Raw genomic sequence first — 57,671 nt, forward strand, 5'->3', positions numbered from 1 at the left:
TAATTTGTCTCTGCTGATTCCCGTGTATGCCGTAGCTTCTTCAATCGACAAATTGCTTTTATGCCATAAAGGTACTTCATATTTCGGCGCTTTTCTTTTTACATTGTTCTCGCTCATTTCTGCACCCCCTTATCTCTCAGGGCGCTGCGCTTATCAAAAATGATGTAATCCCAACCTGTGTTATTGCACTTATCGCACCTGTCTTTTTCAGAAGCGAATGGATCGAGCCTCCTAACAATATAGTTCGGATTGTTCATATAGTCCTTCAGGCATTTACTGCAAAGGCAGCGAATATCGCCCGTTCTCTGCAAACTATAAAACCAAAGCCCAAAGGTTTGCTTAATAGCCGCATTGATCTGTTTCCAGATTCTCTCATCTTCAACAAATCCAATGTAATCCGTCAAAGAAGATTTATTTACCGTCTGAATTTGCTCTAAAAGAACCATTGACGGTTTCTCCAGTCCAAAGCGGTCGTCTAAAATGATGTGCGACGGTAAATAGCGCTTCTTGATTACCGTGGTAATGGAAGCCACGATCACTGTCGGTGCTTTTTCATTGAAATTGTCTGCCTGTATAACTAACACAGGTCTGCGACCGCTTTGAATGGAGCCTTCGGTTGTTCCGAAATCGTAGGAGTAGATTTCTCCACGCCTTACTGTTTTCCTATCTTTAGGTTGCATATATAAGCCCTCACTTTCCAAAATGTGAAGGGAATTATGTCCGGACTAAATAACCCCTTCACTTATTTGGAATTGAAATGCCAAAACGCAACCTATTTTCTAAAAAAATCCCCAAAAAATTTTTCAAACTTCTTGATTGCCGCCTGAGCGTTCTTCCTCACAGCCTGTTCAGAAACGCCATCCTCTCTTGCAATTTGAGCCGAGGTCTTTCCCTCCACATACCATAAAAGCAGGTGTTTACGCTGTTTTTCGGTAAGACTCGCTATTGCTTGAGCGAATAGTTGCTGTTTAAGCTCCTCCCGCCGTTGGCAATATTCCTCATTCTCCTGCTGCTCCACAAAATCGGGTACGATAGCTTCGGCATGTAAATTCTCCGTCAGTCCCTCGCTGTAACCAAAGTAGTCCTCATTGTTTATGCTGCGCTTCCTATGCTTGTCCTCATTTGCTTTGAAATCGCTGATTACCTTTCCCTGTTCAACAGATAACAAAACAAAAGGGCTATACCGCCGCATTTCATCGGGGTACAGCCCAAACAGTTCTTCTTCGGACAGTTCGGATATGATTGCCCATTTTTCGCTTCCCTCATATCCTTCATATTCATACTTCAGATTGATGACCTTATACTTCTTATCGTCTCGACCTTTTTTGTTATTTAATGTGTTTGCCATCTCGCAATCTCCTTAAATTGAATTTTTGAATTGAAATCAAAAACTCGGAGATCACGGATACCTGCATATAAACGCCTGCCATATTGCGATAGACATAAAGCTCCCTTTCCGCCTGACAAAAGCGAAAAGGGCTGCACAAAAAAAGCAGCTATAACATTCAAGCCCGAAGGCTGAAAGCTATAACTGCTTCTTCAAAACACATATTCAATTCGTTTTGCCTAAGCTGCTGTATTGCCGCCTAAAAGATATTCAACCAGCATTTGAAAATCAAGAAAAATTCTCAAAGCTTTAGGCATACTAATTGTAACAGATTTGCTTTTTCGTATCATCGGCAAAACTGCGCCAATTTTCTGCCATTTTGTTTTCAGCCTCGTTCCGTAAACGAAAGCCGTTCTTCGGGCAGCATACACAGTGTAGCATACGCAAGGTCGGACATTCAGTAGGGATTTCGTCGGACTTTAGTCGGACAAGCCTTTATTTGAAAAAATCGGGAATATCGCTGTTTTCATCAGCTCCCTTCATATTGAAGATTCCTTTGAAGCACGGAATAGCATATCCCCACAGGGATACGCCAAGAAGCAAAATCGCTTCCCGTTTCCGGTCGTAAAAGGTACTGCGCTCCATATTCAAGAAATCGAGCAGCTCGCTCTCTGTATACCGAAACGCCGTCAGGTAGCTTTTCGATATGATCTCGTGGTACAGCCTGCCGTTGTTATGGTAGTCATATATTTTCGCCATAGCGGTATCAATCAGGTCAACCATCCACTTGTTCTCAAATAAAGCACTGATACGGCTCTCAAACTCCTGCTTCTCGGTATCTGGCGCAAACAGCTCCAAATAGATAAGGGCGCTGTCCAGTTCCTCTCCGTAATATACCAGCTCCTCATTCACACGGGTAGACTCGCTCAGTGTGATCCAGACCACATCACGGTATACACTGAGAAGCAATTTTGTTTTCGAGAATATATCCGATTGATTCAAATTAAGCTGCTCGTACATTTTGCGAATGCTTTTCGCAGCGAGTGTATCTTTCCGTCCCATCTGTTCGCCTCAATCCTTAAAACGGGTATCATTTGTTGGTAGATAAAAGTTCAAGCTAATTTTTTGAACTCCCTTGACAAAACACGCAAGTTCGGTTATTATATATACGCAACTTACTTGCGTATTGACATTATACGAAATTTACTTGCGCTTGTCAATATGGATACGCAAGATATTTTTAAGTCAGGTCGAATAATTTGGAGGTCAGATGAAATGAAATTCTGTGAAAAGGTAAAAGAAGCCCGCACGAAGGCAGGCTTAAAGCAAGATGAGTTTGCAAAAGCAATCGGCGTTTCTCTGCGGACAGTATCGAATTATGAGGCTGGCACCCGCTATCCGAAAAAAAGGGAAACCTATTATAAGATGGCGGAAGTCCTGAAGGTCGATGTCAACTATCTGCTTACAGATGATGAAGAATTTTTGCTGAACGCCGAATCTAAATATGGACGCAATGGCGCAAGACAGGCAAAGGAGCTTATGGCAGAAGTTACAGGACTTTTTGCAGGCGGCGAACTTGCAGATGAGGATTTGGACGAGATGATGAAAGGCATTCAGGAAGCGTACTGGATCGCCAAAGAGAAGAATAAAAAGTACACTCCCAAAAAATATAGAAAATAGCGCTTGATGTCCTCCTTTTCGGACAGTGCATTTGATAAGATATACTTACCGACAGTAGAATGGGGGTGTTTGCTCTTGGATATTCAGACTTTGGAGATTGTCAGAAAGGCGAATCGTCTGACAAATGAGCTTGGCACAAACGATCCGCATAAAATCGCACGAGAACTGGGGATAGAAGTTATCCCATTATCGTTCAAGAAGCAGCGAGGGGCATACAAGGTTTTAATGCGTAACCGCTTTATCTTTATAAAAGACGATCTGCACCCTGTAATGGAGCGTATCGTATTGCTGCACGAGATCGGACACGACGCATTACATAGAGAAGAAGCAGTCAAGGCTGGCGGCTTCAAGGAATTTAATATTTTCGATATGAGGCAAAGCCGAATGGAGTACGAGGCAAACATCTTTGCTTCCCAAATTTCCCTGCCCGATGATGAAATACTGGAATATATCGAAAATGGGTATGATATTCAGCAGATCGCACGGGCAATGCACTCGGATATAAACTTGGTCGCATTGAAAACGGACACGCTGATCGCACAGGGCTATCGTTTCCGTCATCAGGAATACCGCAATCAATTTTTGAAATAAAGCAACAGATTGGAGCTGTCTATATATGAAATACTCGATTGAAGAATTATGTACGAAAAAGGAAGATCAGGTCTTTGACCGCAAAAGCGCAAGGAAAGACGCTAAGGGATTATCCAATCATATCGTAGCCTTCGCCAACGCAGATGGCGGCACACTTGTCATTGGTATTGAGGACAATGGAGATATAACGGGTATAGACGCATATACCAACAATATCAACGACATTCTCCGTGTCCCCTTTGATTACTGCACTCCTTCGGTCATGGTAACGACCGAAACGGTTGAGTGCAGGGACAAGGACGGGAATCCAAATCATCTTTTGATTATGACGATTCCCCAAAGCTCTGAGCTTCACGCCAACCAGCAAGACGAGGTATATTACCGGATGGGAGACAAGTCAAAGAAACTGAACTTTGACGAACGCTTACAGCTTATGTACGCCAAAGGCTCCCGCTACTATGAAGATGAGCCTGTGTTCCGGTCTGCTTTAGATGATATTGATATGGATTTTGTCGCTGAATACTGCAAGAAGATCGGCTATTCCAAATCCGCTGAGGAATACATCAGGCAAAACAAAGATTACATTGTCCGGCACGATAGCAGAGAAGAAATGAGCGGAGCGGCGCTTCTTCTTTTCGGGAAAGAGCCGCAGCGTTTCTTTCCGAGAGCAAGGGTGCGTTTTATCCGCTATGACGGGACAGAGGCGAAGGTCGGCACAGAAATGAATGTTATCAAGGATAAAATCTTCGAGGGAAAAATCCTTGATATAGTACGCCAGTCTCTTGACTTTGTAGGCGATCAAATTAAGGAGCGCACACGGCTCGGAAACGATGGCAGATTTCACACCACGCCGGAATACCCTGAGTTCGTTTGGAAAGAGATCATCATCAATGCCATCGCCCATCGAGATTACAGCATTAAAGGAACGGACATTCAGATAAAAATGTTTGACGATCATATTACCGTAGAGAGTCCCGGCACTCTCCCCGGCATTGTGCGTTTGAGCAATATCCGTACCGTGCATTTTTCACGCAATCCCAAAATCGCTCGTTTCCTGCAAGAGTATGATTATGTGAAAGAATTTGGCGAAGGCGTTGACCGTATGTTTAAGGAAATGGCTGACGCCGGACTTCCTGCACCGGAATATAGTGATAATGCCTTTATGCTCAATGCCACGATACGGAATGGCGAATTAAATGGCGAGTTAAATGACGACAATGGCGAGTTAAATGGCGAATTAAATCCGGCTCTGCTTTATCTGAACAAGAGCGAGTTAGCGGTTTATCATCTCATTGAAAAAGCTCCGCAAAATTCCCGTCAGGAAATTGCCGATCAGCTTAACATATCTACAAGAACAGTAGATAGAGCCATAAAAGTGCTTCTCCAAAAAGATTTGATTGTACGCAAAGGCTCCAAAAAAACCGGACATTGGAGTGTTATAAAGTAAGCAAAAAACCGCCAGTTTCGATTGGCGGTCTTTTGCTTATTTAAAATAAAAATATAATCTTCTAATTCAATATCGAGAATAAGTGCATCCTAACTCTTGCAAGCGAGCCACCCGTTCATCACTATGGGGATGTGTCGAGTACAGAGCTTTCAATAATCCGTTTTCGGGAGCCGAACACATATGGTTATCTAACACACTTGCTAATATTTCACCGTATCCCAGTTTATAGGCATACTCGTCCGCAACAAATTCATTTTGTCGCATAGACCACATTAGAAATAACATACAGAATTTTGTCCATAACCATATTAATCCCGCTGAAATACTTGCCGCTAAGGTTGCAAATATGCCAGCTAAAAAGCTTCTGGTTGCTATTCCGGTTATCAATCCACAAAGACCTGTTATAATCCAACAAATTGCTTTAATTATCAGCAAGCATCCCGAAATGAACAAATTACCTCCGCCAATCAGTAATTGTATTGCAGAATGCCCGTAAGCCAAATGACCCACTTCGTGAGCGAATACTGCCATTATTTCCTCATCAGAAAGGTTAAGCAATCCATCTGTAACGCAAATAGTTCTTCGTCCAATCGCAAAAGCATTTGGGGATTGGTCGTGAATAATTTTTAATCGTATAAAATTTATCATTGACGGCGTTCTTTCTTTAGCCTGCTCAAAAACAATTTCTAATAAAGGAATCAAACGAATTTTAATATCTTTACGCTTGATTTCTTTTGCACCTGCTAAAGTTGCAAGCGTCCATTCTCCAATAGGAGATAAACTAACTATAACCGTGACTATGTAACATACAACCAAAGGAGCTGCCGCTTCAAAGGTTACGCCATAGGGACAGAACAATGCTAAAATTAGCCCGATATTTAACAAGAAGAATATCAATGTGCCTAAATTTGAAAGTCTGAATATTCTCCCTAATCTATGCCATATATCCATTGAGCCGCCTCCTTTTTATTGGTTTAATCAATCTACAAAATTGAATGTGTCTTTTGCTTTCTCTTTGAATATCTCAAATACTGCCTGCAAAGTCAGCTCATTATCAACGCTGAGATAACTTTCTGTTTCATCATCAGCTTCTTCAAGCTGTAAAATAACAACTTCATCTGCATCATCTGAAGTAGGTAATAAAACAACGTATTCTTTACCACGATAAGGTATGAGATCTAAAAACTCAAATTCAACCTCATTGCCTTCATCATCGTTTAAGATTATTATGTTATCGTTATCCATTTGTTTCTCCTTTAGTACAGATACTCGTCATTCAGTTCAACACCGAGCAACTCAAAAAGAGTATCTTTTTTGTTTTCTATACAAGTTTTCATAGCGGATTTGATGCTGCCCATAGAAATACTGTCCGGCAACATAGCTCTTGGAACAGTATGCCCAAATATAGCCTTGTATTGTTCTTCTATTTGATAGTATTCCTGATCCACACTCGGTTCGGGTGTGTCAATGAAGGCGTTCATAAAATCAGAAACTTTTTTATCTATATTCATATTCGTTATCTGCTCCTTTCTAATACCCGAACATATTGGTCGGGTTGTATTGATTCAATAAGTGCTGAAAACACGCCAAACGCAGTTGGGAAGAAATTAGCAAGCATTTCAAGTTTATCTTCGCTACCCATAGACGCTTCAAAAAAGTGTGCAAACGCTTCAGCTTGTAGATTACCTGAACGAGTCCAATATTCTCTTAAATGTCCGTAACTTCCGTGTAATTGACCATTTGTTGTAGCATCTATTAGGTCCGAGAAAGAATGTGCTGAATCTGAGCGTATGCGTGTTAAAAAAGCATTCTGCCGATCAGGGGGCAGATTGTTATATAATTGTAATATCCGTTGACCGTCTTGCATTAACGCATTTCCAAATTCAGGAGTATTTGACAAATTCCCTTGATAACCTGTCGATGCGTGGTCGATCATATGAGCCAACTCGTGAAAATATGTAGTGCCTGCACCTCTCGGATTAGTCATATCCGATGTTGCATTATAATAAACACCTCTGCGGTGTCCCTCATAGTTCATCGGTGCGTAATGTGCCGTTTGGTTAGGTGGATAATTCGCATCTTGTATCAACATTTGATTTGTAAAATGGTCAAATACTCTGCGTACTCTCGTTTCGCCGTTTTGGTGTCTTTCTGATATTACATTAAGATAACCTTCGGGAACATTACCCCTCGTCAATACTCCAAGACAATACTGATAGGAAGGTGTTTCACCTGCGGAATATGTCATACTTCTCAGGCTTTGAACAAAGGCATTGTCTGAACCCATACTTCCATCTAAATTAACATTATCATATTCCTGCAAACTTTTTGCAAGTGAACCTATGAATTTTTCGCCTTTGGATAAGATCTTCAATATTTCGTTTAAGGCTCTGCTGCACTCTTGAACAACATCGCCCAACTCTTTATACTTCTTATCTTTCCATTCGCCATTAAGCTGCTGATATTTTCTCGTCATTGACGTTTTTGTTGTTTCAATGCTTGTAATTGCAGTCTTTATATTATTCCAAGATTGCAGTAGTTCAGTAACATCAGCATTTACTATTCCCAATATTATCCCACCCTTGCATTATAAGTGTGTAAAGGTCAAGATTTATAATTTAATTCTTCCTTTTCTACTAAAGCAAGGACATTTAATGGTATTTGAAAGCACCTCTGCGGGTTTGCTTTCATATTTAGCACAACTATCTTTGCATTTTGGGGCTTGAAATTCGCATAAGTCACATTGTGATTTTGTGATAACTACCTCATTTTCTTTCCAACAAAACTTATCCATAATATTCCTCCGTTACACAAGCATTCTTGCAACAATCGTTCTGTTTCCAAACATATCTCGTCTTACATCAGTTATTTGTAGCATCTGTCCACAATCGAATAACACTTCACTTTCATAGTGTTGTGCGTGACTTAAATAACCAACATAAGCACCATTCGCTCCTTCAGGAACTGATATTTCATATCTGATTTCTCCGCCAAACGCATCCTCTCTATTCAGGCTTGTACTCATAAAACCATCATCGCTTATAATGTTGCCTATTAGTTCCTCATCGGTTGCATTTGCATAATTGCCAAGCGAACTAAGCGATGCACCTCTATATACGGTACAAGACTGAGGGATACTACTTTGACTTAAAGCACTATGTATTAAAGATGCCCTCTCGTGATTTCCGGCGTCAAAATCAGATGCCAATCCTCTTAAAACAGCGTTAATATTAACATACGAAGTGCCTGTATAATCTCTTATGGCTGATCGTTCAGAAGGCGATAGATTGTCCGACCATTCTTTACCCGCCAATTTTACTGTTGCATTATTATCATTTCCTGACAAGGAATTAGTTGTGTTTGATGCAGGATTAGAAGTTGGCGGTGGAGTTCCACCGGCAAGATTAGCATTCTCATATTCTTGCAAACTTTTCACAAGGAGTGCAACATATTTTTCTCCTTGTAAAAGCGTTTTTAAGATTGTATTTAACGACTTTGAGCAAGCGTTAACTACGTCGCCTAAGTCCTTATACTTTTTATCATTCCAACCGTATCCAAGTTGCTGATATTTTGTAGATATTGAAGCTTTTGTTGTTTCAATACTATCTATTGCAGTTTGCATATTCTTTACAGTTTGCAATAAAGTATTCAAATCAGAATTAACTACACTCAAAATATCACCTCGGATTCATCCATCAATCATAATTTCTTGTTCCTTCTTTTGGGAATATGCCATATACACAAAGGCGTAAACCTCTGTGTATATGGCATAGCCTCCCACTTAATTAAACAGTTTCTTCAATTCACTTGCAGAAGGTGTAATATAAGGTTTCATTTGAAATGTGTTTTTAACGCCATCTGTGAAATAAACTGTATTATCTCTCAAGCCTGCAACCGAAACATTCTCAATAAGATTATCAGCGTCGTTCGAACCAAGAGAGAAAATAATGCGTTCAGGGAACTTAGTAAGGATATTTTCACCGTAATACATACATTCTCTTACCGATTGATATTCAAGTGAAGTAACCACAAAATGAATACCGAAGCCTGAACCATCCTCAATCATCTTAATGAGTTTTTCACCGACCGACATATTATCGTCACTACCTCTGTTTGCAAACATATTATTTACTGCTGCAAACGGATCGGCAGGGTTAAACTCAGGTTCAGCAGAAACTTCATCAATAAACTCGCTCTCATCAATTACATCGCCTTTGAACATGGATTTAACAATATCCAGAAATTGTAAGTTCTTGATTACCACGAAAATTACATCATCGCTATTCTGCTTTTTCCAAGACTGATAACTCTGATAAACTTCATTGATGAACTTAATAATATCAGCACGATCCTGTGCTACTTTGAATCGAGTGCTACACTCACCAAGAGCATCATAGAAATCTGCCGAATCGTCATCGCCAACAAGTTTATCACCGTCAATGCAGTAGACTGTTGCATTGCGATTAAGCAAGGCCGAAATCATATAGTTATTAGAAATGGTATTAGCCATTCTTTCATTAGAACCACAAACCAAAAGATTGTGTTTCTTTTTCTTGTCAATACAAATTGCGAAAGGCGGAGCAACTTTTATAAGTGTACCCATATGAATTTGAGCCGGAAGCTCGGATGTTGTGCCAATATTGGCATCCGCAAAATAATCGACTAAGTTAGTTGTTCTGCTACCCTCAAAGGTCTGCAATGTAGACGGTTGTTCGGCAAAAGTTTCACTGATTAAATCAAGATAATACTTCTGTGTTGCATCGTCACAGTATGCAGCTCTGAAACCGATATTGGACTGTTCGGTATAGTCCAAGTTCATAACGGCAGTACCGATAGGCCCCTTCATCATAGCCAAAGCCTTTGTATCATTTTGGTCTGAAAATAAATAACGAGCATCGTCCTCCCCACATTTCAAGCCAATCCGAATACGCATTTGCTCAATAGTTCCTCGTGATAAAGTAAGATCAGAGATAACTTTAGTGGATTGTGTTGCCATAAGCAAATGGATGCCAAATGCACGCCCCTCTGTAACAATTCTCTTGGTTAATTCGGCGCAATTCATTGCAACCTTACGGTTTGTAGAGTCATTGAACAAGATTTGGAATTCATCCATAATAACCAAAATTCTTGGCAAGGGCTGTCCGGTAGCCTGAACATATCCTTTTAGGCTTGTTTGTCCCGCTTCTTTGAACAGAGAACCTCTACGTTCCATTTCTGTTACAAGATTTTCAAGAATGCTTTCACCAAACTCCTGCATAGCATCCAAAGCAAGAAGTTGGATATGAGGAAGCTTTACCGACTCATAAATTTTAAATTCAGTACCACTCTTAAAGTCCATTAGATACAAGTGGAGTTGGTCAGGACTATAGTGGAGCATACTGCTCATAATAAGGGTATGAAGTAAAGTAGATTTACCTGAACCCGTTGCACCTGCGATAAGTCCGTGATGAGAAGAACCTTCGCCAATAGTAATATTGATAATACTATCTCCGTCACCAACACCAACTGGTATCTTCAGTGATTTAGAGGAATCTAAGGAGAACAAATCCTTAGAAATAATATCCTTAAAAGAAAGTCCTTGTTTCTTGATTGTTTCACTCTTTTCAATATAATCTGCGATAAACGCATCAGTTGCATTGTAAGAAAGCAATTCAGGTGTGTTAATCTGCAAATTGTAAGGTAACAGACTATAATGACCATCTTTATAATCGATAGATGCACAATATCTCGAAATCTGTTCCAATCGCTCATCAATGCTCTCGTAACGAGAAAATGTTATGTTCGGATTGTAGCAGATCATAGTGAATACTCCGCACTTGTTACCATTTCTCAAGATATTTGTTAGCAAGTCAATGCTTCTTCCGTCCATACCACTTGGAAAATCATATAAAACCAAAAGTGTGACGGGTTCAGCTCTGTTCGGTGTGTTCAAGTTGTAATCAAGAATATCTTTGTATCTATTTCCTAATTTTTCTTGTATGAACTCGTCAATCTGAGAATTGATTTTTTGCAGACGATCATACATCTGTTCCTGCCCTGTATAAATCTTTTGATCGAAAGTTTCAGGAGAGCGTTTGCGGAAATCGAGGAACGGAATAATGCTATTTCCTCGTTGCTCACTGTCAAACACACATATATTTACCTTTGTAACAGGCATAAAAGAAAGAAAACTCCAAATAACGTGGTGTGTAAAGGTGAGCATAGCTTTACTACTTACTTCAGGACAATTCAGGAACAAATTGAAAGAGTTTCTCAAATCGAATGTAAGCGGTAACTCGACAAAAGAAGTATTCTCGGTATCCGCCTTGCGTTCCATTCCAAATTTTTCAACGATGTGTTGATAACCAACACTATCAGAAAATACATCGGCGGGATACAGAACATTTCCTAAAGTAACCAATGAAGGAAATACCGCATTGATTTCCGGTACTTGTGCATACGCTCTTTCGTAGTTCTTCATCATCTCGCAAATTTGCTCGATATGTGCGTCAAGCTCTATAGAGTCTTTCGCTTCAATGAGCTTTCTAATAAGCGGTGAGAAAGCAATACCACGATTCTTAATACCTTCAAAAATAAGCATATATTTACTAAAGAACTTAGAAAATTCAATCTTTTCAGGCATTGTGTAATAAACGAGGGGAAGTCCACGCAGTACAAAGTTTTCGCCGTTTTGGTTAATAACAGTCGAAAGGTCAATGATGGACTGTAAACTCTGCTGATATTCTCTTGATCGAGTATTATCAGAATCAGGCAAATATGAAATTACTGTGTAAATTCCGCATTTGTTGCCGTTACGCAAAACATTTCTGAGTTCTGCAAGAGTTCGCTCATCAAAACCTCTTGGAAAATCATAGAGCATAATAAGTTCAACATTAAGGTCGTAATCAGGCGTATCCTTTGCATAGTCAAAGATATTGTCATACTGATTCCCAAGTCTGTCTTGAAGAATATTCTCTATTTTTTCATTCAGCTTACTAACTTTTGCAGCAACTTCATCTTTGCTGATATAAATTTTTTCGCCAAACAGTTCCGGTAGCTTTTTTTTCGCATCAAAGAAAGGCGCTATACTGTTGCCACGATTTTCAGGATCGACAATGGTATATGTTAGTTTTTCAACCGGGCAAGAAGAAAGCAATCCATACATAATTGAATGAGTAAACGCTTGAACTGCCATACTGTTGCTGTTATCGTTTGTAATCATCCAAACAGGTGCATTTCTCGTAGACATCATTATCGGTAATCGAATTGCGCCCTCAACTAAAAGTTTAGAACACTTTTCCTTGATGATAGACGCAACAATTTTTGACTCGACGAAGAAGTCAACGGGATAATCGACATAACACATATTCAAGACCTCATCTTGAATATCTGTTGAAGCGTTTACTTTATGTACCGATTTTGCATAATTCGCTATTATTTCAAACAAATACTCAACAAATTCATCAGGAAGAATATTATCAAGGTCAGTGCATATTTTATCTGCAACTTTATCTAATGTTGCCAAGTGATTATTTTCAAAAATGGCAAGTTCGCTTTTTTGTCTTTCAACCGTAGTGCCACGCTGGGTAAAGTATTCCTCTTTAAGCGTAGCAAGATTTTCTTCCGTAAGAGGTGGTAGCATTTCTTCGATTTCTTTTACAAAGGCTGCAACCGTATTTCTAAGAATAATAAGTTCCTCATAGTCCTTTTTACGTTGGCTTGAAAACAGATAATTTAAGCCGTTGATAAGACCGGGAAGAATATCCTCTGAATACTTCTTATAAATTGTTTTGAAGCTTTCCTTTATGGTTTCGAGTGTACTGAAATAGTCGGTCGCATCATCATAAACATCACTTGTGGTATCTGACAAAAGTTCTTCTTTCTTCTTTTTTGTTTTTACATAATACTTGTCAACACTCGATAACTTTTCATCTAATTTAGTAATTTCTGAAAGTATTTTTTTCGCATCAGAAATAGTTTGCTTCGATTTATTTTCAACAGAAGCACAGTTTGCCTTATATGTACTGTCCAATGTTGACAAAACACTACTATGCCTATTTAGGAGTAGTCTTTTATCTTTGTCATAATTCGTTTGTGTAGTATTGATGAGTGTTTCAGCACTATCCGCAAACGCATTCAAGTCGGTAATCAAAGCAATAATTTCACTTTGAGCTAAAGCTTTCATAAATGCCTTCCTTTCTCCTAAATAGGCTTATTTCTTACTTTGCTTCTAATTCGAAATTACACTTACCGTCACACTCTTTGCCAAATCCTACAACCAAAGAGGTTGTAACCTGCAACGGATAGCTAAAGATTTCGACCATTTCGCCGCCAATCTCAGGATTACTTGTGTTGCAAACGAGAGTGTATTGTTTTAGGTTATTTAGCAAACGAGGAATATACCCCTCATTAGTAGAGTTCAAAATATCAATAATTAACTTTATACCAATACTTGTAATAAAATTAATATCAACAGAAATACCGGGTTCAAACTTAACGCTCTCAACATTTTCTTGATTTGAATAAACATGATGGTTTGCTTCTACACGACCGGAAAGATCTCCGCTGCCTAATGCACATTTATAACAAGGCATATTCTTATGCGGCAAATAATAGAAGATTTCTCCAGCATAAGCTCTTTCCCAAAATCCTATAGAAATAAAAGCTGCATCGAAATAGATAGCAATCTTGTTTGCATAAACATCGGCTGTTCTGTTATCACCACATCCAACAAATATAGTTTCAAACGGGACACACATTTCATCAAGAATATCTTTAGGAATATTCTGAATGATACCGCCGAAAGTCTTTATGTTTGCTTTCGGATTGATATTCAAGATCTTTCTTTTAAGAGCATTTACTTTCAGATCGCCAACATCTTCAATACCGCATTGATGACGACATACATTGTGATATTCAAGCGTATCAGCATCACACAATACATACTTTTCAACGCCTGCTCTTGCTAACTCCATAGCTACTAAGCTACCAACAGAGCCACAACCGATGATAACTGCACATTTTTTCTTCATAACGTCAGTTTCAAGAATACCTTTGTTTCTTGAAAAAATACTCTGATATAAACCATATGACTCGGTTACAATCTTCTCTCCACTCCAATAAAACTCAATTCCTTCATTAGTAATTACACCGCAGAAGCCTTCAACGGAAGGTGTGCTACCTTCAGGAAGAACATCACCAAGATATTCGCCCTTATCAGATAATTCAGCAGGGAAAACATTGAAAATTCCTGTATCCTCAAAATACTTACCGTAAACTTTTACACACTCCTTGTTGTGGAGTTGTTCTTCGGAAATAAAAACTGTAAGAGGTATATCCTCTCCGAAGAAATTTTTAGGTCTTTTGATCTCCATATTCTTATTCCTCGTTTCTGTTAAATCTAATTATCTTTATAACGGAGTCAATAACTCCTGCTTGTTTTCTCGGTTTAACTCTACTCTCCGATTCGCCTTTTCTCTCTCGTTCAGCTTTGGCTTTACCAAAGGCTTCTGTAAATAGACCTTTTCGATAATTATAAAACTTGTTGTTATACGAAAGTACAACCGTAGATTCCAAGATATTAAGACTAAAAGAAAGCTTTGTTGTTTCGTCTATTGCCTCCTGACAGACGGTAAGACCGTTATATTCGTTTTGAAAAATAGATGTTTCAATTCCAAGCGAGTCCGCCATAAAAGTTATGTCATCAATGACTTCGTCAATAAGCATTTCTTGTACATGTTCTTTTTTAGGTGGTATAAATTCCCCCGCCGGCACAGATATTACGCCGTTATCTTCATGTTTCGTACGCTCACTATTTTTTAACTGTGGCAAAATAAAAGACATAAATGATGCCAAACTGATTGATTTGTGGTATCCCTCAGCAGAGCTTCCTCTTGTAGAAGACGAATACCGAATCTTATTCATAATGTCAAAAAAACGTTCTGGTGTTTTGAATTTCAAAAGGTCATCTGGAATAAGATTGTCGCCAACATCATATGCAATCTTCTGATAATTGCAAGGTCTGTCTACCCGATACATCGTAATCCTAAAGGTAGGATCTATGTTGACGAGTGCAGAAATAGCCCCTTCTTCTCTCATAGAAGCGTATTTTGCATTTGTACCATCATCAGTAGATGAAAACTGGTCGAAAGATCCGGGATGACGATGCCACAGACCAATTAAATCAAACTTTGTATCGTATAAATTAGCGATCTTGTTAATTAAATGCTTAGTATATTTTTGATCATATTCAAAATATGCAACCTCAAAAATTGATTTTGGTCCAGGGTCTATAGACTCAATAATATACCAAGTATCATTTTGTATTGTTCCTAAAAATAGACCACCTGTTTCCGTTTTGATTTTTTCAGTTGTTTCCGCTAGAACAGAGGCATATGCTCTGTTTGAAAAAACCGCTCTCATTTGCCATAACCTCCTGCCAAATATGAAACCTCCAAGCCCTCATTGCACTTGCAAGAGAGTTTGGAGGTTTAAGCATTTAATAATTGCCTTCCAGAGCTACATCGTCACCAATCTCCCCATTTAACCACATCTCGCATAGAAGAATCCATTTACATGCCCAGCTTAAAGCTGATGCCGCTGTTGTTGACCGATTTTGGCCAGCCTTAAAATACTTCGGATCGGCTGTGCATATAAAATACTCTTCATCTCTCCCAAAATTGCTACGATAAATATGGGGCAATCCTAATCCAAAACCATGCGCCGCAGCATTTTCATATGAACCGTATGCTTTTTCCATAAGTGGCATAGTCTTTTGTGCTATATCCTTCAGTCTCGGGCTTAAAGGCAATATTTGTACAGAACCACCGTATTCTCCTTCTTCGGCATGAGGATGCGTATTTTTATATATAAGCATTATATCCCACACCATTCCACCTTTACCGGCAGGCTGAACCTTTCCTCGCCAATATAATCTTCCAGAACCATCTTGAAGTTGATTAATTGAAAAAGAAGGGAAATATTTTCTCATCGCAGTAACTTCTAATTGATAAAGCTGCGGATCACTTTGATACCAATAATAAGCCATTTCGCACCCTCCTTATGCCAATTTACCTTCAGGAGGCTGAATATTTGATAATCCTTGTTCAGCTGCTTCTTGTGTATCCATAACTTCACCAGTCGCTGTTACAGCTACAGGTTCTCCGTTTTTCAACATTTCTGCCAATAATGCTCTTCTCGCAGCAACTGCATTTTCAATATTATTGTCCATGATATATTCCTCCTATTTTAATTTGCAAAAATCACAACTAATTCTAAGCTGCAAAATCTCTAACAACTTCACCAAACTCATTAATATAGGCAACTTGTTGACGAATACTAGCTTCTGCTGCATCTTCGCCTTGCTGTTGAACCATCTGAGCAAAAGAATTGTCAGCGAGTTTGCTATCTTCGGCAAGTAAAGTCTTAATATCAACACCTTTATTTTGGTTTCTAACAAGTGTATATTCCATGTAATCCTGCAAAGACTGCATTGCACGGTTATTTTGTTCAACATAGTTTGCTGTATGTTTCATATATGCCGTATAAGATATCAACTTTCTTACAGTCTCGATTAGTGCAACTACAGCATAAGCTATAAGCCAGAATATGAACTTAGCTATACCTATACATATGGAAAGAACTATATTTCCTGTTGATACAAAACATCCAGCCAGATGAGAACCAACGCCTCTAATATAAACTGAAAAGCTTCCGCCTATAGCAGCACAGGCGATAGTCAAGATTAGTGTAGCTCCAAACACCTCTCCAGCAGTCCCGCTACCAATAGAACTGAGTCCCCAAAACAACCCAATAACTGCACCAATAATTACACCGACAAGGCATAAGACTCTCTGCGTCCTAATTTTCGAATAGTTTGCATTTAATGTTGCCTCATCGTTCTTCCATATCTCCATAGTGCAGTCATAACAGAGTGATTTTCCGGCATATTCACCAGAAGTAAACCCATAAGACTCAGCGCAATCCTGACACAATGGCTTTCCGCAGCGAGGGCATCTTGTTACAGCAGGTTCAGTATTATGATAATAGCAAGCAGGACCATTAAATTGCGGTTTAGGATTGTTGGGGGGTTCAAAAGTGGGGGACGGAGGGGTAAATGTAGGAATTCCATTGTCCTCATTTTTTTGCTTCCGTCCACTATTTGGAGGTGTGAATACCGGAATATCAGTATTTCCAGTCCCCTTTTCTTCTCCATTGGTTGATATTGGTTGTCCACATGAAGTACAAAATTTAGCATCATCCGATATTTGAGAACCACACTTGGTACAAAAAGCCATATTTCTTTCCTCCTCGTAAACTAAAATTTCACTCTATTATATTGATCTAAAGACTGAGCCAATTTTTCCAATTTTGGTAAAGCCTTTTGAAGTGTTTCTATTGGCTTCTCAGTAAATCTTGCTATCCGCTGCATTAACATGTTAAACTGAGCAGCTTGTGTATCTTCCCAATCTTCTGTAGCAGATATACCTGTTCTAATACCGCTGCTAATTTTTTCAATATCTTTAATGGTATTTGCAATAATACCTCTCATTTCTCTAATTGTTTCTGGAGATGCTTTAACTGCCATATTATCTTGTCCTCCTTATAAACTTGTCTCTTCATATGCTTGAACAGCATGAAGCAATGCTTGTAAATTTTGTATGCAATCTTGTAAATCGCTAATTGGATCGGTTAATGCACTACAACATTCGTCCACAATTCCACCTAAAGCTGCATACTTTTGATCCTTCCAACCTCCAGAACCTGCCTGTTGATAGCCCGAATACAATTCTCGAGATGCCGTTTGTAACTCATGAATTGCTGTTTTACAACATCCGATTCCAGATTTAATGGCTTCACTTTTGACTGAAACACCACTTGCCATACTATGACCTCCTAATTATTTTTATTGTTTAGTGTTTGCTCCGAAAAAATCAAAGCGATGTAGATAAATATTGTTCGATACTCTCTACACATTTTTCAATAGCAGTCGTATTGTGCTTAACTTTATCTAACGAGTTACCCTCAAACTTTTTTGTTGCTTCAACATAAGCGTTCAAATCTCCTTCAACTCGGCTAAACGTCGTATTCAAGCGTTCAAGTTTATCTTTCATTTTATTGCATCTGTTCTTCTGAACAGAAAGCTCACTCTCGCATTGTGATTTTTGAGATTTCGCTGAATTTATCGTTTGCTGAAGTTCAGCTTTCTTTTGCTCGGAATTTTGTAATTCACTTTCCAACTGACTTCTCTCTGTTTCGCATTGTGAAACTTGACGGCTTAACACATTTATCTGTTCTTGAATTTGCTGACGCTCGTTATCATCTTCAGTATTAGCAAGTTGCGATCTCAACGATGCTATTTGCGAGTTTAATGCCGAAATCCTCGAATTTAGAGAATGTATATTATTCTCTAATTGGGGAATTTTTGTAAGGAAAGTGCTATATTGACTTGTCGCTTGTTCAATCTTCGCTTCCATGCCAGCAATTTGTTTATTTAACGCTGCAATCTGTGCTTCTACCTGAACAATTTCCGCTTTAGTTTGCTTAATATGATTTTTACATTCTTCTGTAATATCGTCTGCATTATTGGTTGCACGCATAGATAAACCATCTATGTCGGATTGAAAGGTCGCCAAAGCGCTTTTTACAGTTTGTAATGCTTCTGTTGTTACATCTACCACGCTACGACCTCCTAATACTTTTCTTCCATGATTTTATTTAGCTTAGCAATCGATGCACAACATTTTTCGCCTGCGACAAGTACATCTTTGGATTGATTTGCAATTACTCCTATTGAAGCTGATAATTGCGAAAATTTTTCATCGCTCCATAGACAGGAAGCGTTACTTATATCTGAACTTAAATTTTTTATTGCAGCTTGGAAAGTTTGCAATTCTTTTTCTATGCTCTCCGCCCTCAATATTAATCCCCCTTCATTTGATCCATCTTTCCAGCTAACCAGCATTCATCTAAATGGTATGGAAATGCGTCAAGCTGTCTAATAGTATCATGTGTGTTAGGGTTATAGTCAAAAAACAAAATTAAAGCCATATATGTGCTCCATGTCATTTTTCTTTTTAGCATTTCTACGGCATTATATGTTTGTCTGGAAACACCAATCGCATTTGCGAGTTCATCTTGAGTAGCTTTAGCTGCACCTCGAAGAGCGGGAAGTTCTTTTGCCAAGCGATTTATAAGTTGATCTTTTTCTTCAGGTGTGAATCGCCAATAATCCATATAGTTTTTCCTTGTAATAGGCTGAGTCATCCTTGCATATCACCCTCCTGTAAAACACTTTCGTAAAGTATGCCACTTGAAGAACAAGCAGCACAAAAGCCCTGTTTTACGGGACATTTGTGCTGCTTATTGACGGAAATATTGACGGCTTTAAGCGGGAAGTGACAACTTGTTCATATTGCTATACTTTAGATCAAATGACGAATGAACATAGCGATTAAGCGTAATATTTACGTTAGCGTGACCGAGAATTTCGCTTAGACTTTTAATTTCAAAGCCAACTTCTACACATCTTGTCGCAAAAGTATGCCGAAGGCAGTGAAAATTTGCATCATCAATTTTGCTCTCTACAACCAATGCCTTGAACCTATTTTGCATTGTGCGTGGTTCTATATATTTCTTTTTTTCACCCGACAGAATAAATGCTTTTGGTACATCGGCAAATTGTTTTGCTATGTCAACAATAAATGCTGGTAAAGGAATATCACGAATTGAGCATTGACTTTTAGGTTCTGTAATAATTATTTTGGTTTTTGTTGTTGCGCCAACATTGGTATCTTGAATTCTCTGCATAGTTTTTCGTACTTTGAGGATGGAATTAGAAAGACTAATATCTTCCCATTGCAATGCACATAATTCCCCGACTCGAATACCCGTATACAGGGAAAGTATTACTCCGAATTTGCACAAATCCATATCATGGAGTAGAACATTGAGCAACGCCTTTTGTTCCGATAAATTTAACACTCTCATCTCTCTGTCTTTTTTCTTTACTGTCAGTTTACTAAGATTGCAAATTACATTTAAATTATTGTATTTTGCATATTCCATTGAACTTTTAACTATTGTCAGTATATCTATTACGGTTTTAGATGATAAAGCACTGCCATCTTTTAATCGTCCATTGTTTAATTGATTATTTACAAACCCTTCTACAAGCTGCGTACTAATTTTTGTAATTTGATATTGACCTAAGTGAGTACGAATATGAGTATCTATTAAGTGTGAATAACGAGCGTATGTAGATTCCTTTACATTGATCCTTACAGACTGCAACCACGAATCAAGAATTTCATTGTACAGGGTAGTGCTATTAGATAGGTTCTCAAACTGCTTGCCTGTATCGCTCTTTTTCAATATCAGCTTCTGTTTTGTCTCATTATATGTTTTACTGTAAATATATCCGTATTTTGCTTTTCCATTTTCATCATAGCACCGAATATATCTGCCTTCCCATCGTCCATCTTTCCTTTTGTAAATGTTCTCACCTTTTTTTGACATAAGTCATTCCTCCATTTATTTTTTGTATTGACGGAAAAAATGACGGCTATTATTATCTTTTAATGCCCCTAAGTCCCTTTTATGAGCTCCAAAAAATCGGTTCGAGCGAAAATTTTCGCTATTTTCTGCCGACATATTGACAAATCCGACAACACTATGTATAATTATAATTAATTTTTGAAGTCTAAATTGGACTCGTCAAGTGGCATACTTTACGAAAGCAAACAGCCTATCTTGACATCACTTAGAATTATTCTTTATTATGTAAGTAAGGCGTTGCCAGTCGGCAACGCCTATTTATTTTCTAATAGGCAGGCGCACCGTAGCCGAGTATCTCATAATATCCTACCGGATAGCTTTTCTGACGAACAGAATCTCCGGAGTTACCTTCAACCGTATAAACTCTGCCGTTTTCCACCTTTTGGACGATACCTGTGTGGTCGGATAATCCGTCCTGACCGCTTTCGTCCGCCCAATCGAAGAAGATAATCATTCCGGGTGTAGGCTCGGCGCTGTTGTCCAGCCATTGCCCACGCTCCTTAAACCATTGTACGCCGTTGACGCAGCCTGCGTATTTCGGAATCACGCCAGCGTCGATATACCCGCACTCGTTAGCACACCAGCTCACAAAGCAAGCGCACCACTCAACACGGGAATTAAAACCGTACCAAGACCAGTATGGCTCTCCGCCCATATTTCCAATCTGAGAGAGGGCGACGGTTACAATCTGATCGTCCGTTCCCATAATCCCGTAAAGCACCTGCGACCACAGCGAATTGTTTTCATCGACAAGCAGCTCTGCGAGATACTCTTTCTGTTCCTCGTTAAATCCATACTGCGCCGCCATCTCATCGGCGGTTTTATGGCTGACCGTGATATACAGATAGGTTTGCGTGACCGTGCTTTCCGTCTCCACGATATTTCCGTGACCGTCATCGGTTTCAGTAATGACCGTCTCGTTTTTGGTGTCGGTGCTGGAGCTTATTTCGTTCATCTCCCAAAAGATGTCCGTGAGAAGCTGCTTTTTCGATTCGTCCATCGTCGCAACCTCTTGGGGATTATCCGGATCGGTGTTGACTTTGACGGAATACACCGCAAGCACTTCTTTCCAAACGGCACGGCTGCCGCTCATTTCAAGGACATCATAAGATACCGAGTTTTTTTCGTCCTGCAATTTGATATCGTATTCCGTATTGATCTCCTGCACAACGGTCTGCATACTCATACCCGTGCCGGAATCCTCGCCTGAGAAAAAGATACCGAACACGGAGCCGATAATCATACCAATCAGGCAAATCACGATAATGACCAAAACCGCTATCCAGCCGCCTGCGGCGATTGCGGCGATCAATGCCTTTGTTCCGGCGATAATCGCCTTGACCGCAAGCGATATCGCTCTTGCGATTGCTTTCGCCGTGACAACGGCGGCACGAGCCGCTGCCCGTGCCGCCTGAACTGCCCTTTGAGAAGCCTTGACCGTAGCCTGCGCCGTTTTCTGCGCCGCCTTTGCGGTACGCTGCGCTGTCTTGACGGTCGTTTTAGCGGTGCGCTCTGCGGTTTTTACCGTTTTCTGCGCTGTTTTCGCCGAGCCTTTCCCAACCGTCTTAATCGTCTTTTTCCCTGCGGAACGGGCAGACTCTTTTACTGCCTTCTTCGGCTGTTCCACCGTCTTGATACTCTGACCGACGTTTTTTCGTGGAACTGCCGCCTGCGCCTGTTTTTGAAGCGACTGCGCCGCCCGTTTTTCCTTGAATTTCTGAATACCGTCCTTTGCCTTGACGATATTCTGCTTTGTCGCCTGAACGCCCTTGCGCCCTTGCTTGTCAAATTGGTGTATGGCTTCGTGGGAAACTCGGTCGATACCGCTTTCCAAACGGTTGGAAGCGTATTCCTCCGCACTGCTTTCAGGGACATCAACGGAATGTTCCGCTTTTTCTTTGGTCTGGATAAAGGCGGATTTCATACGCTCAGCGGCAACCGCCGATTTATCAATCGTTTTGATCGTGCCTTTCAGAGTATCCCTTGTCTTAATATCCGGCATAGAAAACCTCCTTTCCAAGCGCCTTTGGACGCTTTGAAGTAAAAAAAGAGGGGAAAAGGTATCAACACCTTGCCCCTCAAAGTGCGAGGGCTGAAAAGCCGCTTAAATCAAGGACTTTTTACCCTCTATTTTTCGATTCTGTGCGCCTTTTTCTTGCGTACTCTGCCTGCTGCCTTTTGTATGCGATACCGGCGCATTTCTCACAATACTTTTTCCTGTTGCCACGCTTGATAATGGGAGCGCCGCAGAAAACGCACCTGTCAGGGTGCGTTCCAAGTATCGCCGCTTCCAACGCCGGATCTGCCGGAAGCACCGCATTGCGGAAATACCTGCACAAAAGCGAGTAGGATATACTCTGTACGCAGACGCAGCCTTCCCCCTCATCGAGAAGCAGACAGTTCCCGTCATCATAATTGGCGCACAGCTTCTTTATCAGGGCATTAGCTCGGTATCTCTGCCGCCCCGTCATTTGCGGGAGCATTTGCACCACTGCTTTCTGTTACTTTTTTCGCCACAACGACAAGCCTTCCGTTTGTACGGGAGTATTCACAGGTGGAAAGCGTTATCAGCTTGTCGCCGTACTCCGCCGATACGCCCGTGTCGTAAAGGGAAAGCTCCTTGCACTTATCAATATAAGCGTCAAATTCCTCCGGCGACTGAGCGTCCGTAAAGCGGTAATATTTGAAGGCTTCCGGGCTGTCGGTGTAGACAACGGTTTTGAAAACCGCAAGGATTTCGTACTCATTTTTCTCTGTCAGGGTATTAAAAGCAATCGTTTTATGTTCCTGCCAGAAATCCTTGTCCTTGAATTTTTCAAGGTCGGCGAACATCGAGCCGTTGTTCATATGATGACCGTAGATTACTACATTGTCCGAGGGCTTTAAGACATCACAATCCTCCTGCACATACGGGCAGCCGTAAGAACTGTATTCTTTATCAAATCCACGCTTTAGATAGTAGTTCGGGTTATCCACCGTCTGCATAACGGGATAATTGATGTTCGTATCCTCCACGCAAATCCAGCCGACCAAATCATTGTTTTGACGGTACAGCTCGGTAAGCTCCGGCAGTATCGTCTTATCTTCCGAATAGATAATCGGCTCGGCAGGCTCGGTTTCGCTGTCCTCTACGAGCTGTACGAGAGAATCGTACATCTGCTCCTGATGTTTCGCCTCCTTGTAATGGTCGATAATGAAATAGCTGCTGACGCCGAGCAAGACGATAAACGCCGCCATCAGTGCAATACAAATCTTTTTTCTCATTGCCGTTTCCTTTCTAAAACAAGGGGCGGGAGCTTATGCGCTCTCGCCCGGTTTTGTTGTCATCAGCTTATACAGCTTCGTATTTTTCGGGAATTTATTTGCGAACGGTACAAGGGAGCTGCCCACCTTGATAAGCCCGTGTCCGGCTTCCACATTCGTAATATACGACATCTGAAGGTCGGAGATATTTAAGAGCTTCGCCAGCTCCAGCCTGTCCGTGGAAGCCTGATTGAGCATAATGATAAATTCGGAGTTTGCGAGCATTGTCCTTGCCGTATGGCTCTGCAAAAGGTCGTCCACATTCTGCGTGATACCCGTCGCATACGCCCCGTATTTACGCACACGCTTCCAAAGGGTAAAGAGGAAATTAGCAGAATACTCGTGCTGGAACAGCAGATAGATTTCATCAATAAAGATGAAGGTGTTTCTGCCTTTCGCCCTGTTCTGCGTAATGCGGTTTAAGATGGAGTCGAGAACGACCAGCATACCAATCGGCATAAGCTGCTTGCCGAGGTCTAAAATGTCATAGCAGATCAGGCGGTTATTGGTATCCACATTCGTATGCTTCGCAAAGGTGTTCAAGCTGCCGTTGGTAAACAACTCGATGGCAAGGGCGATTTCCTGCGCCTCCGGCTCGTCCTGCTTGAGAAGCTCCGCCCTGAAATCCTGCAAGGTCGGCACTTCGCCCTGATAGTTATTCTGCTGATAGGTGCGGTACACGCTGGCGGTGCAGCGGTCGATAATGGATTTCTGTTTTGCGCCGAGGTTGCTGCCACCGATGAGCTGCTCGCACAGGGACATAATAAACTCCGATTTCAGAATGACTGGATTCGCCCCGTCGCCGTATTCCTTCGTCATATCCATAGCGTTGATATGATTTTGGGAAGTAGCGGAGATATGGATAACCTCGCCGCCGAGCGCCTTCACAAGCTGTGAATATTCCCGCTCCGGATCAATGATGATAACATCTGATTCTGATGAAAGAATCACATTCTCAATCTCGCCCTTTGCGGCAAAGGACTTGCCGCCGCCGGATACACCAAGAATAAAGGAATTACCATTGAGGAGCTGCTTGCGGTCGGCAATAATCATATTTTTGCTGATAACATTCTGCCCGTAATAAATACCGTTCTCGTGAAAAATATCCTGTACCCGAAACGGGATAAACACGGCAAGGCTTTCAGTTGTAAGGGTACGGAAGGTATCAATCTTCCGCACACCGAATGGCATAACCGTATTCAGCCCGTCCACCTGCTGGAATTTCAACACGCCGAACTGACAAAGGTGCTTTCTCGCTGTGGTAAGCAGCGCTTCCGTGTCGTTATCAAGCTGTTCTTTGGAATCCGCCGTATGCACGAAAGTAATCACGGCGAACATCATTCTCTGATCTCTCGTCGTTAAATCATCGAGAAATTCCTTCATTTCCTTTTTCTGCTGTTCCATATCATAGGGAACGGTCGCCGAAAAGTTGTTGTTGGAATTTTGCCGCCTCTGCCAGTTGGTAATATTCGTCTCCACACCGAGCAGACGGTTTTCCGCTTCCCGTACCGCTTCATCAGTCGGCACAGGGACAACATCAATCGACATCATCAGATTGCGGTTAAGATCGGTCAGCTCCGCCACCATACTGTCCTTGATATAAGAAGCGTACTCACGCAAAAAAAGGACTCTCCCGTAACGGTCGCCCATTTTGAAGTAGTCCTTTTCAAATTCCATTGAGTCGGGACAGATATAGTCCTTGAAGCTGTGTCCCTTTTTGCGGGTTTCCTTTATATCAAAGTGGAAAGAGGATTCCTCCCCCACACGGTAAAAGTCGTGGAAGATACGCAGCCTTTCATCGGTTTCCAGCTCCACGCATTTGCTGCCGAGCCGGCTAAAATGGGCGATTAGGTCAGCGCCCACACGGGCAAAATAATTCCTTGCGTCCTCAACATTCTTCTTGTTGACGGAAATCGTTATATACTTATCCTGCACGATAGCATTTGCTCCCGTCGCTTTCTCCAAAAGGATTTTGTTGTATTCCTCACGGTATTCATCGAGGCTGTCGCCTTTCATCGGGATAAGAATGTTGTTCTCAAAGTCCAGCCGATTTAAACGGCGGTTGTTGATTGTGATTTTTGTCGTTGCTCCGGAGTCGAGGGAATTGAGCAGTTCCGAGTATTCAAGGAACATTGCTTCCTTGTCCTCACGGCTGGCAACAGCATAGTTAATATCTGAAAATTTATAGGTCTTGGAAAACTTGTCTTTCCCGATCTGAAAAATACCGTCGTCATAAATGGCGGTAATGGGGATCACATCCTGAACGCCCTTCGGCACGATAAACTTTTCCTTTTCCTGCTTGCGGAGATTGGTAAGTGTTTTAATCATTCGATTTCATAGCCTCCTTTGCTTTTGCTTCAATACTCGGCTTGAACAGCTCGTAGTAGGTATTCGTTGAACGGAAGGTGAGCTTCTTCGGCATTAAAAACTCTGATTTGATCCACGCATAGATGAATTTCTCTGCGGTCATTCCGTTATATTTAACAAAACCAAGAGCCGCAAAGGGTGCGGCTCCCAAAATGCACATCCACGATACGGTTTCCGTGCCGACATAGGGCTTGAGCAGGAAATAGATACCCACCGCCACCACGCAGGCACAGGCAGAAAAAATGAACTGCCGCAGTGACAGTCCGAAAAACATCGCTTCTGTGTAATTCCTGATTTCTCTGTTGATTTTGACTTCCATTTAGGAACTCCTTTCTTTTCGTTTTTGTGCCTGCCGGATTTCATCGGCGCAGACACATTTGTCCGCAAGGCAAGTAACTTTGCCTTTCCGCCGCCCTCCGTAATACAGGCAATATCTGCAATCGCAGTCTGCAAGGGTGTAGCCCTTGAATTTGTTGTATATTCGTTTCATTCTGTTCTCCTTACAGTCCCATCATCTCACGGATAATCCGGTCAGACATCCGCACCGAGCCGACCAAAACGAGCATATTAAAGAGCAGCTCGCCGATATATGACCATACCTGCGTAACTGCTGCCGCATTGGGATCGACCACAGGCGGGGAAGAAGCGAACAGTGAGAAGATAATACAGGCTAAAACGATCACTGCACCTTCAAGGCACACGGCGCAGTAGCTTTTGATAAACGATTTCCCCACATTTTGGCTCGGCTCTCCCGCAAAGGTGGAAAGCGGAATCGGGGCGAGCGCCGTATACATATATAACTTAAAAAATCTTCCATACACCGTCATAATGAGCAGGAATGACATAACCGTAATGAACAAGCCGCCGATGAGCGTAACCGCCCACAATGGGATACTCTCAAAAAAGCCGCAGCTTTCAATCGTGTCGATCATTGACTGCGGCAAGGTTGTCTGCTGTGCGGAAGTAAAGCCTGCGGCGGTCATAATCGTGCCGATTGTACCCTGCACGATATTGAAAAGGGCAAGCATTAGCTCCATACCATAAGTAATCGCTGCTTTTGCAATAGCAAATCGGATAAAAAGCTTGACAGCGTGTTCCGGTTTTTTTACCTCACTGAAGCTGCCGCAGGTGCGTACCATACCGACCACAAAGAACAGTACCAAAAGCGCAAGACCAATCGCCTGCACAGCGCCGTTGATATTGACAATGACCGCCCATATCCCGCCGCCTTTGAAGTTCTGCGGCGTAGTCGTAATGAGCTGCCATATCTCAGCGAGTTTTTCATTCCAAGTTTCGAGGGCGTTCTGGAGATTCTGAACTACCCAGTTATCACTCAATTTCGTAGCACCTCCTTAAAAAGAAAAATGGGGCGTTCCTGAAAAATAATCCAAGAACGCCCCTGAGTGTCGTTTGCGTAAGGGTTAGCCCGTAATCAGAGTGAGGATTTCTTTCGCAAAAACGATAATGATACCGCCAGCCAGCGTCAGAAATCCGTTTGCCCTCTGCGAAGGATCGTGGGATTTCAGGGAAAGACCTACCTGAACGATACCAAAGCCGAGCAAGATCAGACCAATCGCACGGATAAAGCCGAAAATGAAATCGGACAGGTTATTGACAACGGTAAGCGGATCGCCTGCGGCAAAAGCCGTTGTAGACATCGCAAAAATAGCGGTCAGGCTCAAAACCGCCATACAGTAGTAACGAAAGCCTTTCTTTACCTTTCCGGTCATCGGCAGTCTGCGGGTTTCTTTCTTCTGCGTCTTATGAAAAATGTTCATTCTGTTTTCCTCCAATCAATTTGTTAAGTTTTCAAAGTCCTCATCGGACAACAGCTCGTAAGTCGTTTCCGAAAGCTCCATTTCGGGAACACTGTCGAGATCAACATACAAGGTTTCAATGGTCGCCACATTTTTTGTGACTTCGCCGTGCTGATACACGCCTCCTTTCCCGTCTGCGGTATACACCACATTGGGGTGTTTCAAAATGTCGTACTTCAAATCCATTACCGGAAGCTCGCCACGGATAAACAAAATAGCGTAGCGGTTGTCGAGCATTCTCACTTCGTCAGGGGTAAGCAGCTCACGACCGGAAATCTGATAATTGGTCGAGTAGCTCCCGCTCCGCCCCTCGCTTTTCCCGTAAGTGTTCGTATCAATCGTTTCCTTGCCTAAAAGCTCGGACACATACTTGTGCGTACTCTGCTCATTGCCGCCGAGATAGAGAAATTCATCGCAGTTGCCTATGATGGATTCCCATTGCTTCTCAAACAAAGCCTTTAACTGCGCCAGATTTTGCAGGATAATGGATACCGACACGCCTCTTGAACGCATAACGGAAAGTATCTTGTCAAAATCATCGGGCAAGCTCACATTGGCAAACTCATCCATAAGCATATGGACGGGTATCGGCAGGCTGCCGCCGTGGATATGGTCGGCGGAGTAAAAAAGCTGCTGGAAAAGCTGTGTGTAAAGGATACTGACGAGGAAATTAAAGCTCGAATCATTATCCGGTATCAACGCAAACAGCGCCGTTTTCTTCTCGCCCATTGAAGCAAGGTCAAGCTCATCGGCGGAAGTCAGCGCCGCTAAGCTTTCAAGATTGAATTTCTCCAATCTTGCGGCAAGGGTAATCTGAATAGATTTCAAAGTCTTTGCCGAGCCGGAGTGGTAGGAACGATAGTATTTCAGGGCGATATGGTCGGGATTATCCATTTCCAAATCGGCAAACAGGTTGTCGAGGGGAGAAGGGCGGTTGTCCTCCTCGTCCTCAATCGCCGCCGCCCTGAGCATTTCCATTACCATAGCAAAATTCTGTTCCTCCTCCGGCGCTTCGTAGTGCAGATAAAAAACAAGGGCGAGTAAAAGCATACTCGCCGCAGTATCCCAAAAAGGATCGTTGGATTGAGAGCCTTTCGGGGTGGTACTCTTAAAAAGGTTGGTCACAAGGCGCTGAATATCGTTGTCGTTCCTGAGATAGACAAACGGGTTGTAACAATGGCTTTTCTCCATTGAAATCAAGTCCAGCACCTTGATCTCATAGCCTGCTTTTTCAAGCAGATTGCCGACATCACGCAGAATTTCCCCTTTTGGATCTAAAATTACCTGAGAGGAATTGCTTGTTTGCATTAAGTTCGGCTTGCAATAGAATCTCGTCTTGCCTGCGCCGGAGCCGCCGCACACCAGAGTATTGAGATTGCGGCGGTGCTTTTTCGCATTGAGTCCGATCCGGACATTCTGCGTCATCAGCTTATTTTCCGAGGGCGGGCTTTGACGGTACTTTTTGTCAATGGCTTTTGCGCTGCCCCACTTCGCAGAGCCGTGTTCCTCACGCCTGCGGTAGTTCCTCCGTGTAGACAGATAAATCCCAATCCCCATTCCATAGAGCAAAAGCAGAACGAGGACAGTTTTTAAGCTGTCCCCGCAAAGCTCGATATGGAACGGATCATTGAATGCCGTCAAAAGGCTCGGCAGTATCTCCGGCAGACCGCCCTTGACGGACGGCGCTATCAATAAGCCGAGCCACACAACGGGAAGAATCCCAATAACCGCAAGGATAATCGCAGACTGCTTGTTGCTATCTCGATTCACGGCAGGATTCCTTTTCTACCACTTTGAACTTGCGTCTTGGGGCGTGACCGATTTTAATAATCAGATCGTCTACGGCGTCGGTGGACTTGCCCTCTTTTTTGAGGTCGGTCTTTTTATCGTTCAGGGAACGGATTACAACACCGTGTTCATAATCGTCCAAAGCGATATGGTAGAGTTCTTCTTTCATCGCAGCTACCTCCGGTTATCTCTCCTGTTCCTTTGAGCGCTCCGCCCGCTGGCGGTACAGCTCGTCGGAAACACGGGCGGTAATTTCCTTAAATGCTTTCTGCGTCTTGCCGAGTTCAGCTTTAATTTCTTTCGGCTCTTTGTTTTTCAGTTCGTCGGGGATACGGTCGATAGCGAAATTCTGCGTATCGACTCCGTATTTTCTGCAAAGCATATACCCAATGCACATCGCCTGAAATCCCATATCCCTGCGGCTGTATACCTCGCTGTTCATAGAAAGCTCGGCGTGACCGAGTTCCTGAGCGACGCACTGGCAGAGGGCAACGCTGTCGCCGATGTCCCGCTTCACATAAAGCGTCTGATCTTCATTTTTATAAAAAGCGCCCATATCGGGATAGGGCAACTCATTGGTGCTTTCAATGTTGATCGGGGCGCTGTCGAGCATAACCGCCACCAGCTTTCTCGGATCACGGTTAGCGGTCGGGGCGGCGGGGCGCTTGCCGTTGGTCTGCGAAACATCCAGCACTCTTTTCAAGTTGAAATCAATGCCGATTGTCCCGTCTTTCTTGGTGTACTCATACGGATCAAGGATAATAAAGGTCTTGGAGCCTTTATTGACCTTAACACCCTCAGCCGCCCAATCGTCAAATTCCTTGATCTGGCTTGCCTGCGGGAACTGCTTATACATCAGCAGCGCATTGTTCGCCGTGTACCTGTCCATACGGCTCTGCACATCAAGGTAGGCTTTGAATTTTTCCGGCGACTGCACCACTTCCGAAGCAGTATTGTCGAGCAGTTGATAAATGGCTTCTTTCTCCGCCTTTTTCTTGGCGGCGTATTCCTCCGGCGAAAGTCTCGGCGGTCTTGCGCCGCTGCTTTGCTTACTCTTAAAATCGTTGGTCATATTGATTTACCTCTCTTTCGGTTTCTTGGATTTTTTCGGCTGCCTGTGAACGGTCTGCCGATTGGCTTCAGGGGTTTTCGGCTTCTCTTTGGAAGCCTCCGGCACGGTACGCTCTGCTTCCTTTTCCGCTTTGGCAGCCGCCTTGTATCGGTCGAGCTTTTCCTTGACCGAAGGCTTTTTATCCGCCGCCTTTGCGACACCCTTATCAGTGTGCGTACCTGTCGTTTCTGAGTCTCGCTCGGACAGAGGGCTTTTGTCTGTCTTTGCGACCGAGGGGTTTTGGTGGGAATTTCCCTCCTTCTGCATTGGCTTTCCCATCGCTTCTTCCACGATGATCTCGCCTCTTGATTTCGTAGGCACTTCATTGGCAGTCGCTTCACGGTCTGCCACAGCCTTTTCCGCTTCGGAAACAATGGAAGCCTTATCGACTTTACCGAGTTCAAAGCGGTCGGAAATTCGCTGGATTTTCGCAGCGTCCTCCGCACGGGCGATAATATCGACCATCGCCGTATCGCTCTTGGTATTTTTATCACGCAGAACGCAGTAAAGGACGCCGTACCGTTTCGCCTGCTCGGTAAACTTCGGCAAATCTTTCTGCTGGAACGAAAAAACCTTCAGCTCCTTGCCGGACTTAATCATATTGGTAAGCCGTGCTTTTCCTCGTGTCTTATTCGACTGGCTGATTTCCTGCTTCAGCACGGAAGCTAACAGAATAGCGATATTCTTCGCCGCCGAGCCTGTGAGCCGGACAGCCACTTCAAATCCTTCAAGCGACAGCCTGACGATTTGTTCTGCTGCGTCACCGCCGTTGTTCATAGTTTCGGGACTCCTTTCTTTGAGATTTTTCTTCCTCTGCCTTGACTTGCGAAAGGGTATCGGCAATTACGCCTGACCGCTTCGCAATCCCGTCGCAGAGCTTTACTTCTTTGCGAAGCTCTTTCAAGCGTTCGGAGATTGCAGAGATTTTCGCCTTTGCCGCCGACAGCCGTTCATCTGATATATCTACCTTTCGTATTTCATTTCGGAGATGTGTTCTGTCGGCGGTAAGGGTTTTGATTTCGTCCTCAACCGACCGCTTATATGAAAAGAGCTGCTCGTCCGTACCGATCTGGTGCTTGCCGAGCAGCGTTACCTGTTTGGTGAGTTCGTCCATCTTCATCAAATCATCTTTGAGAAGATAGTGAAGTCTCGCCGTATTCTGTTGTTTCTGATTGTGCTTCGGAAGGTAGCCGAGCCGATAGCAATAGTATAGATACAAGCCGTAAAGCCCGCCGACCTTTTGGATTTTATGTTCTCTTGTGGGCAGGCGGTACTGCCGGACAATATAGGTCTTTGGCTGGAACGGCTTGAACACGATATTATCCCTGTTGGCGATAAGCCTCTCAAGGATTTTCTCTTTGGTGTATTCCTCGCCGAGCCGATAAGTCCGTATCGGTTTTTCACTGCCTTTCGGTGTGACCGTCGCATACTTACGATTGGGACTGAAATTCGAGTGATAGCCCATCACGCCCAGTTCATATTGGAACTGCCGCAGGTTGCGGCTCATCGCAATCGCTTCGTCAATCGCTTTTTTTGCGTTGTTGTATCGGGTAGGCATACCCGCCTCGTCCTTCATCGTAAGATAGGCGGGCGATCTGTGCAGCTCCGGCTTTTCTACAATGGACAGCTTATGTTCCAAGCATATCTCATCGGCGATATGGCGGAAGTAGTACCAAGACTTTTCTTTGTCTTTCAGCCGCTTCCCATCTACAAAGGAAACGGAGTTGATGACAAAATGGCAGTGGAGATGTTTGGTGTTCAGGTGGGTAGTGACGACCACCTGAAACCGCTTGCCCCACATCTTCCTTGCAAACTCCATTCCGATCTGCTGCGCCTGTTCGGGCGTGACCTCGTTTTCCTTAAAGCTCAGATACCCGTGATATGCCTGAATCCCGTCCGTCTTGCCGAACTGCTCCTTTACGGTAATGAACTGGTCACGAGCCATCGCCACATTGCAGTTGATACCGTCGCAGAAAAACTCGTGTTCCGTTTTCTCCTCGTCCTTTGCATAGGCAAGCACATCTTTGAGCGCCTGATAATCTTCGAGCGAATATTCGGGGTTGGCGGTCTTTTCAGGATTGGTCGTATAGTCCAGTACCTGACCGAGCCGGACGCTTACCTTCCAAAGCTTTGTTACTGCCATTTCAGACCGCTTTTTTCAGGGCGCAGAAATTCACGCTCAATCGCCGCCTGAAACTTGTGCCACCTCAGCACCTCATTCTTCAGCATTTGCGAATCCACAAAGCCGAGGGCGTTCGCTTTAATGGCGAGCTGATTGATGTTGTTGCCGATAGCGGATAGTTCCCGCATAGCGTCATAAAATCTCTCGTCCGGTTTTTCTCTCGGCTCATAGCCACGAAGCAGCAGTCGAATCAGCGCCGCTTCGGTCAGACAGGCTTTCTTTGCTTTCTTCTGCAAGTCCTGTGCTTCCGCCTTTGAAAACCAAAACTGTTTTTTGACTGTTCGTTTCACAGCTCCTCGTCCTCCTTTCGGATATTTGGTGTGCGGCTGATTCGGTTGATCTGCATAAGGCACATTATCGAGATACCGATAACGCCGCCGAGCAGGAAGCCTATCATAAAGAATAGAACTTCGTGCATAGTCAAAATCCTTTCCTGTATTGGGGTATTAGGGGCAGCCCCTAACGAGCTTTTACTGTTTTTACCCGATAGGAGTAAAAACAGTCTGCTCGCTAAGATAACGCAGACCTGTCCGGCTGCCCCGTATTTTCCTGAAATTTATCGTTCTTTGTCCGCCCTGTCAGGCTTAAACGGCTCGATTTCTATTCCGTGTGCGGTTTCGTGGAATCGCTCAGGATACCGAAAAAGCCGTTTATATTTCAGTAGTTGTTCGCTGGATAAGCTACTGTACTTTTCATTGGCGACATTGGAACGGGCAATAAAAAAGTCGCCGTGAATGATGTCGGCGACCTCTCTTGTATTGTCGAGCAAATAGCATTTTTCAATTTTCCAGCCGTCTTTTCCACCCATTTCGTCCGCCATCAATCCCTCCATTCTCAAGCACGGATCAACGCCGTCAAGAGAAGCACCGTAAATTGAATAACCGCCCATACGGGACTGAAAGGCTTTGTTATCCGAGCTTACTTCGTAAGTCCGTTCAAACTCGCTGTACGGTTTTTTAAAGGTATCGGCAGTAAAAACAATATGTGCGGAAAGATGTTGTCCTTTGTTTTCCGCTTCCCGAAAAAGGGATTTCAGGTCGCTGTAACTCATCTCTGTACGCTTTGGCGGCTGGTATACAGCCCGATTCATCGGCAGCTTTTCCTGTTTCCCATCACGGTTGCAGACGATAGCGGCGTCATCTTCAAAGGGCATATACTCGTCTAAACCGCCCCCGCCGACCAGTTCTTTCATCGCTTCATAGGTGTTCGGTATCTCTTTCACAATCGGAGATTTGCCGACCGGAACGAGCAGGACAGATATTTTCTCCTGCTCGGCAAGCGATAGAAAACGGTCGCTGACCTGTGTCTTTTCCGGCGCAAAGTCAATCCACCGAAAGCCGATACTGTCGCAAAAGTGGAAGTAGCTTTTTCCGGTATTCCCGTCAATGATCTCCACCACATCGGATACGGACATCGACCGCCCTTTATATCCTGCGGGGTGTTTAAGATTGAAAATCTCATAGAGTTTTTCCAGCGTGAAGCAGTTTACTTCTCCCTCGAACACCTTATCATAGAGGCTGCTGTCGATTTCTGAGCTGCCCTGAAATTTTGGAAGGCTCTCGTAATTCATAAAAGCGACATTGTTGGCGTCACGCTTCATATTGATCTGATAAATTCGTACATTCAACGCTCATAGCTCCTTTCTTTGGATTTGTAGATTCCAAGCTGTATGCAGAGGTAATCGTTATAATCCTTGCCTTTCTTCGGCGGCTCGTCAAAGACCTCGTACCGCTTTGGCAAGATGATTTGCAGCGCCTTAGCCGCTTTCCTTCCTGCGCTGTCGTTATCAAAATGGATATGAATTTGCCGGATATGCGGCTTTTCCTCAAGGTATCGCACAAGGGCGGCGGGGGTAGTGCTGTCCTCGATTTTCTCTTTCGGAAGGTAAACGCCCGCAAGGGAAACAAGGTTTTCCTGCCGCCAGTCCCTGCCGGACAGCTTGGAAATCGTTGCGTAGGAAAGCAGGTCAATGGCACATTCAAAAAGGTGTACTTCGCTGCTTGTGCTGTCTGCTAAACGAAAAGAATAATGTTTATCGCTGCCGGAACAGTCGCCCAAAATACGGCGGCTGTTGGTCGCCCGGAAAGCGGCGTATTTCGGTTTCTGCTTTTCATCAAAGCCGACGAAAACGATATTATGGTAAGGCAGGCTCTCAAAGATAACGCCTTTTTTGATACATTCGTCGGTAATGGCTGCGTCAATCCCTCTGCTAAACAGGTACTCCCTGATCTTATCGGTCGTTTTGCTTTTTTCGGGCAGTAAGAGAATTTTCGGCTTTTCTTCCTGCTTCGGTCTGACGGTCAGGGTAGGCATAACCGCCGCCTTTCCCATCAGGGTTTCGACCGCCTCCACAAAAGAAACGCCCTTGACTTTCACAAGATAGTCAAGAGCGTTATATCCGCCGATCCGCTGCGACCACCACATCCATTTGCCGTTTGAAATCTTTAAGCTGTCGTGGGTACGGGTAGTATAGTTGTTGCCTGCAATCCGCACCAGCTCGTGCGGCTCACAGTTTTGCAGATAGGTTAAAAGGTCAATCTGCCGAGCCTGTTCGACCACCTCCGGCGGGATATATGGCATATCAGATCTTCCCTTTCCTGAGAAGCTCTGCGACCTTCTCAATGGAATCTTCTATATCTTCAACATCGGCGTTCATCAGCCACTCGTCCCAAGACAGCTCCAAAACATTTTTCGTTTTCATAAGGGAACTTACCATTTCAGGCGGAAGCTCCGTATTCTCCACATAGTCGTACAGCTCGCACATAAAGGCAAACTGCTTATCGTTTGTGATGATTGTGACCTGCGGCTGGCAGAGATACCGCTTCACATATCGGATCAATTCTCTTTCAAGCTGGCACTGCAACACCAGCATATCCGCACGGACGGTTTTTAATTTACACACCATTTTTCTCACCTGCTTTCTCTGTTTTTATCCCGTTTGAGTACATCGTTTGCCCTTGTTTCAATGGAATCCCGAATGGTATCCATATGCTCAACCTCTCTGTCCTTAAACTCCTTATAGACATCATCAAGCGGGCAGAGGGAGCGGAGCAACGCCTTTGCCTGTTTCGGAGAAAGCTCCAGTTCCTCCATACACATCACAATGTCCTCTCTCATCGTATACTCGTAGGTATGATTCAGAATTTTCTCCGGCGGCTGTGAAAGCAGCCAGTCCCTGTACTTATCCTGCTCAGCTTTCATCTTGTCGTAGAGCAGGGCGTTGTAGTCTGTTTCGCCCATAGCGAACACCTCCTTAAACAAAAAATATAGCCGCCTGATTTTTGTAAAAACCAAGCGGCTATGTAATGAATTTGTTATTTTATAAGTCCTAATTATTTTCAAATTTCATAGGTGTATATCGCATACCATCCGAAAGTTGCTCCGTATCGGTATCTACGAAACCCAGTTTATGATAGACCGGAACTGCATACGGAGAAGAATTTACTGTAATGGTTTTGCTTGAACTATTTTCTCGTAGGAAGTCCCACAGCTCCCTACCAATGCCTTGTCTTTGATACTGTGCTTTCACAAAAAAGCAACAGATATGCTTCCGATTTTCGTTTGTTGCGATAACTCCCTTTAGTTCTTCTTCGTCATAAGCGCCCCAAAATTCTAATGTTTTGACGATCTCTTTGTTCTCAATAAAATCCTGAAACGACTTAACTCCTTCTTCAGAATAATCGGGAGCCTCAAATTGTAAAAAAGTTTGCCAAATCAAGTCAATGGCATTTGTAATTTGAGTATCATCTATTTTTTTGACTTCCACACTAAACACCTCGTAAATATTCGTTATGACCGTTCCTTTTCAATCACATAGGATTGCAAGCTTCTTTTGCAACCGTTTTTTTTATAAAACTTTTCTATCCCCGGCTGCGCTCCAAAATACAGCATAGTAGGGGTATTATCCTTTGCAAGTTGTAAAAGTTTACTGCCTACTCCTTGTTTTTGATAATCGGGAAGAACAAGCAGCTCCGTAATTGTACCAAAATAATATCCGTCCGTAAGAATACGCAAACAACCAATCAGCGCCTCATTATCATAAGCGGTGATGTTGATCGTTTTCGCCAATGCACACTGCGTTTTTTCGACATCATAGCTGCCTTGCCATACTTGATTGACAAAGGCAATAAAAGTTGCTGCGTCCAGCTTTTTATCGTCCACGATATATTTCATCTTTCTGTCTCCATTCAAGATTTGCTTTATCAATTTCCTTCCCAAAAGTCTTGCAAAACACTAACTAACTTTCGAGGATTATCTTTGTTTACTTCGTGACTGGAATCTTCCACGATAACCAAATTACTGTTTTTCATCGCTTCGTGAAACCGCTTTGCACTCTCCATATTTGCTTTATCGTTTGCGCCGCAAAGAATAAGGGCGGGACAATCAAGTGCTGCCGCCGAATCCATAAAATTAAGATCAACCATTGATTTGCTCAATCGAATAAAATCTTTTTTGCTTACGCCCATATTCTGAAATGCAGCTTTGGGCATAAATCTAAATACAATATTTTGGAATTTCAGCAGTCCTTTCGGTATCTCAAACGGCGTTCCGATCAAAACAAGAGAGTTTATTTTTTTCGGATACTGGATAGCATAATTGAGCGCAAGCAGACCGCCGAGGGAAAGCCCGCAAAGATTTAGTTTGTCTTTGTAAGACTCGCACAGCTCGCTGAACGCCTGATATACTGTGGGGTAGTCTAATTTCCCGCCTTTTGTAAGGTTAAATAAATCAGGAACGATAGGGAAAATTCCCCTCGTTTCCAACTCGTTTTTAATGGTATCCCAATCCTTACTGTTTTGTCCCAAGCCGTGAATCAAAATATTTTTCATAGGCAAATAACCTCAGTTTTCTTGACATTGACTCTCAAAAAGCCACTTTATTATATCACTTTACTATGTCTTTTTCCACCTTGCCGTGATAGATATAGCCGCCTGATTTTTTGTAAAACCAAGCGGCTATGTAAACTTTCACTCTACAATTTTTTTGATTTCCATTCCGTCCATCAGCCCCCGCATATAACAAATGCGGTATTCTTCCAATACAACATTGTTTTCTGCAAGCAGGTACTTGATTAAAAGTTTGCATTCTTCTTTGGTAAGAGAAGCTGGCTTTTCCAAATCCAAGACATCATTGATTGTCTCGTTTTGATGTTTAAGCTCTACCGCCTTTTCCTTTGCAGCCTTCAATTTCTCATCACGGGAACGGGCTTTAGCGAGTACCTGAGACAGCATACTTTCAAGATCGCTTTCAAACAGTTTGATAGAACAGTTTTCTTCCATCGGGTTTTACCTCTTTTCTTTGTATGATGTCTCATATTATAAAACCAAAGCATTACTCGCACAAGGAAGCCACAGTTCTATTTTTACTGACACAGCAGTTCAGAGAACTTACTATGTAAAGGCGGTATGAGATTTCTCCCATACCGCAAAAGAATTAGCGCTCGTAGGCTCTTTCCTTTGGAGTGGGTACGCTGTCGCCCTCGTCCGGCGCACTGTCCACCAACTCATTTTCTCGCTTATCCACATTGAGTAAGCCGTTAAGGACATTGAGCCGATTTGTCTTTTCGGTCAGTTCTTCTTCCTTGTCAAACGGTTTCTCAACCTCTGCTTTCGCAGTGGCGAATTGCTGTTCAAGAGTTGAAAGCTCTCTGCTTTTCGCCTCCAGCCGTTCAGGGATTTTCTCAATGGCATTATCGATTCGGGTAATGTTGCCGATAGCGTCCGTGCCTAAAGAGACGGAACGGGAAAGGCTGCCCTTGATTTTTACCTGATAGGCTTTCTCAAAGGTATCAAAGGAAAGCTCCAAATCAAAGCCTCTGTACTTGCCGAGAGGGACGGGATCAGGCGATGTCATCTCTTTGCAGGCGTCAATGATTTTCTGTCCGCCTTCCGCTTTTTCGGAATAAGAAACACCCTTAACCTCAATTCCCGCAAAGGTATCCTCAAGAGGTTTCGGGTGTTCTTTTGCAATTGATCTATCCTTTTCCAGTCCCGCAATCGTCTCTTTTATCCGGGCGATTGTTGTCGGGTAATATTTGATGATTTTGTCCTCCAACTCATATTTTTCGGAGAGATAATTGGACTTCAAAAGGCGCAGCTTCTGCACCTGAATATCCAAGTCCATTTTCTCCTTGATGTGCGGATTGTCCGCCGCAAGCATTTTGATCTCCGCATAGGAAAGAGCAGTAGCGTCCACATCTTCGCAGGAACGCACGGGCGATTTGCTCGTCATAATCTGACTTGCGAACTTCTGCTTGCCTTCAACGAGCTGCCAGCAGTATGCGTCAAAAGTGCCTTCCGTAACATAGCGGTACAGACCGACCTTTGGGTTTTCGTTGCCTTGTCGCACTGTTCTTCCGGCTCGCTGCTCCAGATCAGCAGGTCGCCACGGACAGTCAAGGTCGTGGGAAGCGATGATCTTATTCTGCACATTTGTTCCTGCGCCCATTTTCTGCGTACTGCCCATCAGGATTCGCACTTCGCCACGGCGCACCTTTTTGAACAGCTCCTGCTTCTTCGTCTCGGTATCCGCTTCGTGGATAAACTTGATTTCCGATTCGGGAATACCACGCTCGATCAGCTTCTGTCGTATATCCGTATAGACGGAAAATTCGCCTGCTCCCTTTGGAGTGGAAAGGTCGCAAAAGAGAAGCTGCGTCAACTTTTTATCGCTGTTTTCCTCCCATATACGGAATACTTCATTTACGCAGGCGTTGACTTTACTGCCTTCCTCATCGGGTAACATTGGATTCATCATTCGCTGGTCAAGGGCGAGCTTCCGCCCGTCGTTCGTAACTTTAAGCATATTATCTACGCTGGAATCCACACCGCCGCCCCTTATCTTTTCGGCTCGTTCGCCGAGAGAAGCGACCATTTCCTTCTGCACCTGTGACGGCTTCACGGCGATGTTATGATACTCCACTTTCGGTACGGGAAGATCGAGCATATCCGCCGTTTTGATGTCCGCCACCTGCTTGAACATCGCCATCAATTCGGGCAGGTTATTGAATTTTGCAAAGCGTGTTTTCGCTCTGTATCCTGTTCCTTCGGGTGTAAGCTCAACTGCCGTGACCGTCTCGCCGAACATCGACGCCCAAGCGTCAAAGTGCTGTAAATCGTGTTCTTGAAGCGTTCGGTACTGCAAATATCTCTGAATCGTATACAGCTCGACCATACTGTTTGAAATCGGCGTACCTGTTGCAAACACGACGCCACGCCCTCCGGTGATTTCATCAAGGTAGCGGCACTTCATAAAAAGGTCGGAAGATTTCTGCGCCTCTGTCTGAGCGATACCGCCCACATTCCGCATTTTCGTGTAAAGATACAGATTCTTGTAATAGTGACTTTCATCTATGAAAAGCCTGTCTATACCGAGTTCTTCAAAGGTTACGACATCATCCTTTCTTGATTGATCGTTCAGCTTTTCCAGCTTCGTTTGCAGGGATTTCTTCGTCTTTTCAAGCTGCTTGACGGAAAACCTGTCGCCACGGTTTCTCTTTATATCCGCAATTCCTTCGATAATATCACTAAGTTGCTGTTCTAAAACAGCCCTCTGCCTTTCAATGCTTATCGGGATTTTTTCAAACTGCGAGTGACCGATAATCACAGCGTCATAATCGCCTGTGGCAATCCTGCCGCAGAAGCGTTTTCTGTTTTTCATCTCAAAGTCTTTCTTCGTAGCAACCAAAATATTTGCCGCCGGATAGAGCTGCAAGAACTCCGCCGCCCACTGCTCCGTCAAATGATTCGGCACGACAAAGAGGGATTTATTGCAAAGTCCGAGCCGCTTGGATTCCATTGCAGCGGCAGTCATTTCAAAGGTCTTGCCCGCACCCACAGCGTGTGCCAATAAGGTATTCCCGCCGTAAAGGATATGAGCGACCGCATTTTTCTGATGTTCCCGCAGCTCGATTTCCGGATTCATACCACTAAAAATGATATGGCTCCCATCATACTCACGGGGGCGGATACTGTTGAATTTGTCGTTATACAGCCGTACCAGCTTTTCCCGTCTTGCGGGATCACGCCATACCCAATCCTGAAAGCCCTGCTTGATAAGCTCCTGCTTAGACTGGGCGATAGCCGTTTCCTTTTTATTGAGGACAGCTTTCTTTTTACCCTCATCATCTTCGATATAGTCAAAAACACGCACATCTTTCATATTGAGCGTATCTTCGATAATCTTGTAGGCATTGACACGCTTTGTGCCATAGGTATTGTAGGCTTTCAGGTTCCCACGGTCATAGGATTTTCCCTCCACATTCCATTCGCCCGTCAGCTTTGAGTAATGGACTTTGATATTCCATCTCGCATAAACGGGCGTATCCAAAAACTCGTACATAAACTGCTGTGCGACTTCTTCCGGCAGCCAAGTCGTGCCGAGCTGCACGAAAATCTCACTGGCAGTCAGGTCTTTCGGCTGTACCTTTTCCAGCGCTTCCACATTGATTTTGTAATCTTCGGGGTAGACCTCTGCGGATTTTTTCGCCCAAGCGAGCTTTTCCCGCACATTGCCGGAAAGATATTCGTCCGCCATCAGGTACTTTCGCTCGGTGCTGTTTCCGTAGCCGTACATCGGGTTTAGGAAGATAACGCCCTTTAATTCCTCATAGATTTCCTGCTCGGTTTTGCCCGTAAGGGAACACATATATTCCATATCCACTTGAGCCTTTTCGCCCATAGATACGGCAAGCGCTTCGCTGGCGGTATCCACCGAGGTAACAGGGGTGTGCGGTTTTATCGTCCGCTTCGTGAACATATCCGCCTTGCGTTCAAGCTCCCCATTCTCATCAAGCACCTCCAGTGCGGAAAGCAGGGCAAAGGAGCTGTCCTGCGAAAATGCGGATACATTCGCACGGGAATTGATCAGCCCGTACTTCTTGGAAAAGTTATCGTAAAGCGCATTTAGCTTCTGCTGTTCCTTTTCGACTTCATAATCGGGATAGTCTGCGGTCTGCATTTCAATCAGGCTGCGAACGCTGTCCCGTATGGCAATCATACCCTTGATCCGGTTTTCAGCCGTAGCGGAACACTCCACCGGAGTCATTCGGGAATTTTCACGGTAATAGATTTTATCGTCCACAACCGTATAGGAAAAGTTGCGGACTTCGGGATTGGCGGGAATGGAGTTATCTTCTTCGGTCAGTTCCTCGTCCACTTCGTAATCCGTGATCTCTGCGTGGATATTGGAAATGGCTTCGTCCAAAAGCTCGGCAAGGTCAGCGTTTTCATAAGGGATAACGGTATCTTCCTCGCCAAATCTGCCGGACACGGTTTTCCATTCGCCAAGTACCATTTCGGGATGATCGACAAAGTAGGCGTTCATCTTCACGCCGTTTTCATCGGTGTTCAGGTGTACCCATTCCGGCTCAAGGTCAATAAGTCTGTCTCGCTTCTGTAATATCAAAATATCCGAAACGACCTCTGTTCCGGCGTTTCCCTTAAAGGTGTTATTCGGCAGGCGAATAGCGCCGAGCAGGTCGGCTCGCTGTGCGATATATTTCCGCACGGCGGGATTTTCCTTATCCATTGTGCCTTTGCTCGTGATAAGCGCCATCACGCCGCCCGGTCTGAGCTTATCTAAGGATTTCGCAAAAAAGTAGTCGTGGATTAAAAAGTTATGCTTGTTATACCTCCTGTCATTCACTCGAATATCGCCGAAAGGCACATTTCCGATCACGGCGTCAAAAAAGCTGTCGGGGATATTTGCTTCCTCAAACGGCTGCGCCGCTATCGAGGTTTTCTGATAAAGCTGCTGTGCGATACCCGCCGAAATCTTATCAATCTCCACGCCGTAGATTTTGCTGTCCTGCATAGACTGGGGCAGCATACCGATAAAGTTGCCGATACCGCAGGAAGGCTCTAAGATATTGCCCTCCCGAAAGCCCATCTGCTGCATTGCTTTGTAAATCGAGGAAATGACAACGGGCGGAGTATAGAAAGCGGTCAGGGTGCTTGCCCTTGCGCTTTCATACTCATCGGGAGAAAGGGCAGTATAAAGCTCGATAAACTCGTCCGCCCACGAGGAGTTGTTCTCGTCAAAGGCTTCGGGGATACCGCCCCAGCCGACATACTGCGAAAGGATTTCCTGTTCTTCGGGTGTTGCAAAGCGGTTGTCAAACTCACATTCCTTCAGCACCCTGATTGCCTCCATATTCCTGCGGAAGCGTTCTTTTTTGCCTGCCTCCGGCACTTCGTGAGAAGCAAGGTCAAAGGTGTGCCGTTCGGACAACGGGATTTCAGGGTGCAGATCAAAGGTCTGTACCCGTGAGCGCTTCGGCTGGCTGAAAGCAGGCGTGAATGGCTCGGCTTCATTTTGCTCAGGCTGCTTAGCAGATGTGTCCTGCTTTGCCCGTTCCACATAAAGCCATTCGGCAGCTTCCTTTTCGGAAACAGATTTCTTGACCTGCTCCAAGTAGTCGTTTGCCTGCCACTCGCTCTTAAACTCCTCGCTGACGCCTTCATCGTCGATATAGATCGCTTCCGTCAAATCGTCCCAAATGGCATAGCCATCATCGGTTTCAATGACGAAAAATCTTTCGTCGGGCGGAAGCGTATTTTCTCCTGCAATCTGCTCCGCTTGCCTGAGCATTTCATCTGCCCTGTCGTTTGCAAGATAGGGCGAATCAATGATTTCTACACCTTTCGGTTGTGGATCAAGCTCGCTGATAAAATTTTGCGGTATGGTGTTCCCATCTTTATCCTTATAGAAAACGACAGTAAAAGGAACACCGTAGTAATTTTCTTCCTTTATATCCTTTTCCAACTGATAGGGGCTGGTGTATTCAACGCTTTCCCGCACCGTCCCGTCCGTGTGCAGATAGTCGATCCTGCCGACCGGCTTCGACTGCACCGGATCTTCCTTATTGGTCGATACGATGTTTCGGGTGCTGCGCTCTCCGTTTTCAAGGGAAGAAACAACTACATCAAAGCCACGGTCAAGAAGCATATTGACATAAGTTTCCAAGTGGTTTGCCGGAAAGCCGCACATCTGTATCCGCTGATTGCCGCCGATAGAACGGGAAGCAAGATTCAGCTCCAGCGCTTCGCTTACGGTCTGTGCGTCCGCACCGTAGGCTTCAAAGAAATCGCCCATCTGATACAGCACGAGGCTGTCGGGATTAGCACTCTTAATTTCGCTGTACTGACGATAAGTGTCCGTAAAGCCGCTGCGCTCGTTCTGCTGAACAAGCCGCATAAAGCTGTCCTTTTGCTCCAAACGGGGCTGCGGATTTTGCACAGAGCGATCCATCAACTCCACATTCCAGTCATCTACCCGTGTGATTTCAAAAGGCTTTCCGTCCAAATACACTCTGTCTCCGACTTTATAAGCGGCAGAAAACAACGCTTTTTGCTGTTCCCGTGCCGCCGCCTGCTCAATCCTTGACACTACATCATCGGGCAGTCCGTCCACATAGTAGCGGATTTCGCCCTCGCTGCTGATATGAGCAATCGTTTGGTAATCGCCGTTTTCCTCAACGGCTCTGTTCCAGACGGTAAGACCGTTTCCGAGATACCCCATACCAATGTCAAAGGCAGGCGCTTCAGCCGAATCAGCTTTTTCCTCCGGCTGAAGGTAATCGCCGAGTCCTTCGCTTCGGACAGCCTGAATATAATCGTCTTGCAGGATAGTGTCGGGCGTGATAACTGCCAAAACCTTGTTTTCCATATCCTCCTCAAAAGAGTAGGACGGGCTTAGATCACGGGGTGTAACATAAAACTTTTTAATATCCCCGTCGTAGCTCTGAACAGCCTGCTGGAACTTTCTTAAATCCCCAGCAGTAAAAATCTCTTGCGTTACCCAATACATCTCATTGCCGTTTACCAAATCGGTTTCCTTGAAACGCATATGGTGGGGAATGAGCTTTTCAAACTCGATAGAATTGAAACGAGGCTGCTGCTCTGCAACCGCCGCCTGATTCATTACCTTCAGGTGGTCATTCATCGGATTTTCCCGTACCCTGCGGTCAAACTCATCCCGTTCCAATTCCTTTTGGAACAACGGATACTGCATATCGTGAAGAACGACACGCTTATCATCAAAGGCAAGGATTTCATATTCGTCAGCGCCCATATACACTGTATCGCCGAGATGATAGGCATACTGCGCCTCCTGCTGCGGCTCGCTTTCAGCCGCCTGCACCGATTCCTGCTTGGGCGGAGCAGAGGAGAGGATTTCACGGTTTTTCTGTTCTTCGGCAAGTTCGGCTCGGCGTTCCTCCTGCTTTTCAAGCCACTGCGGGTAAATCTCTTTTTCCTTTGGATTGAGATAACGGTCGAGGCGTATCAGTTCGGCAATCCGCTTCTCTACCTGATTCCAATTCAGCCGGATATGCGGCTTATCGTCCCCAATGCCTTTTGAGATCAAAATGCCTTTCCCGTCGTGCTGCTCGTCAATGCCTGCGCCGACAATAACAGGATAAGCGCCGCCCCAACCGTATTCGTCTTTCAGAAAATCGGCGTTTTCCTTTGTGGACAAGCTTTTTTCAAACTGCTCATAGATACGGAACTTTCCCTCAGATATGCCGCTCCCACGGGTGAGAACAGCGTCAATGATCTCCTGAGAAAAAGAAAAAGCAGAGGTTTTTTCCTCTGCCTGCATATCCAAAAAGTTCAGTTGTCCATCTACGGAAGGTAACGGCTTCATCGTATCCTGCAATTCGCCGAGCAGCCGCATTGCTTCAAAATGCTGTGCGATTACGCCCCAATCATAGAAGCTCTGCTTTGTGCGGGACAGATAGCTACCCTCCCAAAGCTGAAGCACATTCTGCCAAGTTTTGTACCCGACTCGCCGCCCGTCGCTCAAAATCAGTTCAGTATAATCGTTATTGAAAATACCCTTGATATATTCGGTACGGGCGGCGTTATCGGGATTGCTTTCATAGAAAGCACGAATTTCCTCTTTCGAGGCTTTCAGGTGGGGCGTTGTACCGAGGATTTCACGAATGGTATCGTCCCCGCCGAAAAACGGCAGGCTCTTGTCCTCGTTGCTTCGGTCGTAATAATCTAAGCGAAGATGATCTCCGCTTTCACGATCTCCTGCACTCTGTTCCTCAGATTGTTCATTCCCTGTACCCACTTCATCATATCCGCCGCTTTCAGGCTCTCGGTCAAGCCCTCCTGCGCCGCCATCTGCTTCATCAGGGTTTCTTCCAGCTTCATCGCTGTCTGCTCTGTTTCCGCCAAATGCTGTGTCAGGGTGCAGCTCGTTAGAAGATTGTAGTACCGGATTTTGTGGTGTTCCCTGAGAAATTTCCGTCTCATCTGAGCGTACCTGCCCAAAGTCACTTCCGGCTGCTTGGGCATTGTCAAGTCGGGAAGATTGTAATCGCCCTGCATTGTGTATGTCAGCTCGTTCATTTTCAAAGCTCCTTTCGCTTTTATTTTCAGCCTTATTGTATTCCGGTTTCTCTCTGTCCGCAATGATGCGATTTTGCCTTTCAAGGGCAAGGACGGTACGGGAGATTTCCCCAAGCCCCATCTCCGCAATATCGCTTGACGCAATACCGAGGGCGTTTAAGGCTTCCGGCGTATTGAAATTTGTAATGACAGAGAAATCCTCCGCTTCAAAAAACGGCTCGGTATCTATCCCAAGCCTTGTCATCATCATATATGCCACGCTGTTTGTTACCGCCTTCTTATACATAGCGGTAATCATATCCTCCGAAAGACCGTAGAGGAAGCTGTCATCTGCGGCATACATCAGATCGCCCAAATAGTCGGGGATATTATCCTCCACGGCGTTTTTAGCGGCGCTCAGCACAGCGTCCGCAAGGCTTTCCCTGTTTTCCAGCTCGCCGAAGGTGTTTTCAAGGGATTCGATCACATCGTCCGTATATTCCGGCTTCATCTCCCAAATCGGGACGGGGCGGGAGTAGCGGCTTGCGTGGGTATCGGAAATATCGAAGTAATGGGTTAAGCGCTGCCTGCTCCGGTCGGCGTCCTCAAATACGGCGATACCCTTTGCGCCACGGTTTACCCAACGCCCGAATTTGTCGTTCCAGCGCTCGATCTCCAGCACTGCCGTTGTGTCCGGTCTTTGGGCGTAGATGAGAAGCTGCTCGTCAAAGCGCAGACGATAGTTCCGGCAGGCGCAGCGCAAAAAGGCTTGCCAGTTCTGAACATCGGACACAACAGCGTGTGCGGTACGGCGGTACAGCTCGGAAATCAGGTCGTACTTTCGTGCCATCGGTTATGCACCTCCTATCTTTCATAGTCTTTCTGTTTCGGTCTTACGGGGATACCGTTTTTATCATAGCTTTTCGGATCGGCGGCAGGGGTATCCCAACCAAACATTGAACCTGCCTTCATCGCCTCTGCCTGACCTTTTGACAAGCCGAGCTTTTTGTTCATCTCATTCACAAGGGCGTTTGTTTCACTGGGCTTGCCGCCCTGAATATCCGTGCGGTAAAATCCGCTTTCGCCCTTTTTGACAATGCCGACGCAGTTTTCCGTCTGCACGAACACATAGCACTGCTCCGGCAGAGAAGAACGGAGCGGAATCACGGTATTGCCGTTTTGCTCCATCCGCTCGGCAAACTCGCAGATATGGTAGAGGTTGCTGCCAACCTCTAAATGATAGTCGTCAATATATCGGCAGGTGCGGTCAAGCTGTTCCCCGTCGCTTAAAGTGATCCTGATTTTATCTCCATCGGGGATTTTGAATTTTTCTTTGTAATCCGGCGTGATAAAGCGGATTCCACGGCTCGCCTTTTCCATATGGCGGTCAAGCCATTCCCGCACATAGCAGTAGCAGTAAAAATTGTAGTCCCCACGGGCAGGATTACACCGTATCAAGAAGCTGTGTTTTTCGGTATCGGCACGGAAACCGTACTCGGTCGTATAGTTGCCCTGAAAGGCGCTGACGGGATATTTCCCCGCATACTGCGCCATAGCCGTGCGGCTCTTTAACAGTCCGTATTCTTCGGAACGCAGGGCGTTGATAACCTCGTCCAGAGCGCTTTTGAACTCATCTGTTTTCAAATCCCGCCTGTGATCAAACCAAGAGGAAAAGAACTCTTTGCCGCCTGCGCCGAAATCGCCACGCAGATAACCGATACTTCCGGTCTGTCCCTCGATCTGCGTACTTTGCCTGTAAGTGTATTTTTGTTCGTCCGTATGAAGCGGTCGGATTTTCATTTTCTCACCTCGCTTGCTCCATTGCTGTTCTTTGTTTCGGTATATGAAAGCCGTAAACTGCGGCTATTTCATCTCCGAGCCGTTTTGTTACCCTTGTTATATCTGCCCTTGTCGCTTTGCCGTAATAGATTTTTTCCTGTAAGCGTTCAATCTGTTCCGGCGAGGCAGTATCCTTAAACACACGGTACAGATAGTGATTTGTCCCGTCGTGATGAACAGCGTCGGCACGAAGGTCGCCGTACCGATCTACATACCACTCGGTCATATCCGTATCAGAATAAAGGCAATCTTTAATATTGCCGGAATCAATCATCTTGTATCCCATCACTCTGCCGTTCCATCTGCCGATGTCGCCGATGACAATAATCGGCTGAGCAAGCTGGACATTAAGATTTTCCCGTTCATCGGAAAGATACTCGCCATTGGTTTCAACCATATATTCGTACAGCCCGTGTTCGTCATTCGGATTCCCGTCGATTTCATTGATTTCAAGGAAATCCTTATAGCTGTCACGCCAATCATCAGGGTTGAGATTCATATCGCTCCAGATAATATGCTTATCCACCGTTCTGTTCTGACTTTTGCTCATCATCCGCACCTCCCAAATAGGAAAAGAGCCTGTTTTTTGCGATCTGCTCCTGAAGCTCTGTAATAACCGTCATATCGGAAACGGATATATCGGGGATTTTCAAAATACTTTGCAGGCTCAGCGCCTTCAAATCCTTTTCGGTTTTACAGCCGGAATCATAGAGCTTCGCCAGCACCTTTACTTTCTGCTGCAAAGCGGTGTTTGTGCTTTTCTTAGCTGCCATTTTCTTTTACCTCCCATCTTAGCTTTTAGCGTAGTCGGAATAGACACGCTGCATTTTATGCCTTGCTCTGCGCACTTCGGGGGAACAGCCAAGTTCAGGGTATTTTGCCTGAATTTTTTGTCGTGTCCTTCGGATACTCTCAAAACAAGGGATACCGTAAGCCTTGTAATTGCTCATCACATCTTCAAAGCTGAAATCTGCGATACCGTAAGTATCATAGATACACGCTTTGCTGATAAGCAGGTACAGCTTCATATCGTCATTTCGTGCTTCGGGGTGTTCCTTTAACACCGCAAGCACTCGGTTTTCAATCGTTTTCAGGTTTCTCATTATAAGCCTCCCAAAATAGAAGAAGGGGCGGAGTTTTTAAGCCCCGCCCCCGCAGAAGTTCTTACTTTTTCTTTCTGTTACGGATCTGCAAAAAGATAAAGCCGCCTACGATAAAGACGACCAAAGCAATTCCGATAATCGCTTTCAGTTCCATTAGTTATCCTCCTTCTTCTTTTTCTTAAAGCCGATGATACCGCAAGCCGCAATGCCTGCTACCGACACACCCGCAAGGACAAGCCAAAGACCGAGCTTGCTGTCATCTCCGGTTTTCGGCGTATCTCTCAGCTCGTTGTGCATTTCAACGACCGTGGTAGAGCCTGTCTGTACCGCAGCCTCCTTGTCGGCAGGCAGGATATACATAGCGGAAGCCGAATTGTTCACTTCGGAAATCTTGTACTCGCCGATCCGCAGTCCTTCGAGGAAGATTTCGCCGTTTTCATCTGTTTCAAGGGTAACATCATATCCGTTTGCTCCGGTAATGCGGAAAGCAAAACCTTCCACCTTTCCGTCAGACGATGTTTTCACGATTTTTAAGTTCCCACGCATAGGCTCGTTTGCAAAGCCTTTGCCCTCTGTGTTTTCCACCTGATAGGTCTTACCGTCCGTGTCGATGAATACCTCGTACACGCCCTCGTCACGGATATACGAATCCGGGCTTGCTGATTCCAAAATGAAGTAGCGCCCGTAGAGCAAATCGTTCATTTCATACTGCCCGATTTCTTTTTCGGTCAGTGTGCCGATCAGCTCGTCCTCGCTGTCCAGCTCGCCGTTATCGTTGGAGTCCTTATAGACCTCAAACACAGCGCCCGTCAGTTTCGTATCGGTATATTCAGCGTCCACCTTCGTAAGAGCAATATTGCCACGCACCAGCTCATTGACGATTTCAATTTCAACGACTTGTTCATTCTCCGAGATGTTCACATCATAGACGGTTTCATTAAGGACGAATCCCGTCAACGGCTTGATCTCACGGATATACCAGTTTCCGTAAGGTACATTCTCAAAGGCGAAGCTGCCATCATCGCCGGATACGGCGGTCATCAGGGCATTTTCTTCGGTAAATTCCACATCATCCGTCTTAAACAGACCAATGAGCGCTCCTCCGAGTCCTTCGCCGTTTTCATCAACCTTTTTGCCGGATACCGAGCCGTAAATCAACTTGTTTTCCATCGGCTCTCCGTCATTTACGGCAATCACAACCGTTGCGGTTTCCTGTCCCGCATACTCAAATACAACGGGATATTTTTCGCCGCTGAGCTGATAATGCTCGTCTGTCGCCAGCTCTTTTACATAATAGCTGCCCAAAGGCAGGTCAGTCCCCACGGTCGCTCTGCCGTTTTCATCAAGCGTGATGATTTCAAGCAGTCCGTCTTTTGGAATGGAAGTGCCGCTTGCGGATACAAGCTCCTCATCGGCGAACAAACCGAAGCTGATATTTTTGATTTCTCCGTTATTGCCGATACCAAACAGCTCGTTTGTCTCCAGCGTTTTTTCAAGGCTTACCTCAACCTTCTGCCGTTCATTGACAAAGGAAGTCGCCGTTTCGGTTACAGCTACATTCTGTCCGGCGTAAATGAGTTCTACGGTATGGACTTCACTGCTCAGCACCATTCCATAGCCTGCCTTGACCTCTTTTATCTCATATTTTCCGAGGTAGAGTTCCTTGCTTTTTGCAAAGCCGGTTTCATCGGTCGTAACCGTATCGACCAGCTCGCCCTTACTGTATCGGAGAGTTCCGTCAGGCGTTGCCACATCTTCGGCGGCACGGATTTCATAAACGGTATCGGGAAGCCCCTGTGTTTCATAAACCGGCTGATAGATAACGGGAAGCTCCTGCCCGTTTTCATCTGTTCCGCCGCTTACCGAAACGCCGAAGAATACCTCGCCTGTCTTTTCAATGCTGATCGTGCCTTTCTGCGGCATATTGGTTTTTTCGACTTTAATCACTGTTACCCCGCTTTCCTCAGAAGAATTTTCTTCTGTTACATCAAAATAGACGGGTGTGGAATCAAGGACATATCCATAAGGGCTGTGTACCTCAACGATAGAAAAGCCCTGACCGTAAGGCAGTGTTTCCGGCGTTACGAGCGAACCGTTAGCGTCGGTATAGAAAGTGTCAACGGTTGTCGGGGTAGGATAAGTAAACTCCATCGTGATAAGATTGCCGGACGGATCATAAATCTGGAATCCTGCGCCCGCATAGGGAATGTTCTTGCCCGTTTCTGCGTCTACCTTGACTACTTGGATATAGCTTTCAAAATTGCTGTTGTTAATCAGATAGCGGTAGGTCTGAGCGTCTTTTGCGATGAACACATCAAAATCATCCATCAGCTCCCTGCCTTCCCAACCGGATACCTGATGGACGGTATAAATACCGTAAGGCATATCCTTTGTCTGTGCAAAGCCGTTCTCATCACAAATGAGCGTATCACGCTCGGATTCCTTTGCGTTCGCAAAAGAGCCTGCGGACTTGAGATACACTTCAAAAACTGCGCCTTCTTCGGGTGTTTCGATCTGCGTCTCGCCATCGTCCGTATGTTTGATAATGGCGATATTGCCCTTGATGACCTGTTCGTTTACATCATTTGCGGTCTGGTTATGCTCGATGGTATAAAGCTCCGGCTCTGCGCCGACCTTATGGACGGTCGGATCAAGCAAATAGCCTTCGCTCGGCTCCAGTTCCTTAATCGTCCAATCCGAGCCGCAAATATATTCTTGCGTGACAAACTGACCGTTTTCATCGGTATAGTATTCGTCAATGAGCTGGTCGCCTTTGAAAATCCCGTATTTTGCACCTGCAAGCGAGGCGTTCCCCTGAGCCGTTCCCGTCTCAGCGTCGCTCTTGGTCACGGTAACGGTAAACTTCTTCAGGATATTCGTGAAATTGCGGGTAGTGACTTCATTCCACTTGACGGGTGCGGTCTGATCTGCGGGAACGACATAGCGAATAGCTGTATCCACTTCCTCGATGGTGTACGGCGTTGTGCCGCTAATCAGCACATCTTCAAAGGTCGCCACACCGTTTTTATCCGTAACCGCATACTCGTCCACGGCAATACCGGAGAGCGATGTGCCGTAAAGGTGGAAGGTCACGCCCTCATTGAAGTTATCCTCCGAGGATTTGATAACCTCAATATCGCCACGCTTCAGCGTATTGTTGAAATTGACGGTCGCAACCTGCCCCGCAACTACGGTTACTCTGCGGGACTCCTGCGGCTCGTAGCGGTCATATTCCTGCTCGGTTACGGTATATACTCCGGGCATTAGGTTATCTACCTGAATCTGACCGCCGTTTTCTGTCTTAACGGTTTTATCAATGCCGTTACCCTGAATACGGAAGGAAATACCGTCAACTTTTCCGTCCTCACTGGTTTTGACGATTTTCGCTGATCCATAGGAAACCTTTAATTTAAGGAATCCCTTAACCGGATCATTGACCGTCTGAGCATAGGTTACGGTATCCTGCACACCGCCGTTCGGTCCATAGATACCGTCCGTCCAAGTGATAACGCCTTTTCTCTGCGCTGTTTTCTCTGCGGTAATCGTCAGCCCGTCGCTCGGCGCTTTCTCGGCAGTAATCGTCAACTTGTTTCCGCTTACGGAGAACTGAACGCCCGAATCATTGGACGAGAACTTATATCCCGAAAGGACATTGTTGCTGTCCGTCAGCGTAACCGTGTACTTAGAGCCATCCCATTCAAGCTCGATCTCCTGTGCGCTTCCCGGCGTTTTGGAAAGGAAGCTCGGCAGCTTGGAATGCTTCTGCACACTTGCCGCCATTGAATTGTAGTAGCTCATAATTTTGTCATAAAGAGGGTGGTTAGGGCTGATCTGATCCAGAACAGCGTCCTTGCCGCCTGTGCTGACCTTGTTAAAGTTTTCATCACGCTCGCCGATCACGGTTTCCCAAATGAGAAGCTGTGTAGCGACTGCGTGAGCCAGCTTATCGCCGCCCTCGTTCTGAGAACGCCACGAGGTTGAGATTGTTCCCGTATAGCCGTACTGGAAGATACGACCAATGAACAGCTTAATATCGTCAGGAGAAATGGTGCTGTTATAGGACGAAGGGTAGTTGTCCCAAAAATCCTCGCCCTTTTTGGTAAAGCTGTCTCCGGTCTGCTGCGGGACGCCGATCTCAATGCAGTAGCAGATATTTCCATTGTACGATCCCATCGCACGGACGGTTGTATAACGGGAAGTGCCTGTTTTCCAGCCGTTCATAAGGCTCAGGTTGCTGTGTCCCCATTCGGCGTTGTAATTCGAGTCCCCGTCACGGGGGAACGAAACGAGATATACATCATCGGTTTCTTCGGCGGCATAAGCTGTCGTACCAATCCCCACAAGGGAAGTCACGCACATCAGAGCCGCAAGAAACAACGACATAATGCGTTTTGGTTTCTTAATTTTCATCTGAAATCCTCCTTGAAATGAAAAAACGCACCGTTTTTTTCGGTGCGTTCTCTAAATGGAATATTAAATTTAAGCATAGCCGATATAGATGTCATAGATTCCGTCGGAGACTTCCTCCGCCCAAATCCATACGGCTGTGATTTCTTCGTCAGCCTTGTACCGATCTAAGCGGCTGTGAATATCCCTTTCAAGATATTTGCAGTGCGCTCCGGCACGGATCGGATTATCCCAACAGTAAACCGCCTCGCTGTCTAACAGAAGCCCCACGCTCTGAGCGTAACCTTTTGCAAAGGAAATCCAGTAGTCAATGTCAAAGTCAGTTTTAGTTTCGCTCGTCGTTTCTTCCATTTCAGGCGGCTCAGGCGTTTCACTTTCTTTTGGTATATCCGGCTGCGGTGTGGATACGGAATGTTCGGTCTTATCCGCTTTATCGGGTTGTTCGGCGGACTGTGCCGCCTGCCTGTTATCAGAATCAGTCTGAGGCTGTTCGGAGCTGACCGTATTCGTTTCCGTTGTTTCTTCCTGCTTTTCCGGCTCTGATTCCTGTACGGCTTCAGGCGTTGTTTCAACCTCCTTGCTTTCCTTTCCCGCAGGCGCTTCGGATTCAGAGGTGCTTTGAACACTCTCCGAAAAAGAAAACGGCTGCGGCTTATCTTCATTCGGCGGGGTATTGTTGCAGCCTGCAAGCACGATCAGCAAAAGAGCCAATAAAAAAACAACCGTTTTTGTTTTCATTGCGTTTCACTCCTTTTCTGCCGCCATTGTAATGCGAAACAGCATTTCAGGCAAAGGTGTGAAACGAAGGTTAATCTTACATCATAGGACATACCTCCTGTGTTTTGGAATGGTGCGTTTTTCTGAGATAGATTGAGTTAGGTGAGATAGCTGTAAGTATGTGAGATAGTTTTATTCTTTCGGATAGTGAGATAGTTTAGGGGTTGGAGTGTGAGGAAGGGGAAGAAGAAAAACACACTCCGCCTTACCTGCTGTCACGCTCGGCACGGTTACGCAAAAACTTGTTGTAATGCTCCAGCGCCTTGCAGACATACTCCTCCGTTTGGTTGATGGGGATATTTTTCGGGATCAGGCTTCGCACCCTGTCCCCACGCAAAACAATCTTCTCACGCTGATTCGGCTTTTCCTCGCTCATAATCGCAGAAATCGCTTCTGTTGTCAGCTTGCCTTCCTCGAAAAACTTCCGCATACGGATTGCCTGATCGTGGGACGGGGTACAATCGTTCAAGTCGATTTCGTCCACCAAATCCCTTTGGCAGTCCTCGTTCAGATAGGACAGTTCAACGGCGGGGCGCATTTTAATCCTGCCCTCGTCTACAAATTCGAGCAATTCAGGAACAAGATTTGTAAGGCGCACATAACGCTGGATTTGCGTTTGACTCTCGCCGCTTTGAGACGCAAGTTCTTCCCTTGAATAATTTTGTCCCACTGGGACTAAATTTTCTTTTCTCGGTCTGCCTGCCTGTCTTTTCATAGCGTCAAGCCGCATTTTATATGCGTGGGCTTTTTCCGAGGGAAGTATCTGCGACCGTTGGAAGTTGCTTTCGACCATTAAAATCGTAGCTTCATCACGGTCGAGGTCTACCACCTCACATCTGAGCGTTTCAAATCCGGCAAGCTCACAAGCCTTTTTTCGCCTGTGTCCTGAAATAAGCTCGTATCTGCCGTCCTCCTTCTGCCTTACCGTAGCGGGAGTAATCACGCCACGCTCTTTGATACTTTCCACAAGCTGAAACATATCCTCATCTTCCCGCACCTTAAACGGGTGGTCGGGGAAATCGTCGATTTCCTCAAGCGGAATATCCCTGATTTTAGACAGCTTCGCTTCGTCCCTTTCCTCCTGAGAGGAAAACAGCTCATCGAGCGTGTTCGTGGGCAGCGTGAAGTCGCTCTTTCTGCCTGCCATCGGCTAACACCTCCTTTGTGAAACTGGCGTAAGCCTTAGACACCGGACTGTTTGGCTCGTAGGCGTAGATACTCGTCCCTTTAGAAGATACCTCTGCGGCTTTTACGGCTGCCGGAATCATTGATCTATATATCCTGATATGGCTGCCGAAATTCTCCCTGAGTGCTTCCACTGTGCTTTTCGCAAGATTTGTCCTTCCGTCCACAAGCGTCAGAAGAATACCGTCGATTTTCAAATCGGCGTTTGTGTGTTTCCTCACTTTCGCAATCGTCCCCAAAAGCTGCGTCATTCCCTTAGCGGGAAGATACTGCGCCTGAACAGGGATAATCACGCTGTCCGCCGCCGTTAGAGCGTTAAAGGTAATCATACCCAAGCTCGGCATACAGTCAATGAGGACATAATCATATTTGTCTTTTACAAGGCTCAGATAATTCTTCAGGACGCTCTCTCGGCTCATCGCCGTTACAAGCGTCATTTCCAATGACGATAGACTGAGATTAGACGGTACAAGGTCTACTTTCTCTTTATGTTGCAGAATACCGTCAAAAGGATTTTGCTCCTGCTCCGATATGATTGCCTGTAATTTCTCTGTCAGCGTTACGGAAAGGCTGTCGCTATCCCTCCAGCCGAGGCAGGTCGTTAAATCGCCCTGCGGATCAGCGTCAATCAGAAGCACCTTTTTCCCTTGCATAGCAAGTCCGACGCCTAAATTGACCGTAGTCGTGGTCTTGCCCACACCGCCTTTTTGATTGCATACCGCAATGGTCTTGCAGTTTGACATCTCCGGCTTTACCTCCTTTCATAGATTTCACAGCCTGCCTCAATAAGAGGCGGCTATGTAAAGACCGCAGTATTTGTTCTCAACGCCCCCTGCGGAAAGCAAGTCGCTTTGTACGGGAAGCACTAAGGTTACGGTTTGCGAAACCGTATCATAGGAATCTCACCTCTGCCGGGTACTCCGCCAGCTCCGTAGAGAAGTATCATTATCATTCTGACTGTCATTGCCGTTTCAGTAGCAAGCTGAATTTCAGGTCGGGGATTCTCGCTCGTTCTCCGTATATCAATAGGAAAAGTCACGGCGTACCCACCTTCGGGCTATTCATCAGAACTAATGTCCTTAGTGCCTGTCTATTCAATTTTCAAGGTACTGTGAAGGGGGAGATTTCGTGTTCGGAAATTAGTCCCTTCACTTATTTGGAATTGGAGTGCCAAAACGCAACCTATTTTTGAAAAATTTTTTGAAAAAAATTTTTTTGACCTTGAAAATTGTCCTAAAAACACAAAAAAGCCGCCTGCTTCTCCGTAGAGAAACAAGCGGCTTGGCTATTTTTTATTCAGATGTATTGAACGGCAACCTTTTTCTTTCGTGCTTTCGTGAATTTGATAAGGACTTCATCTACTGCGTCCGTGTATCTGCCTTGCTCGATGAGAGCATTTTTGAGAGAAATCAAACATTGTACGACTTGTCTGTACTCATCATCATCAAGATATATATGGAACTTATCATTTTTCATTGGACTGCCTCCTTTATTTTTGCTGTTCCTTTCTCCATTCAAAAAACCTCTGCCGGATAAACGCTATATCTTCATCTTCATTCGAGGTTATGAAAATATGTATGCTGCGAAACGCTTTTTTGATTTTCTCGGCGAAGTCGGCTTCGCTGTTTCCTAATGTATAAGGGATTTTTATGAGTTTGATTTCCCGCTTTCTACATAGGTACGCCTTTAAGGTTTCAATTTCTTCCGTCCCGCTGACTGTCTCAATCGCCGCATTTTCTTCAGGTACATACATTTCAAGCGGTATGCCGATAACTTTGTCTGTATCAAATTGTACCTTTATATGCTTCATTGCCGCATAAAACATAACCGCCAGCTTCGGGAAAACCGTCAGATAATCTTTCTCACATACCGTACA

The 57,671-nt window shown here is 44.7% G+C and carries 57 protein-coding genes and 2 pseudogenes (2 of these 59 cut by a window edge); 3 read left to right on the top strand and 56 right to left on the bottom strand.

All coding sequences use genetic code 11. From position 1 onward, the window contains the following. The 4 genes from WMO38_RS06385 to WMO38_RS06400 all read right to left on the bottom strand — a co-directional run. Positions 1 to 117: the 5' portion of an excisionase gene (locus WMO38_RS06385; protein WP_349161918.1), read on the bottom strand. It extends 111 nt beyond the left edge of the window; 117 of the gene's 228 nt are visible here — the first part of the coding sequence; it begins with the start codon at positions 115 to 117; the stop codon falls past the left edge of the window. Then, positions 114 to 680 carry a type II toxin-antitoxin system PemK/MazF family toxin gene (locus WMO38_RS06390; RefSeq protein WP_349161919.1) on the bottom strand — a complete coding sequence of 189 codons (567 nt, stop codon included), beginning with the start codon at positions 678 to 680 and terminating at the stop codon, positions 114 to 116. The genes WMO38_RS06385 and WMO38_RS06390 overlap by 4 nt, the downstream gene beginning before the upstream one ends. A 92-nt stretch (positions 681 to 772) precedes the next feature. Further along, positions 773 to 1,348 (bottom strand): sigma-70 region 4 domain-containing protein, encoded by a 576-nt coding sequence (locus WMO38_RS06395; RefSeq protein WP_349161920.1) that lies wholly within the window; start codon positions 1,346 to 1,348, stop codon positions 773 to 775. 474 nt (positions 1,349 to 1,822) lie between these two features. After that, entirely contained in the window at positions 1,823 to 2,389 is a 567-nt protein-coding gene (locus WMO38_RS06400; RefSeq protein ID WP_349161921.1) for a hypothetical protein, read from the bottom strand. A 213-nt stretch (positions 2,390 to 2,602) separates the two neighbouring features. On the opposite strand from WMO38_RS06400, the gene WMO38_RS06405 reads away from it, so the two are divergent. From WMO38_RS06405 to WMO38_RS06415, 3 genes are all read left to right on the top strand, one after another. After that, positions 2,603 to 3,007 carry a helix-turn-helix domain-containing protein gene (locus WMO38_RS06405; RefSeq protein WP_015518025.1) on the top strand — a complete coding sequence of 135 codons (405 nt, stop codon included), beginning with the start codon at positions 2,603 to 2,605 and terminating at the stop codon, positions 3,005 to 3,007. A gap of 75 nt (positions 3,008 to 3,082) precedes the next feature. Beyond that, on the top strand, positions 3,083 to 3,598 hold the full coding sequence (locus tag WMO38_RS06410) for an ImmA/IrrE family metallo-endopeptidase (protein ID WP_349161922.1): 516 nt from the start codon (positions 3,083 to 3,085) through the stop codon (positions 3,596 to 3,598). 25 nt (positions 3,599 to 3,623) lie between these two features. Next, positions 3,624 to 5,045 carry an RNA-binding domain-containing protein gene (locus WMO38_RS06415; RefSeq protein ID WP_349161923.1) on the top strand — a complete coding sequence of 474 codons (1,422 nt, stop codon included), beginning with the start codon at positions 3,624 to 3,626 and terminating at the stop codon, positions 5,043 to 5,045. Positions 5,046 to 5,111: 66 nt separating this feature from the next. Here WMO38_RS06415 and WMO38_RS06420 read toward each other — a convergent pair whose 3' ends face one another. The 52 genes and pseudogenes from WMO38_RS06420 to WMO38_RS06680 all read right to left on the bottom strand — a co-directional run. After that, positions 5,112 to 5,996 carry a M48 family metalloprotease gene (locus WMO38_RS06420; protein ID WP_349161924.1) on the bottom strand — a complete coding sequence of 295 codons (885 nt, stop codon included), beginning with the start codon at positions 5,994 to 5,996 and terminating at the stop codon, positions 5,112 to 5,114. Positions 5,997 to 6,023: 27 nt separating this feature from the next. Then, on the bottom strand, positions 6,024 to 6,290 hold the full coding sequence (locus WMO38_RS06425; protein WP_349161925.1) for a DUF1292 domain-containing protein: 267 nt from the start codon (positions 6,288 to 6,290) through the stop codon (positions 6,024 to 6,026). A gap of 11 nt (positions 6,291 to 6,301) precedes the next feature. After that, a complete protein-coding gene (locus tag WMO38_RS06430; protein ID WP_349161926.1) occupies positions 6,302 to 6,556 on the bottom strand; it encodes a hypothetical protein in 255 nt (84 codons plus the stop codon). A 5-nt stretch (positions 6,557 to 6,561) separates the two neighbouring features. After that, complete coding sequence (locus tag WMO38_RS06435; protein WP_349161927.1) at positions 6,562 to 7,614, bottom strand: hypothetical protein; 1,053 nt, start codon at positions 7,612 to 7,614, stop codon at positions 6,562 to 6,564. Between the two features lie 237 nt (positions 7,615 to 7,851). Beyond that, positions 7,852 to 8,718 (bottom strand): ADP-ribosyltransferase, encoded by an 867-nt coding sequence (locus WMO38_RS06440; RefSeq protein ID WP_349161928.1) that lies wholly within the window; start codon positions 8,716 to 8,718, stop codon positions 7,852 to 7,854. A 108-nt stretch (positions 8,719 to 8,826) separates the two neighbouring features. Beyond that, complete coding sequence (locus WMO38_RS06445) at positions 8,827 to 13,209, bottom strand: FtsK/SpoIIIE domain-containing protein (protein WP_349161929.1); 4,383 nt, start codon at positions 13,207 to 13,209, stop codon at positions 8,827 to 8,829. 34 nt (positions 13,210 to 13,243) lie between these two features. After that, positions 13,244 to 14,398 carry a ThiF family adenylyltransferase gene (locus WMO38_RS06450; protein ID WP_349161930.1) on the bottom strand — a complete coding sequence of 385 codons (1,155 nt, stop codon included), beginning with the start codon at positions 14,396 to 14,398 and terminating at the stop codon, positions 13,244 to 13,246. A gap of 4 nt (positions 14,399 to 14,402) precedes the next feature. Beyond that, positions 14,403 to 15,446 (bottom strand): Mov34/MPN/PAD-1 family protein, encoded by a 1,044-nt coding sequence (locus WMO38_RS06455; RefSeq protein WP_349161931.1) that lies wholly within the window; start codon positions 15,444 to 15,446, stop codon positions 14,403 to 14,405. Positions 15,447 to 15,522: 76 nt separating this feature from the next. Then, a complete protein-coding gene (locus WMO38_RS06460; protein ID WP_349161932.1) occupies positions 15,523 to 16,071 on the bottom strand; it encodes a hypothetical protein in 549 nt (182 codons plus the stop codon). 12 nt (positions 16,072 to 16,083) lie between these two features. Next, the gene (locus WMO38_RS06465) at positions 16,084 to 16,254 is read right to left on the bottom strand and encodes a hypothetical protein (protein ID WP_349161933.1); all 171 of its coding nucleotides are present in this window, start codon (positions 16,252 to 16,254) and stop codon (positions 16,084 to 16,086) included. A 43-nt stretch (positions 16,255 to 16,297) separates the two neighbouring features. Further along, entirely contained in the window at positions 16,298 to 17,320 is a 1,023-nt protein-coding gene (locus WMO38_RS06470) for a zinc-ribbon domain-containing protein (protein ID WP_349161934.1), read from the bottom strand. Positions 17,321 to 17,340: 20 nt separating this feature from the next. Then, positions 17,341 to 17,610 carry a hypothetical protein gene (locus WMO38_RS06475; protein WP_349161935.1) on the bottom strand — a complete coding sequence of 90 codons (270 nt, stop codon included), beginning with the start codon at positions 17,608 to 17,610 and terminating at the stop codon, positions 17,341 to 17,343. 15 nt (positions 17,611 to 17,625) lie between these two features. Beyond that, positions 17,626 to 17,907 carry a hypothetical protein gene (locus tag WMO38_RS06480; RefSeq protein ID WP_349161936.1) on the bottom strand — a complete coding sequence of 94 codons (282 nt, stop codon included), beginning with the start codon at positions 17,905 to 17,907 and terminating at the stop codon, positions 17,626 to 17,628. Positions 17,908 to 17,956: 49 nt separating this feature from the next. Beyond that, positions 17,957 to 18,703, bottom strand: coding sequence for a hypothetical protein (locus tag WMO38_RS06485; protein WP_349161937.1), 747 nt, complete (start codon positions 18,701 to 18,703; stop codon positions 17,957 to 17,959). Positions 18,704 to 18,714: 11 nt separating this feature from the next. After that, positions 18,715 to 18,942: a hypothetical protein gene (locus tag WMO38_RS06490; protein WP_349161938.1), complete on the bottom strand. Its 228-nt coding sequence runs from the start codon at positions 18,940 to 18,942 to the stop codon at positions 18,715 to 18,717. Between the two features lie 2 nt (positions 18,943 to 18,944). Continuing rightward, positions 18,945 to 19,289, bottom strand: a complete 345-nt coding sequence (locus WMO38_RS06495; RefSeq protein ID WP_349161939.1) for a helix-turn-helix transcriptional regulator — start codon at positions 19,287 to 19,289, stop codon at positions 18,945 to 18,947. Positions 19,290 to 19,409: 120 nt separating this feature from the next. After that, a complete protein-coding gene (locus WMO38_RS06500) occupies positions 19,410 to 20,540 on the bottom strand; it encodes a tyrosine-type recombinase/integrase (protein WP_349161940.1) in 1,131 nt (376 codons plus the stop codon). A 304-nt stretch (positions 20,541 to 20,844) separates the two neighbouring features. Further along, on the bottom strand, positions 20,845 to 22,581 hold the full coding sequence (locus WMO38_RS06505) for a CHAP domain-containing protein (protein ID WP_349161941.1): 1,737 nt from the start codon (positions 22,579 to 22,581) through the stop codon (positions 20,845 to 20,847). 118 nt (positions 22,582 to 22,699) lie between these two features. Then, positions 22,700 to 23,062, bottom strand: a complete 363-nt coding sequence (locus WMO38_RS06510) for a cysteine-rich VLP domain-containing protein (protein ID WP_435390998.1) — start codon at positions 23,060 to 23,062, stop codon at positions 22,700 to 22,702. Next, the gene (gene srtB / locus WMO38_RS06515) at positions 23,022 to 23,843 is read right to left on the bottom strand and encodes a class B sortase (protein WP_349161943.1); all 822 of its coding nucleotides are present in this window, start codon (positions 23,841 to 23,843) and stop codon (positions 23,022 to 23,024) included. Before srtB ends, WMO38_RS06510 begins: the two co-directional genes overlap by 41 nt. A 33-nt stretch (positions 23,844 to 23,876) precedes the next feature. Further along, entirely contained in the window at positions 23,877 to 26,210 is a 2,334-nt protein-coding gene (locus tag WMO38_RS06520) for a VirB4-like conjugal transfer ATPase, CD1110 family (RefSeq protein ID WP_349161944.1), read from the bottom strand. Continuing rightward, entirely contained in the window at positions 26,203 to 26,568 is a 366-nt protein-coding gene (locus WMO38_RS06525) for a PrgI family protein (protein ID WP_055194921.1), read from the bottom strand. Before WMO38_RS06525 ends, WMO38_RS06520 begins: the two co-directional genes overlap by 8 nt. Then, the gene (locus WMO38_RS06530; protein WP_349161945.1) at positions 26,569 to 26,739 is read right to left on the bottom strand and encodes a hypothetical protein; all 171 of its coding nucleotides are present in this window, start codon (positions 26,737 to 26,739) and stop codon (positions 26,569 to 26,571) included. Positions 26,740 to 26,749: 10 nt separating this feature from the next. Next, entirely contained in the window at positions 26,750 to 27,586 is an 837-nt protein-coding gene (locus tag WMO38_RS06535) for a VirB6/TrbL-like conjugal transfer protein, CD1112 family (RefSeq protein ID WP_257362754.1), read from the bottom strand. 84 nt (positions 27,587 to 27,670) lie between these two features. Next, a complete protein-coding gene (locus WMO38_RS06540) occupies positions 27,671 to 28,027 on the bottom strand; it encodes a glutamyl-tRNA amidotransferase (protein ID WP_155219427.1) in 357 nt (118 codons plus the stop codon). Between the two features lie 15 nt (positions 28,028 to 28,042). Next, positions 28,043 to 29,836, bottom strand: a complete 1,794-nt coding sequence (locus tag WMO38_RS06545; RefSeq protein WP_349161946.1) for a VirD4-like conjugal transfer protein, CD1115 family — start codon at positions 29,834 to 29,836, stop codon at positions 28,043 to 28,045. Beyond that, positions 29,823 to 30,023, bottom strand: coding sequence for a hypothetical protein (locus tag WMO38_RS06550; protein ID WP_022278669.1), 201 nt, complete (start codon positions 30,021 to 30,023; stop codon positions 29,823 to 29,825). The genes WMO38_RS06545 and WMO38_RS06550 overlap by 14 nt, the downstream gene beginning before the upstream one ends. 15 nt (positions 30,024 to 30,038) lie before the next feature. After that, positions 30,039 to 30,926, bottom strand: coding sequence for an LtrC-like protein (locus tag WMO38_RS06555; protein ID WP_349161947.1), 888 nt, complete (start codon positions 30,924 to 30,926; stop codon positions 30,039 to 30,041). A gap of 6 nt (positions 30,927 to 30,932) precedes the next feature. Continuing rightward, the gene (locus WMO38_RS06560) at positions 30,933 to 31,742 is read right to left on the bottom strand and encodes a PcfB family protein (RefSeq protein WP_349161948.1); all 810 of its coding nucleotides are present in this window, start codon (positions 31,740 to 31,742) and stop codon (positions 30,933 to 30,935) included. Continuing rightward, positions 31,726 to 33,108, bottom strand: a complete 1,383-nt coding sequence (locus WMO38_RS06565; protein ID WP_349161949.1) for a relaxase/mobilization nuclease domain-containing protein — start codon at positions 33,106 to 33,108, stop codon at positions 31,726 to 31,728. The genes WMO38_RS06560 and WMO38_RS06565 overlap by 17 nt, the downstream gene beginning before the upstream one ends. Then, positions 33,099 to 33,437 (bottom strand): plasmid mobilization protein, encoded by a 339-nt coding sequence (locus WMO38_RS06570; protein ID WP_349161950.1) that lies wholly within the window; start codon positions 33,435 to 33,437, stop codon positions 33,099 to 33,101. The genes WMO38_RS06565 and WMO38_RS06570 overlap by 10 nt, the downstream gene beginning before the upstream one ends. Before the next feature lie 266 nt (positions 33,438 to 33,703). Next, the gene (locus tag WMO38_RS06580) at positions 33,704 to 34,774 is read right to left on the bottom strand and encodes a YodL domain-containing protein (protein ID WP_349161952.1); all 1,071 of its coding nucleotides are present in this window, start codon (positions 34,772 to 34,774) and stop codon (positions 33,704 to 33,706) included. Beyond that, a complete protein-coding gene (locus tag WMO38_RS06585) occupies positions 34,771 to 35,727 on the bottom strand; it encodes a DUF3991 and toprim domain-containing protein (protein ID WP_349161953.1) in 957 nt (318 codons plus the stop codon). Before WMO38_RS06585 ends, WMO38_RS06580 begins: the two co-directional genes overlap by 4 nt. A gap of 1 nt (position 35,728) precedes the next feature. Continuing rightward, the gene (locus WMO38_RS06590) at positions 35,729 to 36,052 is read right to left on the bottom strand and encodes a hypothetical protein (protein ID WP_349161954.1); all 324 of its coding nucleotides are present in this window, start codon (positions 36,050 to 36,052) and stop codon (positions 35,729 to 35,731) included. A gap of 32 nt (positions 36,053 to 36,084) precedes the next feature. Next, positions 36,085 to 36,387, bottom strand: a pseudogene (locus tag WMO38_RS06595) (DUF3848 domain-containing protein); the annotation flags it as partial. Positions 36,388 to 36,475: 88 nt separating this feature from the next. Further along, positions 36,476 to 36,913, bottom strand: coding sequence for a GNAT family N-acetyltransferase (locus tag WMO38_RS06600; protein ID WP_349161955.1), 438 nt, complete (start codon positions 36,911 to 36,913; stop codon positions 36,476 to 36,478). A 23-nt stretch (positions 36,914 to 36,936) separates the two neighbouring features. Then, entirely contained in the window at positions 36,937 to 37,320 is a 384-nt protein-coding gene (locus WMO38_RS06605) for a GNAT family N-acetyltransferase (protein ID WP_349161956.1), read from the bottom strand. Positions 37,321 to 37,349: 29 nt separating this feature from the next. Further along, positions 37,350 to 37,976: an alpha/beta fold hydrolase gene (locus WMO38_RS06610; RefSeq protein WP_349161957.1), complete on the bottom strand. Its 627-nt coding sequence runs from the start codon at positions 37,974 to 37,976 to the stop codon at positions 37,350 to 37,352. Positions 37,977 to 38,114: 138 nt separating this feature from the next. Beyond that, positions 38,115 to 38,426 carry a DUF6664 family protein gene (locus WMO38_RS06615; RefSeq protein WP_349161958.1) on the bottom strand — a complete coding sequence of 104 codons (312 nt, stop codon included), beginning with the start codon at positions 38,424 to 38,426 and terminating at the stop codon, positions 38,115 to 38,117. A gap of 154 nt (positions 38,427 to 38,580) precedes the next feature. Next, a pseudogene (locus WMO38_RS06620) lies at positions 38,581 to 44,475 on the bottom strand (helicase-like domain-containing protein); the annotation flags it as partial. A 1,676-nt stretch (positions 44,476 to 46,151) separates the two neighbouring features. Beyond that, positions 46,152 to 46,505 carry a TnpV protein gene (locus WMO38_RS06625; RefSeq protein ID WP_178200824.1) on the bottom strand — a complete coding sequence of 118 codons (354 nt, stop codon included), beginning with the start codon at positions 46,503 to 46,505 and terminating at the stop codon, positions 46,152 to 46,154. A gap of 843 nt (positions 46,506 to 47,348) precedes the next feature. After that, positions 47,349 to 48,284 (bottom strand): hypothetical protein, encoded by a 936-nt coding sequence (locus WMO38_RS06630; RefSeq protein WP_196854521.1) that lies wholly within the window; start codon positions 48,282 to 48,284, stop codon positions 47,349 to 47,351. A 4-nt stretch (positions 48,285 to 48,288) separates the two neighbouring features. After that, the gene (locus WMO38_RS06635) at positions 48,289 to 48,876 is read right to left on the bottom strand and encodes a hypothetical protein (protein ID WP_155219373.1); all 588 of its coding nucleotides are present in this window, start codon (positions 48,874 to 48,876) and stop codon (positions 48,289 to 48,291) included. Further along, positions 48,842 to 49,096: a hypothetical protein gene (locus tag WMO38_RS06640; protein WP_155219370.1), complete on the bottom strand. Its 255-nt coding sequence runs from the start codon at positions 49,094 to 49,096 to the stop codon at positions 48,842 to 48,844. Before WMO38_RS06640 ends, WMO38_RS06635 begins: the two co-directional genes overlap by 35 nt. A gap of 18 nt (positions 49,097 to 49,114) precedes the next feature. Further along, positions 49,115 to 49,426 carry a hypothetical protein gene (locus WMO38_RS06645; protein WP_349161959.1) on the bottom strand — a complete coding sequence of 104 codons (312 nt, stop codon included), beginning with the start codon at positions 49,424 to 49,426 and terminating at the stop codon, positions 49,115 to 49,117. Positions 49,427 to 49,579: 153 nt separating this feature from the next. After that, a complete protein-coding gene (locus tag WMO38_RS06650; protein ID WP_349161960.1) occupies positions 49,580 to 53,836 on the bottom strand; it encodes a SpaA isopeptide-forming pilin-related protein in 4,257 nt (1,418 codons plus the stop codon). Between the two features lie 69 nt (positions 53,837 to 53,905). Further along, complete coding sequence (locus WMO38_RS06655) at positions 53,906 to 54,571, bottom strand: hypothetical protein (protein ID WP_349161961.1); 666 nt, start codon at positions 54,569 to 54,571, stop codon at positions 53,906 to 53,908. A 244-nt stretch (positions 54,572 to 54,815) separates the two neighbouring features. Further along, entirely contained in the window at positions 54,816 to 55,757 is a 942-nt protein-coding gene (locus WMO38_RS06660) for a ParB/RepB/Spo0J family partition protein (protein ID WP_306527999.1), read from the bottom strand. Further along, positions 55,708 to 56,538, bottom strand: coding sequence for a ParA family protein (locus WMO38_RS06665; RefSeq protein WP_155219355.1), 831 nt, complete (start codon positions 56,536 to 56,538; stop codon positions 55,708 to 55,710). Before WMO38_RS06665 ends, WMO38_RS06660 begins: the two co-directional genes overlap by 50 nt. A 128-nt stretch (positions 56,539 to 56,666) precedes the next feature. Continuing rightward, positions 56,667 to 56,834 carry a hypothetical protein gene (locus WMO38_RS06670; RefSeq protein WP_337785762.1) on the bottom strand — a complete coding sequence of 56 codons (168 nt, stop codon included), beginning with the start codon at positions 56,832 to 56,834 and terminating at the stop codon, positions 56,667 to 56,669. A gap of 257 nt (positions 56,835 to 57,091) precedes the next feature. Beyond that, a complete protein-coding gene (locus WMO38_RS06675; protein WP_329980354.1) occupies positions 57,092 to 57,271 on the bottom strand; it encodes a hypothetical protein in 180 nt (59 codons plus the stop codon). A gap of 13 nt (positions 57,272 to 57,284) precedes the next feature. Continuing rightward, positions 57,285 to 57,671: the 3' end of a zinc-ribbon domain-containing protein gene (locus WMO38_RS06680; RefSeq protein ID WP_329980356.1), read on the bottom strand. The gene runs 1,014 nt beyond the window's last position; 387 of the gene's 1,401 nt are visible here — the last part of the coding sequence; its start codon lies beyond the right edge, outside the window; the stop codon is at positions 57,285 to 57,287.

It is taken from the genome of Lachnospira hominis (ex Hitch et al. 2025) (assembly GCF_040096395.1).
Lineage (GTDB): Bacteria > Bacillota > Clostridia > Lachnospirales > Lachnospiraceae > Lachnospira > Lachnospira hominis.

What these genes read in the sequence shown, in the direction of transcription:
- WMO38_RS06390 (WP_349161919.1), bottom strand. Translation starts at nt 680, where the DNA reads ATGCAACCTAAAGATAGGAAAACAGTAAGGCGTGGAGAAATCTACTCC.
- WMO38_RS06395 (WP_349161920.1), bottom strand. Translation starts at nt 1,348, where the DNA reads ATGGCAAACACATTAAATAACAAAAAAGGTCGAGACGATAAGAAGTAT.
- WMO38_RS06400 (WP_349161921.1), bottom strand. Translation starts at nt 2,389, where the DNA reads ATGGGACGGAAAGATACACTCGCTGCGAAAAGCATTCGCAAAATGTAC.
- WMO38_RS06405 (WP_015518025.1), top strand. Translation starts at nt 2,603, where the DNA reads ATGAAATTCTGTGAAAAGGTAAAAGAAGCCCGCACGAAGGCAGGCTTA.
- WMO38_RS06415 (WP_349161923.1), top strand. Translation starts at nt 3,624, where the DNA reads ATGAAATACTCGATTGAAGAATTATGTACGAAAAAGGAAGATCAGGTC.
- WMO38_RS06420 (WP_349161924.1), bottom strand. Translation starts at nt 5,996, where the DNA reads ATGGATATATGGCATAGATTAGGGAGAATATTCAGACTTTCAAATTTA.
- WMO38_RS06425 (WP_349161925.1), bottom strand. Translation starts at nt 6,290, where the DNA reads ATGGATAACGATAACATAATAATCTTAAACGATGATGAAGGCAATGAG.
- WMO38_RS06430 (WP_349161926.1), bottom strand. Translation starts at nt 6,556, where the DNA reads ATGAATATAGATAAAAAAGTTTCTGATTTTATGAACGCCTTCATTGAC.
- WMO38_RS06445 (WP_349161929.1), bottom strand. Translation starts at nt 13,209, where the DNA reads ATGAAAGCTTTAGCTCAAAGTGAAATTATTGCTTTGATTACCGACTTG.
- WMO38_RS06450 (WP_349161930.1), bottom strand. Translation starts at nt 14,398, where the DNA reads ATGGAGATCAAAAGACCTAAAAATTTCTTCGGAGAGGATATACCTCTT.
- WMO38_RS06455 (WP_349161931.1), bottom strand. Translation starts at nt 15,446, where the DNA reads ATGAGAGCGGTTTTTTCAAACAGAGCATATGCCTCTGTTCTAGCGGAA.
- WMO38_RS06460 (WP_349161932.1), bottom strand. Translation starts at nt 16,071, where the DNA reads ATGGCTTATTATTGGTATCAAAGTGATCCGCAGCTTTATCAATTAGAA.
- WMO38_RS06465 (WP_349161933.1), bottom strand. Translation starts at nt 16,254, where the DNA reads ATGGACAATAATATTGAAAATGCAGTTGCTGCGAGAAGAGCATTATTG.
- WMO38_RS06470 (WP_349161934.1), bottom strand. Translation starts at nt 17,320, where the DNA reads ATGGCTTTTTGTACCAAGTGTGGTTCTCAAATATCGGATGATGCTAAA.
- WMO38_RS06475 (WP_349161935.1), bottom strand. Translation starts at nt 17,610, where the DNA reads ATGGCAGTTAAAGCATCTCCAGAAACAATTAGAGAAATGAGAGGTATT.
- WMO38_RS06480 (WP_349161936.1), bottom strand. Translation starts at nt 17,907, where the DNA reads ATGGCAAGTGGTGTTTCAGTCAAAAGTGAAGCCATTAAATCTGGAATC.
- WMO38_RS06495 (WP_349161939.1), bottom strand. Translation starts at nt 19,289, where the DNA reads ATGACTCAGCCTATTACAAGGAAAAACTATATGGATTATTGGCGATTC.
- WMO38_RS06500 (WP_349161940.1), bottom strand. Translation starts at nt 20,540, where the DNA reads ATGTCAAAAAAAGGTGAGAACATTTACAAAAGGAAAGATGGACGATGG.
- WMO38_RS06505 (WP_349161941.1), bottom strand. Translation starts at nt 22,581, where the DNA reads ATGCCGGATATTAAGACAAGGGATACTCTGAAAGGCACGATCAAAACG.
- WMO38_RS06510 (WP_435390998.1), bottom strand. Translation starts at nt 23,062, where the DNA reads ATGCTCCCGCAAATGACGGGGCGGCAGAGATACCGAGCTAATGCCCTG.
- srtB (WP_349161943.1), bottom strand. Translation starts at nt 23,843, where the DNA reads ATGAGAAAAAAGATTTGTATTGCACTGATGGCGGCGTTTATCGTCTTG.
- WMO38_RS06520 (WP_349161944.1), bottom strand. Translation starts at nt 26,210, where the DNA reads ATGATTAAAACACTTACCAATCTCCGCAAGCAGGAAAAGGAAAAGTTT.
- WMO38_RS06525 (WP_055194921.1), bottom strand. Translation starts at nt 26,568, where the DNA reads ATGGAAGTCAAAATCAACAGAGAAATCAGGAATTACACAGAAGCGATG.
- WMO38_RS06530 (WP_349161945.1), bottom strand. Translation starts at nt 26,739, where the DNA reads ATGAAACGAATATACAACAAATTCAAGGGCTACACCCTTGCAGACTGC.
- WMO38_RS06540 (WP_155219427.1), bottom strand. Translation starts at nt 28,027, where the DNA reads ATGAACATTTTTCATAAGACGCAGAAGAAAGAAACCCGCAGACTGCCG.
- WMO38_RS06550 (WP_022278669.1), bottom strand. Translation starts at nt 30,023, where the DNA reads ATGAAAGAAGAACTCTACCATATCGCTTTGGACGATTATGAACACGGT.
- WMO38_RS06555 (WP_349161947.1), bottom strand. Translation starts at nt 30,926, where the DNA reads ATGACCAACGATTTTAAGAGTAAGCAAAGCAGCGGCGCAAGACCGCCG.
- WMO38_RS06560 (WP_349161948.1), bottom strand. Translation starts at nt 31,742, where the DNA reads ATGAACAACGGCGGTGACGCAGCAGAACAAATCGTCAGGCTGTCGCTT.
- WMO38_RS06565 (WP_349161949.1), bottom strand. Translation starts at nt 33,108, where the DNA reads ATGGCAGTAACAAAGCTTTGGAAGGTAAGCGTCCGGCTCGGTCAGGTA.
- WMO38_RS06585 (WP_349161953.1), bottom strand. Translation starts at nt 35,727, where the DNA reads ATGCCATATATCCCGCCGGAGGTGGTCGAACAGGCTCGGCAGATTGAC.
- WMO38_RS06590 (WP_349161954.1), bottom strand. Translation starts at nt 36,052, where the DNA reads ATGGTGTGTAAATTAAAAACCGTCCGTGCGGATATGCTGGTGTTGCAG.
- WMO38_RS06605 (WP_349161956.1), bottom strand. Translation starts at nt 37,320, where the DNA reads ATGAAATATATCGTGGACGATAAAAAGCTGGACGCAGCAACTTTTATT.
- WMO38_RS06610 (WP_349161957.1), bottom strand. Translation starts at nt 37,976, where the DNA reads ATGAAAAATATTTTGATTCACGGCTTGGGACAAAACAGTAAGGATTGG.
- WMO38_RS06615 (WP_349161958.1), bottom strand. Translation starts at nt 38,426, where the DNA reads ATGGAAGAAAACTGTTCTATCAAACTGTTTGAAAGCGATCTTGAAAGT.
- WMO38_RS06625 (WP_178200824.1), bottom strand. Translation starts at nt 46,505, where the DNA reads ATGAACGAGCTGACATACACAATGCAGGGCGATTACAATCTTCCCGAC.
- WMO38_RS06630 (WP_196854521.1), bottom strand. Translation starts at nt 48,284, where the DNA reads ATGAAAATCCGACCGCTTCATACGGACGAACAAAAATACACTTACAGG.
- WMO38_RS06635 (WP_155219373.1), bottom strand. Translation starts at nt 48,876, where the DNA reads ATGATGAGCAAAAGTCAGAACAGAACGGTGGATAAGCATATTATCTGG.
- WMO38_RS06640 (WP_155219370.1), bottom strand. Translation starts at nt 49,096, where the DNA reads ATGGCAGCTAAGAAAAGCACAAACACCGCTTTGCAGCAGAAAGTAAAG.
- WMO38_RS06645 (WP_349161959.1), bottom strand. Translation starts at nt 49,426, where the DNA reads ATGAGAAACCTGAAAACGATTGAAAACCGAGTGCTTGCGGTGTTAAAG.
- WMO38_RS06650 (WP_349161960.1), bottom strand. Translation starts at nt 53,836, where the DNA reads ATGAAAATTAAGAAACCAAAACGCATTATGTCGTTGTTTCTTGCGGCT.
- WMO38_RS06655 (WP_349161961.1), bottom strand. Translation starts at nt 54,571, where the DNA reads ATGAAAACAAAAACGGTTGTTTTTTTATTGGCTCTTTTGCTGATCGTG.
- WMO38_RS06660 (WP_306527999.1), bottom strand. Translation starts at nt 55,757, where the DNA reads ATGGCAGGCAGAAAGAGCGACTTCACGCTGCCCACGAACACGCTCGAT.
- WMO38_RS06665 (WP_155219355.1), bottom strand. Translation starts at nt 56,538, where the DNA reads ATGTCAAACTGCAAGACCATTGCGGTATGCAATCAAAAAGGCGGTGTG.
- WMO38_RS06675 (WP_329980354.1), bottom strand. Translation starts at nt 57,271, where the DNA reads ATGAAAAATGATAAGTTCCATATATATCTTGATGATGATGAGTACAGA.